Source organism: Wolbachia endosymbiont (group A) of Clivina fossor, assembly GCF_964026865.1.
Lineage (GTDB): Bacteria > Pseudomonadota > Alphaproteobacteria > Rickettsiales > Anaplasmataceae > Wolbachia.
In genome coordinates, this window is sequence record NZ_OZ034707.1 from 1614798 (window position 1) to 1672468 (window position 57671).

Consider the following 57671-nt stretch of genomic DNA (forward strand, 5'->3'; position numbering starts at 1 on the left):
GTTACATGGGCATTGTCACGATGAATTACACAGGAGGTGTGCATGACAAGCACCAAATTAGAGAGAAGCCGTATGAGGCGCAAAGTCTCACGTACGGTTTTGAAGTCGAGTGAAGAGGGGCGACCTTCTTCACTTAGACAACAGTATGCAGAAGAAACAACAGATGAAGATTTAAGAAAAATAGCAGAAAAGTCACCAATAATAAAGCTAGCATATGATGAATTAGATAAGTTCCATTGGAATGAGAAGGACCTATTAGCTTATGAAGAAAGGGTAATGGATTTACAGAAAGAAGCTGCTATCTTGGAACAAAAACTCGATGATGCTAAACATGAAGGTAGACAAGAAGGCATCCAAATCGGCCATCAAAAAGGTAAAATTGAAGTTGCAAAAAACTCACTCAAGGCCGGTATCTCTATAGATGTTATAGCTCAAATTACCGGTCTCTCTCATTCTGAAATTTCACAACTCAAAGAAAAAACATAATACTCCTACTTATTCACTTTAACATTTATGAAAACCTTTTCTAAGTTAGACATATCCCCTAATTAAGAATCTAGTGAACTGTCTAAAACAGCTATAAAGATTACACATAGAATTATATAAATTACTATCATAACGTTATCCAAATTTCTGTATCAAAGCTACGTGCTGTAAGTTCAATATGGAAAACACATTAACCACTTAGCATTTAATGTCTACTTCATCCATTTTAGTATTAAGACTATCAAACTTGCTACTGGTTTCCCTAATTATTTTGGCTACCCTCACTTTAAATTTTCCACTACTTGGCATATTATACCTTCCATATTCTCATCTACTTACTCAAAGTATTTCCAAGCTTGGTTACTCCTACATCAGAAAGACAAGTTGATACTTTTGAATGGCTATGAACTGAAGCATTACTTAAATAACTTTGAGGCTCTAAACTTATTTGTTGTTCTTTTACATCATTAACTTCTAATGTACTATTCCTATTATTTAATATTTGTTGTATTGATTGATTTAATGTTATATCTAGCCCCTTATTAAATTCAATCATAAACTTGTCAAATTTCTTCGGACTTAATTTACCAGCTTCTCTACTAGGACATGCCTTCTCTATATATGAGCTTAAAACCCCTGAAACCTCATCAAATTTACCACTCATGACTTTTCTAGTAATCTCTTTTTGCATTCCCATATAATCAATATTTAATCGATGCATTGATACACCACTTTTTAATCCAGCTTGCTCTACTACTTTCTCAAATCCCTTTGTAATATTGAGTGTATATTCCTGTGCCTCTAGTGGAGATATAGACTGATCTATTGTAGAAATATACTTTTGACCTGTAACTTTTCTAATTAATAAATCAAGTAATATTATTGTACCATTTATATCTATTGGTGCATCAACTTGTGAGATTGGACTCTTAGTTGTAGTGCTTGGTCTGGAATCTAATAATCTACTTATAGAGCTTTTTACCCAACTAAACAAATCATTTATCCATGAAGATGGCCTTGTACTACCACTTGCTGCTATCTCAGGTTGATCTATATAGTAATGACTATCTTGGTAATTACTGTTATGTTTCTGTACTCTATGATGCTTATGTCTTATATGATGCGCATCATCCTCTTGTCTACTATGATCCTTATGCCTTCTGTGTCTAATAGGACGGTTATCAATTGCAGCTTCTAAAGGTGCAGAGCTTTCTTGTAACTTAACAATCGAACTAATGTAGTCATTTATATTTAATTTATCACTAATACTATCCGCATTGTTTATTTTATCCATTTCATCACTCAACAATATTTCTTTGTCAGTAAATTTTATAGATAATGTTTCCATTTTAGGTTCCCTATAAAAATCTTTAAGACATATAGTACACAATTTATTTGTCTCCACATCAGCATTAAAAGCGTTGGTAATCATCAAGTCATATTCAGAATGAAGAAAAGTGAGTTGTCCTGCTTCTTTAGATATAATTAATTTATCTTTTCCTTCTACATCCTTAGATGTTACTACAACAATTTCTTCATCAAATGTTAAAGGTAAAGGGCTTAAATCTAAATTATCGTCTATTTTCATAGGTGCATTATTTAGAATAATTTGTAACTCTTTATACCAGTTATTTACAAATGCATCTTTTAGTCTAACTGTTGCTACATCTTGCTGTAAGCCAGTAGCTGATATAGATAGCTTAATCAATAAATCATTTTTATCTTTGGTAACCTTTGATATTAGTTCTATACTCAAGTTACTATTTATTTGTTGTACCAGCTGACGTAAATCTAATGTATCTCTCAAGCTTTCCTTTTTATTGAAATCATCATAAATTGTTACTTCTGGAATAGGAAGATTTTCAATATCAAGTGTTTCATGACCTGAAGTAATTGCACATACATCATTTCCGCCTAGAACAATATTTCTTCTCTCACTTGTATTAAGTTTACTACATATATCTCTCCTCATAAAATCCGCAGCATTGCTTCTCTCTCTATTATTTAAATAACTATCTAAATCTAACTGATTTTTTGATTGATTTAAAAAGGTGTGCCTTTCAACATCTTCAACTATAGTAGATATTCTACTTGCTACTTGCTGACTATTTTCTTCAGTCAATATTGACTGATAGTCTACTATAGTTTGATTATAACCATTTGATTCTTGTATACTACGTCTATTGCGAGTAGATCCACAATCTTCAATCTTCCATTTAAATTGACCACCCTTTCCATTTGAAGGCCAGGTAAATACATATCGCCTGCCACTGTCAAATCGGTACATTTTATCATTATTAGGTGAATATAAGTACCTTCCATACTCAACATTCTTTAGATACACATTATCTCCATTGGGCTCAATCTTCCATTTAAATTGACCACCCTTTCCATTTGAAGGCCAGGTAAACGCATACCGCCTGTTACTGTCACAATTGTTTAAGTGGTACATACAATTATTATTAGGTGAATATAAGTACCTTCCATACTTAACATTCTTTAAATATACATTATCTCCATTGGGCTCAATCTTCCACTTAAATTTACCACCCCTTCCATTTGAAGGCCAAGTGAACACATACCGCCTATCCCTGTCACAATTGTTTAAGTGGTACATACAATCATTATTAGGTGAGTACAAGTACCTTCCATACTCAACATTTTTAATACATACCGCTGAAGAGAATACTGCATTTTTCACTGATTCCGGTAATTTATTTTTTAATTTTTCAAGGCCGGGTGATACATTATTATTTGTTTTCTCCATAACCCCCTTTATACAATAGGCTAGCTTAAGCACTGTATTATCATTAAGGTCACTTCTACCTAACCAAAAGTTGACTATACCCAGCCTATTATATTGAACAGCTACGCACAGAGGTGTTTGACCATTATTGTCTCTAGCATCAATATTAGCCTCTGCACTTATAAGTAATTCTACTAGGTCTAAGTAATCATTCATAACAGCAAAGTGCATAGGAGTTCTGCCAAGTATATCCTTAGCATTCACATTAGCTTTCTTCTCATTAACTAAAAACTTAGCAAACTCTAAATGACCTTTCAATGCGGCCCAATGTAGTAGTGTACAACCATATTTATCAGTAACATTAACACCACCCTCCATCTCAACAATAAACTTGACTGTGCTCAAATCACCTCTCCAAGCAAAATAATATATACCATGCCTATCTTTGCTTCCATTAATACCTTTAGCAATAAGACCATTAATTGTCTTTAGATCCTCTTCACTTTTTACAGTAAGTAACAATTCTCTATCTAAGTGTGCTTGCCTCAAAACCCTTTCTATATTACTATTAGAACCTACAACTTGTAGAGGGGTCAAATTTCTATTATTTTTAACATTTATGTTAGCACCATTACCTATAAGACACTTTACTGCATCTAAGCGATTTTCCCTAGCAGCATTATGTAGAAGAGTGTTACCACCATTATCTTTAGCATTAATATTAGCACCTCGACTTACAAGACTTTTAACTTTACTAAAACTATTACTTTGTACTGCATCTGACAGTTCTTTATCTAACTGCGTTTGCTCTTTTTCTCTGTTAAACTCTACTACAATATCTTCTGATTTACAAGTAGAAACTATACACTTTGAGTTAGAAACTATTGCATCATTAAAAGCAAGCATCATTTCTCTTGCTGGTTGGTAAATATTCCAATTTTCTATTTTTACAAGAGTGTTATTTTTATGTGATAGCAATAAGGTGTCATCCATAACTTTCATATCGAAATCTAATATAGATTTATCTTTCAAATCAACTAAACCAATATCATTCTTATTAATAGGCTGATTATGATAAATTTGTAATCCTTGTTCATCTGGCTTGTAATACCTGAAAGAACTAAAGTCATCAGCTCTTTCTCCAAATTCTTCTGGTTCCATAATTCTATTGTTTAGCTCTATAGATAAATCCCAATTTTTATGAACAGAAGAATAGTAATCCGATATTGATAATGCTCCTTTGTCCGATAACAATAGCAAATCATTATTTAGCTTCAAAAAAAGTACTTTGTCTGAGTCAAATGTGAAACAATTATGATGATTTAAAAGGTCAGTACCATTAACACTAAATCTTCCATCTATTCTCAAACTATGAGAGCAATAATCACGCTCTAATTCTCCATTCTGAAGTTTGTAATATTCTTCCCCATTAAATGTAACTGTAACATCTTTATAATTTGGCAGCAGGGTTACATTTAGGCCATTTCTGTTAATCTTTATTTCTCCTTCATTATCTTCTATAAGTGGCATATCATCTAATGTACAATTTAATTGGCTAAAATCTAATATGCCATTTGCTTGAGCAATCGTAATATTAGCGTTTCTGTTATCGAAAAGATAAAGATGACTTATATTACTTGGAGCTTCCCAGTAAAAATTATGATGCTCTTTATCAGGATAAAAAATATGATTACTGGAACTACCTATAGTACTATGATAATTAGCACTTGATAATTGCTTTGTAATATTAAAATTTGAATTGTCTATCTTTCGTAAATTATCTAATTCATCATCTAACACAACATCACCCCTCAAGCTTTTTGTCACATGCAAGTTTGTTACTACGCCAGTTTTATCATCTATTTTTGTTGGTGTTACAAATAAACCATCTGCTGTTTTTACCGACGTTTGTTTATCTACACTTATAAAGGCTCCACTTTTATTATAGATGTTTGTTATGTTATTAACGTGGGTTATGTTACCTACATCATTAAAGTTTATCGGCAATAATACTAAACCTTTTCCATAAATAGAATCACCAAAATAACCCTTTATTGTGGTAAAATTCTTTACCGTTATTACATCATTGCCACCTTTACCGTCTACATAATCTGCATAAGAAACTTTTATGTGATTAGCTTTATTGCTACCAATAATAGAATGTATGTTTATTGAATCTGTAGTAAGATTACCTTGTGTTATGACTACGTTCTTTTGTCCATCTGCTCCTAAATCACAAGAGAACTTTCCTGTTATATAAAAAAAATTGCTACCAGGATTATGCACCTTACAGCTATCTAGCGACTTTTCAAAATAGTATCTATTTTCTACCTTATCTCTTCTATCTCGATCACCATTTAAAATATCCTTTTCTTGAAAAACAACATTAATATTAGCATTTTGAGATGGTATATGATACATGCTCCCATACCTACGGGAATTTGTATTTCTATATATAACCGAATTATAACAGTCGCTAGGGTACTCTTGTAAAAACCACTTTTCAAATGTTCTATTCAGTAATACATTGCTATGATCATATAAATTATCACATCCTGAACCAATTCCATTTACAACACAGTCAGTACAGGGAGGGTTATCAACTTGTACTTTAACATCACTATCACGTGGTCCACAAACGACACTATAACTTTCAATGTTTGTAGGAATCACTCTGGAATTAATATCACTGATATGAAACGGATATGTAACATTTGTATTGAATCCAAAATCAAACTTAGTATCAACTATTTTTGTGTTAGTATGACAATAAGCTCCAAAGAGTTGTATCTCCGCATCACCACGCCTTTCCTTTGTAACCAATATATAAGGCAATGACATAACTATTTTATCATAATTATCTTTATATTGGCTTATAAGCTTTAATACATATTGTTTATATATACTTTCTGCTTCCATATCATTTTCTATATAATCTGGTACTTTTTTACCCAAGAAAAAATCCCAATACAAGTCATGTTTCTCTTGATCTGTAAGTTTTATATGTTCTCCTAATTTTTCTACCTCAAGCCCTGCTTCTACAAACTGTGATATGACAATAACAGCAACTGAGACAACAGCACCAACTGGACCAGCAAATTCTCCTACTACTCCAGTTTCTAAGCCTGCTACTGACATTGTTTCCGTAACAACCGCAGGGACATCTGCGGCGGTAAAGATAGAATTAGTTGCGATGTTTAGGTCAGCAATCTTTATATCTGCAGGATCTGTCGCACTTTGCCTTGCTTTTATTAACTCCGCTAACCCTAAAAATGCCACAAAATTACCTATAGCACGTCCCATAACTGGAGCAAATCTCTTTAGCATCTGAGAATCAAGCTTTGTTCCTAACTCTAACATTTTTCCAGAGATTTTTTCACCAATCTTTGGCATTACCCAGAGATTTAATGCATCGTAGCCTAATCCCTCTATATCTCCATTTGCTATATGCTTACCAACTAAGAATACTGTAAAGGCAAGACCTGCACCTTCTGCTACTTTTCCTATTCTTTCTGCTATTCCTGATCTTCTCAGAATATTTTTCACTTCTTCTTTGTTCTCTATATTATCCTTCATTTCTTTCACAATATCCCTAATCTCTGGGTCTATTGAATCCAGATCTATGTCTTTAATCTTTGCTACAAATGCTTCTTCAACATTTTTGTCTATAATTTCACCTTCAGATATCTTCTGAGAAACCTTAAAAAGCTGGTCATAAAACTCAATATTCTTTACTCTTTCTGCTACCTTATCAGCATTGAATAACTCTTTAATACGTTGTTCTTTTTCCTCATCCGTAATCTTTTCTTTATCGAATGAATCTATACAAGGCATTCCTATACTACGTGTTCTTCTTCCTTTAGAACATTGCTGCTGACTAAAACTAAAGATAGAGCTATGAACTACCTTAACAGAAGCAAATTCATCTTTGCTCATTAAGATGAGAGATTTTCCGTCACTTGCCTCTTTATCAAAAACTACACCTACAAAATCTACTTCCTTTCCATCTGTAAGTGTTTTGTAAGTGACACCTTTCGTGTACTCATCAGTTATTTGTTTATTTGCCTCATCTTTTAACGCATCAGCTGTCTTACCTTCCCTTGGTCCTTTAAGTTCTAACCCTACTGGATCGTATTCTTTCGCGTTTCCATCCTTATCTGTACTGATGCCATGAACAACCATATCAATACGTTTTCCTCTCCCTGTTTGAAACTCCGTTAATATTAATGCTCTAGGAGATTCTTTTAATTTTAAATCACTATAATAACTAAACGCCCCATGTAACACTCCTTGAAAATGAGCCTCTTCACCAATAAAATCCTTAAAAGAAAACATCCCTTCTCCAACTTTCCTTGTTAGTGAATCATATTTATCTACTGATAGAACCTTACCTGCTGCAGGAGTAATTTGAGACTTGAACGCTTCATCAAATGCTTCTCTCAATCCATTAAGATAGGGAACTTCTTTTAATTTTCCTTTGAAAAAATCTTTTCTTTTTTTATATTCACTCAAGGAGTCATACCTATTAACTTCCTCTATGTTAAAAAAATCTGACTTCTTTTGCTCACTTAAACTTATATACACCTCTGTGATTTTGCTTTGTTCTGTTAAGCTATCAGGCATAAGTATCTTTTTACTGCTACGATCCCCTCTTCCTCCTTCTCTAACATGAAAAATAAATACCTCTTCATTACGACCTCCTCTAATCAACGTAAAAGTTGTTACAGGCTTTCCGGATTTTGTGGTAGAATCGAGTGGGTATTCATCATATAAAAATATAAATCTCTTTAGATCTACTCTTTTGAACTCATTAGCAAGAAGAAGTTGCCCTAATAAAAACCTACTAAAGTAATTACCTCCTTTCTCTGGCGTACCAGGAAATGTATGATAAATACGTTCTAGTGGCTGTTTTATTTCCTTTTTAAGGTCAGCGATCGCACTTTCTTCACCACTCCAACTTGAAGTTACTTCTAGAAGTTTCTGTATTGTAGGTCGAGCAGGCTTCCTGTCAGCAGGTGGAGATATATACATTGAAAACTTTTCAGTTGAATCCAAATTTAACCCTACACATAACACATTATCTGAAACGGTTAAAACACGCATTGTATTTGGCTGAAACCCTTTCGCATAATCTTTTGCTTGATCTAATGCACTACCTGGTGTTGTACCAGCAGCTGTTCCTGCTTTTAATTCAATAATAATTGGAACAGCATTTAATGACCTATCCTTACCACGAGGCACTAGAACAATATCAGCGTAACCTCTTCCTGCAAATTGCTCTAAGTAAACCCTGAGATTATGTCTATAGCGAAAATTTACTAAAGCACCTGCTATAAACCCATGATGTGCTGCTTCTCGTGCTTGATCAGCATAAGTAAACGAACCCTTGTATTTTGAGTGAACTTTACTGATTCTATCAATGACTTTCTTGGAAGATTCTTCAACTTTACTTGCATCAGAATTAGTTAACTCAGCTATATAATCCTCGGGCTTGCTTTTTGTATTATCATTTTGATCTTTCCATATTTCCTCTTCTTTTTTAATTTCGTAAAAATTATGACTAATAGCAGAGTCAAGTATTTCTTTATCTTGTGTTTCAACAAAAATATTTTCTTCATTTTTGTTGATTTGCACTAACTTAGATTTAACCCTACCTTTAATTCTATCTTTAATACCTCGTGCCGTACCGATCTTTTGTTGAGTGTCAGGATGCAAATTTTCTTTTAATATATATTCCAGTTCACCAGAAGTAAATTGATGACCAGAATTACCATCTTCTGAAATAGAAAATAGTTCTATACCTTCAATAGCATCTACATCACTTTTAATTCGACTATTTTTAACAACAACTACCCTTAATGTTTTTGCAGTGTCAAAACGAAAATAAACTTTTTTAACACCTAATCTTTCCGCAATTTGTGTATCTGGTAAAATAGAAAAGCTTCCTAAAAAGAAATGCGGAAAAAACCCTTCTTTACCTACCGAATGTAAATATGATGAAACCTGGTCAATGTATGATTGAAACCTTGCTTTGAAAGATTCAAAATCACTTTTTTGTTGGGTTGAAGTACTTGGGCCAGGTTGACTAACTCCCGCTGTCTCTCGAATTAACAGCTCTATTAATTCAAAATCTTGTGGTTTTTCTTGACTTAACATATAGCCCCCTAAATTATATAATAACTTTTTATTCACCTAACCTTATATGAGATTTATCATGCATTTTGTTAAGCTTTACATCAGATAAATCACCACTTGGACCAGGTATACTCTTTTGGTCAAGATCTACATCAACAGAACCACTATAAGATAAAAACTTATTTAATGAAGCGCGATCTCCTTGCTCTAAGATGGAACATATGTAACCTGCTCGCTTAGAACTCATAAATTCTTCAATCTGTTTAGAATTAGTTTTGTCCAATATTGCCCACACTTGCTCCATACAACCTTTCTCAACCAAAGGTACTAATAAACTTCCTTGAAAAGTAGAATTGTTCATCACTTCTCCATTTAATGCTAAGGTACGATGACTATCGAATCCATCTTTCATCAACATATGCATCAAAAGCTTCGCACCTACATTTAAGTATTGCCCAGAACAACCTCCAATTTTTATATTTCTTAACCAGGTACAATAATAACTACCCACCACCACATCACTTGGCTTTAAGCAGTCGAATAACTTTTGAAATTGATCAAAGTTAAACATTTCTAACATTCTACCTAGAGAACCATAATAACCATTTTTCTCCAAATCTCTTTTCAAAAGCTCTGGATATCTATCAGGATTTATTTGGCTTAAACAAAATTCAAACACATCAGGATATCCATTATCGTGTGCTGCATGCACTGCAATTTTCATAAAAACTTCATCTTTTTCCTGAGCACTTAACTCACTTTCAGGTAATGACTGAACCTTATTCCAAAAGAATTCCACTGCTTCTACATGTCTTCTATTTGAACTTATTGCTGCACGATGTAAACCAAAGACATAAGGATGCTGACCTTTTAGATCTAACTCTGAAATGTATCCACTAATGAAATGTGACCAAAATTGCATCATTGTGTCCGTATACCAACTCCCACTTACTGATTTAACTAACTTTTTTAATGCATCTGAATCTACCTCATTTATTTCATCTTCCCGTTTAAAATGTTCAAATAGAGAAATTATGTCTTCTTCTAAGCAACACCAACATGCAACCTGGTAACGATCAAAGTCATCTAGTGGATTACTTATACCCTTAGAACTTTTTGATTCTATCATCTTTTTAGCTACTACTCTTCTATTGAGTTTGATACCATGTATTGTATCGGTTTTTTCCCAAGATTCTTCATTTGATAATATATCTAAAAAGAACGGAAGTTTTGTTTCACCCCAACTGTCAAATATTTCTAAAAATGCACCGCACCAATTTTTCAATTGAAGTTGTTTAGATCCTTTATAAGGATCATCATCTTTAATAATAGATAAAACAGCTTTTCTTAACTCATCACAGTCCATAATTCTTACCTCACAAACAAAACCATACGTAAGATACAGAGCTATAATAATTTATATACTCTATACTAATTTCAACATCATACTCCACCTTTGTAACCTGTCAATCACTATTTTAGAAAAATTTTCTAACCTAAAGTGGTTTTCAGTAAAAGGCCCTTAATAGGCTTATATAAGGTCTTTTATTAGCTATACACATTTTTGGAATTTGGTTTAAATTTTTTCAAACTATAGGTTCAACGCATATCAGTAAATAGAGTAGAAGAGAATTAAAGTAACCTGTATGATTAGAAAGAGATTTTTCTTATTTAACTTTAGTTTTGCAGATGTATAGTATTTCTTTATTTAGAATTTTGATCTTCGTTCTTTTTTTTAATTTGCAGCTTCTTGCACAGGAAAAAACAGATATGTTTTACGATCAAGACAGTGGTTTGCAGCTACCACTACCTGGTAACATGATTATAGATGATGACAATACTGCCCTGATAGCTCATTACAAAAATGACTCTCTCATAAAAGACTCAAGAAAAGTTGTCTCATTCGAAATTGATAAGTCTGATATCTACCACTATCGGATAAGAGGAGATGTGCTAATTAGCAAGGGTGATGTTTCAGAGGAAGCATGTTATAGTAGTTACCCAACATTCATGAGTTTTAACAGTAAGGAAAAAGTGTTACCAGATAAAATATTGATAGATGGGTATCACTTTATATATCTTTACGCAGGTGAAGGTACAGCAGGTACTTCTTATGATACATATATATACAGAGGTATGATTGACAGTAAGTGCGTTTTCTTTGACATTCATTCACGTATGACAAATCCTTATAACTACTTCGTTGATGATAAAACTTCAGTAGAAAATGCATATCGCTCTTTTAATAATGATATTGAGACTGTAAATAATATTATAAGAAATGCAAAATTTAACATTAATAAATAAGTCTACTAAAAGGTAAAAAAGGATTACTTGCTGTGATCCCTATAAAAGTTTTTGTTACTTGTCGGTTAAATTAAAGGGCCAATAATATTGTAGAAAATTTTAGACTTGAAATAGTTTTCAATAAAAGCCTCTTGATAAGGTCAATCTGATCTTTCATTTTTTTTAAATTCTGTTTTTATCATACGCTTATTAATTCTTCCGCAAGTAAAATACTATTAATTTAGCAAAATATATTATTAAGATCTCAAGTAAAATAACCATTTCCGGCGTTTAAAACCAAGGACGGTGAGAACTATTTTTCTTGGGATGGGATGGTCTACCATGTGATACATACGAACTCTTTATATATGGTAATTCCATTATACACTGAAATCAGCTATATTGGCTCACTTTCGCTAAATTTACATACGAACCAAATTGCCTCATTTTGTTTCAAACAATTTCACGTTTTTATTTACACAACGCTGCTTTTGTTTAATTTGTTCTCACGAAGGTAGGTACTTTTTTGTAATTTTTGGAAAGAGTAAATAATTAAATTTGTTGTGATGCTAAAGTTATACCAAGTTTCATTGGTAATGGAACAAATGAAAAAGAGCTCTTTTTGCCTATAGTTGGGAAGTTAAGCAAGTTTATAACATATCCCATCTGTCTTCCCGATAACGAATGTTGGTATTAGCTACTTCTTTCAAGCGTATTTTATTTACAGAACTGTTGTGTTTTCCATCTGACAGTTTTACCTAACACGCTTTAAAGACTATAAGACTCATTTAGTTGATCAGAGCTTGAGCGATATCTTTATAATTAAAAGCTTTACATCCAATAGGATCATTTTCCTTTTTAGCACTATAGTAGTTTCTAACGCCATGGCTTAACTGCTTGGAATAATCAAAACTAAATGCTCCATCATCAAATGATTCTTCCTTTAGATTCCTAAACCAGTGTTTTATTTCTTGCTCATGCTCTGGTGGCACTGATGAAGGTTTCTCAGGATGTTGTGCTGTACTATGGCATGATAAACATGAAGATTTTTTATTATCTATTGGACCATTAAGTCTACCCAAATACCCTAAAGAATTTTTTGCCACATCGGGATTTATCCAACATTCTAGTAACCTTTTTCCTATTATATAATCTGCCATAAAATAATTAGGGTCATTACCCCAAGCAATGCCTACTAAATTCATATTCAACCATGGATTTTTGTTATTTATAGTACAATCATAAATAAACGTACCTGCAACCCATCCTGTTTCTTCTGATCTCTTATCTTTGACTAAAAAATCAATTTGAAATAATCTCAGTTGCTTAAGTACTTTTGGAGTTCCTTTCTCAGATTGATTAATATAGCCAGTCCAAGTGATACTGTTTTTAAGAGTTGGAATATCATCCTGCGTTGCTTCTGTAAATACTAATTTTGCACTTACCGTACCATCTAAGAATTTACCTTTAGTAATATCAGGATTGTCTATATCTTGCCATACCTGTCCATACGTATATGCTCCTTGCTCATTAACAATAGAAATTGCCCAATTCTGTAGCATAGACTTTTGACCGCTGTGCAATTCACCAGACTTAAAGGATCTTTCTCTCGTTAAACCATTAACAAATTCTCTACCATTCACCCCATAATGCATCCACAGTGCATGATACCAATTAGCAGTCTTATCACAATGTAAATCAAAATCATAATCAATATTCCCATCATATATATACTTTAAAATTGTATAAGCGTATTTTTGTGGTTCCTCTTTAAATGATATATGTTCCCATGGTCTTTCTTTATTACTAATTTCAGTCGGATAATCAGTCTTAATTCTAAAAACCTTGCCATTATAACCTGAAGGCATCTTATCACATGAAGATATAGCTGTTTTATCAGCATACACAATACTACCGTTTAGTATTAAAAGTAATGAGATTAGTAAGTTCCAAGCTTGCATTTTAACCTTATATAATGCTTCTAACTTTTGCTAAAACTAGATCTTTGCGTAGGTGTTGTTCCTTTACAAATTATTTACGAACCATGCCTTAAATTAACTATTATTATAATAATAGTAAACTAGAAATTTTTTTATGTAAGTCTAGCTTTGTTGCACAATCGCTTACAGATAAGTAAAAGGAACTCATGTAGCAAGTCCAAAAGAAGGCGAATTCATAGAAAATCACAGCGTCAAGTTGAAGAAAAGCGTGTACAGAAGGGATATAAGTTCTCTTCTTAATATGCAGAGTATCTTAGTGAAAAATTATGCTTGTATTAGTTTTACTTACGCTGCATACTACATGCAACATGTTTTTATAGGCTAGAGGTAAATATGTCAATCAGCAGTTTTGAAACATTTAGTAAGGTTATCAGCAAGGAAAGAAGTTCAGAAACAAACGAAGCTGATTATTTATTGGAAGATGCATCAAAAAACCTAGAGAAAGAGCAAGTAGATAATGAGTATGAATTAATTAAAAAGAAATTATTCCCTCATTACTACTATTCACCACTCCCTGCATGCTCTTTATTTGATGACTTAACGAGTATATGGTTTTTTAACGCAACTTTGACAGAAAGTCAAGAGGAGTTAAATGAAGAACTATTAAGCATTCTCAATGTCTACCTATCTCTTTCTGCTTATGAAAGCGAGGGTTATATTGTAAGACTTAAGAAGTTTTTAAAAAACAATAGGGGTAACCCAGATCTAAAGTCTGTTCTTAACCTCAGAAGAGGAGAATCTGGCTTTACAGTATTACATGCGGTATCGAGTATAGCTCGGGAAGGCAAAGAGCATGATTCTATTGTGGGTTTACTCTTAAGTGCAGGAGCCGATCCTAATGTAAAAGATGACAAGGGAAAGACACCCTTACATTCCGCTAGTGGTCCTTGTAGTGTAGCTTCTCTCCTAAAAAAAGGAGCAGATCCCAATTTACAGGATAGTGAAGGGAGAACGCCTTTGCATTATGTTGTTATTAATGATGATTATAGTGATGAAAGTACAGATTTACTCCTAAAGAGCGGAGCTAATCCCAATATGCAAGATAGTGAAGGGAAAACACCTTTGCACCATATTGCTGAATTTGGTATGCATGACGAGTGGGCAGATAACAAAGTAGATTTACTCCTAAAGAACAAAGCTGATCCCGATATACGTGACAAGCAGAAAAAGACTGCGTTACAGGTTGCAATCGATAATCATCACTATGAGATTGAAAAGTGCTTTCTGCCTGACAATCAAAAGAGATTGAGGGAAGAGTTAAATCATATTTTTAGTGAGAACTACTATCATCTTCAGTGCAAAGATTATTCGGATCGCATTGTTAAACTTACTAATGATCTAAAAGAGTTTTTTAGTAAGCACAAAAATGACCAAGATTTAAAGACCGTTTTAAAGATTCGAGGGAGTGGAGGAGCATCTGAGGCACTTGAATACCTAAGAAATATTTTTCTTGGTTATAAAGGCATTACTAAAGTAGAAAACTTACTTTTGGAAGCAGGAGCAAGTGATTCAAAGGAGTTAGGTTATATCAGGGAAGAATGCTTTCCAGAATTTGGGGTTTTAGGGAGCAAATTAATACCAAGTCAGCGGAGAAAGTTGAGTACGTTTTTAGGTAAAGTATCTGAGGTTAAAAATATAGATCAACTGGAAAAAGTTGTAAACGAAGCTATAGAGTCCGGAGTGAGGTTTAATTTTTCTATACGGTCCTCTCAAAGTAGAGAAGTATATAATTTTACAGATCACGTAATAAAAAAGATTAGTAAATTAGGAAAGAATCCTAAAGTTGCTAGTGGTATAATATGTAAGTTAATATCAAGGGGAGCAGTATTATATAACGCAAGTAGTATGGACGTAATTAACAAACTCGAATCAGAATTTGAAGACCACAAAATTAATACGAAAGAAGCTTATGCAGATTATAGGAGTTGTGTCCTAGAATTCATGGAAATTGCTAAAAGTGCAGCTACTGGTGAGGTAAAAGATGCAAAACTGGATAACTCTACTCTTTACTTAGAATACTCGGAAAACAGCATAATAGACATTGCAAAGATCACAAATGGGAAGTTAGGGCTAACCCAGGAAAGTATAGAATGTGGAAGAGATGTAATAAAGATCGGTAAAAGTGAAGTAGAAATTACAACAGAAAATGGCATAAGAAATTACACAGATCTTGCAGAAGGTAGTGATATAGTATTAACTTTCTATACTAGTTTGGGAAAGATAGACGTTAGACTGTATCCTGACGTACAAGATAAAAGCAAAATTATAGTAAAGGTGAATAATAAAGAAGAAGTATTGAAAAAATTCAAGGATCATGAAGAAGAGCTAGGCGAGGATTGTGAACTTGGTAATTGTTGTGTCTACGATGCTATTGAACAGGGATATTTTGAAAGGTCTGGAAAATTGATGCATCCTGAAGTAATAAGCGAGTCTAACAACAAATGGACAGGATGTGAAGAGTTAAGAAGGGATTCTATGGAGGAAATTGCTAGAAGGCATAAGTTATTACAAGATTTACGTAATATTGAATCTAGTATTGTTAAAAAGGAGAAGAGCTTTGACATAAAAACTCATCTGATAGATATCTTTAAAACTCTATCTAGGTTATCTGAAGAAAAAGAGAATATTTCTAAAATAGATTTAGTTAACGCGGCAGAAAGAGAGAGTAAAAGATTAGGACTAGAAGGTAGATACAATTGGAATGGGATTTTTAATTTAGAGAAAGAAGATACTGAAAAGGCAGAAAAACAAGGTGATAAAGAGCAAAAATCAAACGTACCTAATGACTTCTATTTAGGGCACGCAATCAATAATGGAAGCTGTTTTTTTGATTCATTCAGGCAAAGTCTAGAACAACAGAAGGGAATCAAAGTTACTGTAGAGCAGTTAAGGAATGAGTGTAAGAGATTTGCGCAAGACAATCCTCCAGAGTGGTTTATAAGTAAAATTGGCAATGACTTTGATGAGGTTGAAGGTGAGTTCGTAAATCGTGGAATTACGTGTAACCAATATATCAATAGCATTGGAAAGAATGAATTTTGGGGACGTTCCGATATCGAGGGCAGAGTACTTTGTGGTAAGTATGGTGTGAAATTGCATGTTGCAGAGAGTAACTCATTGCACACTACTGATAAGCAACAAGATCCGTTCTTGCATCAGTTAATAGATAGCTCAGGATCAAAAGCAGGTAAGATAGATTGTAATCACAATAGTGTCTTACATATGGTAAATGGAGGCCATGATCATTTTCAACCCCTACTTTATAGAAATAAGGTCTTGGCAAAACAAACGCAAGAACAAAAAGATTCCTTATGCTATTCAAGCTTGCCAAGCTATAGTATGGATGAGTTAAAGATAGAAAAAGCATCTCATCAACATAAGGCACTGCTTGTAAGTAGACCATAGCTTTGTATATGACTTGTTACACAGCAATGATGGAGGAAGTTTATTTAGTAAGTTAAGGAAGAAATTATTTTATTTAAAAAGTTTACTTAATGCTTATGAATTTTCAAGTACACTTTCAGATTCAAGGAGGCTATAGATTGCTCCACATGTACTACTTTCTGGAGTTGTGTGCTGGGGTTTAGAGTATTGCCTTTTTTGATGTTTACAGAATTTTTCTTCAAATCCACTATTAAAATATGCAGCTAAAATTGGATACATTTTCTATCACTGTTGTATCCAATATGCTAAAATCTTCATCACCTATATTGATTTGCTCTTCTACATCAATCTCAACATCTTTTGGCATAGCCCTTTTTAGCAGCTCCTTCTGGCACATACTGTTGCTTTTATAAATTAAGACCATAAAACTTCTCTAATTGCTCACTCCACAGCATCGGTATTTCTTTTAAATCAACTAATTTCAAATCTCTCGGTTGTCTCCCATTTACTATGTCTTCTTTAATCTTCGGAGCTAAATAATTCAGCCTTAAAATTTGCTGTATACGTCTTGTATCTATATTAATTTTTGCACTCAGCTCTTTTATATTTGCATATTTTCCCTCTTCTAGTTGCCGTTTCCACAGATGGGCTCTTACCACTGCTTTCAGTAGCGCATTGTTTGTTTTTCCTTCTGGCTCTACTACTGTGCATTTGTTTCCTTTCTTTTTTATTGGTATAAATTTTTCCTCTGATTCAGAATGCACCTCTATTCCATCCTCTCTCACCATTACTCCCTTTATTAACTTTTTCACTACTTCTTTTTGCTTTCCAAAACTTAAATTTTTCCACTCTTCCGCTTTTTCTCCCCATTTTTCATATAAATCTTCCGCTTTCTTCATCACTTCTTTTTCCACTTCTCCGGCTACTACTGTTCGGTTTATTGATTCACAATTCTTTCCCCCTAAGTGGTTATTACATACGTAATATCGATATCTCTTATTCTCCTTCTTTGCATACGTCAGCGTCATATTTACACTACAGCTCTTACACCTAATTATTCCTCTAAGCAGAGCTTCCTCATATTTTGCTTTTCTATATGGCTGATTCCTTATCAATTCTTGTGCTTTTTTCCACTTTTCTTCTTCTATTATTGCTTCATGCTTTCCTTTATACTGTTTCTCATAATGCCTGATTTTTCCCATATATATTGGGTTTGTTATTATTCTCCTTACCGTGGCCTTTTTAAAGATATCTGATTTCGTTCTGTAACCTTGATTATTCAATTCTCTTGCCAATTCTGCCATTGATCTCAGCTCCAAATATCTTTCAAATATATGTTTCACTGTTTTTGCTTCTTTCTCATTTATTATTAATTCTTTATCTTTTACATCATATCCAAGCGGCAAAGTTCCTCCCATCCATAGACCTTGTTCTTTTGATGTTGCTATTTTGTTTTTTACTCTCTCTACGATCATTTCTCTTTCTAGTTGTGCTGCTCCTGACAATACCGTTTGTACAAATTTTCCCATTGGCGTATTATTGTCAAATATCTGCGTTACTGCTATAAAATTTACTCGGTGCCTTCTAAAAAATGATGTTACTTCAATGCTGTCTTTTGTTTCTCTTGATAATCTATCTAGCGTATATACTACTACACAATCTACTTCTCCTTTTTTTACATCTTCAAACAATTCCTTTATCGCTGGTCTTTCTAAGTTCTTTCCTGAGAAACCTCCATCGTCGTACCTTTTGGCCAATGCTACCCAGCCTTCTCTGCTCTTTATGTACTTTTCACATGCTACTCGCTGCGCATCAAGACTGTTAAACTTTTGTTCTAGCCCATCCTCATTTGATTTTCTTGTATATATCACACATCTTACTTCTTGTAGCATTTTCAACTTCCATTTTTATCACGCATTCCAAATAATAAAGGTCCGTTGTAACTCATTCCCATTATTTCCCCTGCTACTGCCGACAATGACGTGTAAAACTCTTCTCTGTAGATTAAACCCTTATCTGTTACCATTACCGCGTGAGTCTCTTCCCCTCTCTCTAATATTAGCTCTGTTCCTTCTACTGGCAGTTTGTCACTACTTATTCTCTTTCCCTTCTCTAGCCGATCTGCCAGATACTCTAGTCTTTTTGAACCTTTTCTTGATATTTCTCCATACGCCTCCTCTTGCAACCTATATGCTAATCTTGGTACCAGATATTTCTTTGAGTATCTAGGCGCTTCTTCCCCATATACCTTCTTCCATATTCTCCTCAACTCTACCAACGCTTTTTTCTCTAAATTCATTACTTTCTTTTCTATTTCTACACTTTTTTCCATATCTTTTAGCCTCTCACAATTTCTCAAATAACTTTTCAATTCTGTCTGTTTCTTTCTTCAATATCTTGGTTATCTCTTTGCTATTTTTTGCATAATCCATTGCTGTCATTCCAAATTTATCTGCTTGCTCTATTTCAGCCCCTGCTTTTACTAGCTCCTCCACTATTTCTTTTTCACCTACCATACATGCAAGGTGCAATGGAGTGCATTTATTGCCATACTCTTCAGCATTTACATTTGCTCCTGACTTTATCAATTCTCTCACGGTTTCTAGGCGTTTCTCCGTTACCGCTAGATGCAGTGCTGTATATCCTCTTGCATCTGCTGCATTCACATTCGCTCCTTTTTCGACTAATAACTTCACTGTTTTTGCTTCTACTGCATAATGCAGAGCTGTTCTTTCCTTTTCGTCTCTTGCATAAATACTTTTAAATGAGTTCTCTAATAATTCTTTTACTGATTTATTAAATTTGCCAAGCTTTAACATAATCCACCTCACCTTTTCTTTAAAATCAAGTCCCCTTTTTAAGCCTTTCTTCCTACTACATTTTCTACCTCATCTATCATTTCATTCACTTGGCTCATTATTTTGCTTGCTAAATTTTGACATTCTTCCTTTATTAGTGATTTGTCTCTCTTCCTTATTTCTCCTATCTCTATTATTTTTAGCTCCGGCATATAGCTCCTATCCAACATGTCTGCTATTTCTCCCACTAGCCCCTCTATTCCATAGCACGTCAGTTTTCTACTTTTTGTTATTCCTCCTTTTTCTCTCAAAAATTTACTTGCCTTTTCACTTTCTTTGCTATCACATAGACGATACTTTTCACTTTCCCAGATGTAATACATTGGTGTTGCACCATATTTATTCAGTTGATTAACCTCAGCCCCTGCCTTTACTAGCTCTTTTATTATTTCAACTCCTGCTCCTCCTATTTTGCACGCAGAGTGGAGTGGCGTACATCCACTGACATATTGAGTGGCATTTACTTCTGCTCCCGACCTTAGCAGCACTTTTACATTTTCTAAGCTTTTCGCAAATACTGCACAGTGTAGTGGTGTATAACCATTTTTATCTCTTGCATTTACCTCTGCCCCTTTTTTTATTAATAATCTCACTGTTTTGTAATTGGAGATTTCTACTGCTTGGTGCAATATCGTCTCTCCTTCTTCATTTCTTTTATTAATGTTTTTAAACCCGTTACTTGATACTTCTTTAAAAAACTTACTCTTGCTAAAACTCATTTCATACCTCACAAAATTAGCTTTTCTAGCGTCAGATAAATTTCTTATATTTACCTGCTGCTATTCAAGTCATGTCCTTTTTAGCATGAGAAAGCAAGTCTTTTTCTTTTTATTTCATACACTTTTACCTATTATTAATATAATATATGAGTATCTAAATATAAGTACTTAACTTATTATAGATATTACTTGACTATTTTTCCAACTTCTGTGCAAATGTCGATGTTCATGCCACTTTAGTACTCCTGGGTAAAATACTAAAATGTGCTTTTCTAATTCGTGTATTGAGTCTTTTTGCTCTGAATCTAAATCGTTTTCATACTTAATATTGTGTTCTGCTAAACCATATTTTGTAATCTTCTGATCTGTATAGTTTTCTACTTTGTAGTGGTGAGTAACGCTAAACCTTTCTAAAATTGGCTTATGTTTTAAATTCCAAAATTGTTCAGACAGTTTATCGCTTCCCAATACAAATTTATTCCCTCTTTCCTCTACACTACTAACTGGAAAGCACGCATTTATTTCTCCTAAGTTCCAACTGTCCGATAATACTATCTGCGCTTTAGCAAATTTAATCGATGGTAATAAGCTCTGTGGTAGTGGATATAGTGCTTTTAAATTGTACCACTGATGATTTCTTTCATAGATGCCTTTGTAATCCTTTGTGTGAGGCTCTGTTTCCCCAAGCACTGCTGCATCTAACCGATATATGTCATTACTAAGCGCTTGTTCATAATGGTTGCGTAGATAACTCTCTATAACCTTAATTGATGTACCACTAAATCTGAAAAAATTTACTCTTCCAAATGATAATACTGGTCCATCTTTTTCAATTTTTATCCCTGAGTAATCCGATAACAAACTTCCAAAAAAGCTTTCATCTAAAATAAACCTATCAACGTTGTAGTGATCATTGAAAATCCTCATTAGCCGCGATCTTACGGGTAACGATAGTTTCGCAAGTTCCACAACTGCATCTACAAAAAAGTCATTTGGTACATCTTTTATTCCTATCTGCAATTCAAAAAAGTGCTTGCCAGGTGGTTCTTCGATAATTGTAATGTCTTCTATATTTGCCCATTTTAGTGCTATTTCAAGTGATTCAGGTGTTCCTCGCAGTCTTTGAAATTTTACTCCTTCTACTATAGCTCTTCTTTTATCTTTTACCCAGCGCAGAATTGCCCCCAATTCATATTCCTCAATTAGCCAAGGTAATATTCTTTCTTCTAATCTAAATTTAAACCCTCTTATACAGCCTGGATTAACCTTGTAATCTGTTGCTTCTACTAGCGCTTTTTCCTGTTTTATTGCATTTAGTGGCAGTAACATTAATTCAACTCAATCTTTAAATTTCTCAAATTTGCACATTCATTTCCCAGAACCACAACATCCTCTTTTGGTTCTATTAATTCTACGTTTTCCACCCCTTCCACAAACAAATTCGCTATTATCCACGATCTTGTAACATCCCATCCCAGCCTTCTATTTGCTTCAAACTTCTTGATGAACTGCTTCTTGATTTCTTCCTCTGATATTACAGGACTTATGCTCATTCTGCTGTGAATATCTATTTCCGTAATATTGCAACCAATTACTGTTACTGTATCTGTTAAAACCCTTATATCATCTCTAGTAACCTGCTTTTTTACAATTTCAAGTAGCTCTTCTGACGCTATGCTGGTTGTGGATAATTCTGTGAATAAGATCGAAATTTGTACTTTCCCTGGTATAGGTGATTCTACTAATGCATCCTTTACTCTTCTATCTGCCGAAAGTGCATGATAACGATAATATTCTTTGCTTCCTCCTGTTGACCACCCCTTTATTTTTGCTTTGATTCTTTTTCTAAATCGTTCGTCATCTTCTTCTTTCTGCCTCTCTACTCCACAAAACTCAGCTAAATTATCAAGATCTTCTCCTGTTGCAAACTTAAGTAAATTACCCTTTACAGCTTCGTTTATCCTTTGTCTGAGTAACAACTCTCTCCACGCTGCTACTTCCAGAACCTTCATTGCTGGATCGGATTCTACTAATGCTGAAAAGGTTTCATCTCTACTGACTAGCTCTTCCTTCATTCTCGAAAATATTTCCTCATAGCTTAGTTTTTCAATAATATTAGATGTCTGCATTTCTAAACAACTATTCCACTAATATCTATGAATTTGCCTTCTGAAAGATAAATACCTTCTAGTACAAGAGTCATTTTTCCTTCTTTAACTTCAGCAATCTTTACTTTTTCTAACTTAAATCTTTTTTCCCATTTTTCCAGTGCTTCTGCTGTCGCTGCATATATCTCAAGTGTTAAATCTCTATTTATTGGCTTATCTACTAATTCAAATAGTCTTGAACCATAATCTCTTCTCATTATTCTACTGTTAATAGGGGTGGTCAGTATATCAATTATCGACTGCTTTAAGTGCTCTATTCCTTCTAACGCTTTTCCTGTTTTAGCATCCATTCCTTTCATTTTTAGCCTGCAAACACGTTTTTACTGCCTTTTATTACTTTAAACCCACATGAAACTATATCTCCTACTCTTCCTACACCATAGCCATTTGCAAATACTGTTTTTGATCCTTGAATCATTACTTTTCCTTCACTAAAACTGTTTCCTTGTCTGCACGTTGGCTTACCATTTACAAAAACATTGTTACTCCCACTAATGCAAAAATGCGGTGTTGCTTCTCCACAATAATCCCCTAATCGCACAACCGATTTATTCATTTAATTAAGGTTTATTCTATCTGCTTTCAGTTTTATTTCGCTCTTCGTCATCTCTATGCTCGATCCCCCAGCTTTCAATGTTATTTTGTCTACTACTTTAATCTCTAAATGATGATTCTCTTTATCATATAACAATCTTGTTCCATCTTGAAACTTCACACTATTTATTTCTTTTTTATTCTCTGGGGCAGCATACTTCTGTTGATATATTCCAGCCAGCACTGCCCCTAATGATAATTCCCCAAATGGCGACAATACTATCACCTGCTCATCAATATTAGGTGGAAGCCAACTTCTATCTTCTCCAGCTTTCATCGTTATCCACGGTAAATAATCTGTTAAAAATTCTCCTATTTTCACTCTTACTTTTGCTTTTTCATAATCTACTTCTTTTACAACTCCTATACGAACAATGTTGGCCATTTTCCTCTGTAACTCCGAAATTGCAAAATTATTTTCTAACATTTATTTCACCTATTTCTATTTTGTGTGGCCTAAATTTTCCTTCTTCCCAAATAGATCGACCTACGTGTATTGTATGCACCTACTCAATCAACCACACTAAATACGCATCTAACTCTGGCCTAAAATCATCTCCTCCTCCTGATATAAATTCTCCTGGCGAAACATTCTTCACGTTCCAAGTATTTTTATTTACTACTCTCGCAACCTCAGCAGCTAGTGTTCTGACAATAATAGCTGCATTTTCTATTGTGCTATCAATCACAATTCGTGCTTCAAATCTTGCTTTCAACGCTAATTCTTCTGTTCCTGGATCATGTCCTTTTTCAAGACTGCTAAGTTCCACAAAAACCGCTGGTGCTAACAATTCTTTTCTTATCGTCGGGTATACTTCGCATGTTTGTATATTTAGGATTTCTTCCTTCAGTCTAGTACAAATTGCTTGATGTAAATCTGTCCAGAACTTTGTCATATCTTTAAAATATAGTTTAGCTCATGCTTAAAGTATTTCTCAAACTCTCTCTCACTCTCATAATTAACAAGGTCTTTTATTATTCTTGAGCCTTCTGGTTCCACTGGTAGCTTTACTTCTTGTATTGGTAATGCTGTTCTTCCTTCACGCTTAAAAATACCGCTATTTCCTTTTGGCATAACTGCTGCAAATCCTCCTATAAATTGGTGCTTTCCTACTTTCAATCCTCTTCTTGTTTTTTGTATTTTGCCAATTGTCGATTGTCGATGCTCTAATGTCATAGAGATTTGCCCTAATTAACACGTCTAATCTGCTAGTTTTCGCCTTAAAAATTCTTAGCCTTCTTCTCATTACCGTCAATTTTATCTTCTTTTCCTCACTGATTTCCTTAGCTGCTTGCGCTTTTAACCATAGTGCCGTTCTGTTTAATGCTCCCACTATTGCTAATTCTATTTTTCCTCTTTTAGCATTTACACTATCTATTACCTTATTACTATTAACTTCTATATGAATAGACATTTTACACCCCAGATGCTTCGATTCGCCAGATCATTCCAGATTTATCTCTAAGTGGTGGTGTGTGTACTTTGTATTTGCAATCACCTATAACAAAAATATCTCCTACCATTGGCTGCAGTACATCAAATGCACTTACTTCCAACACTAAAGTTTCTCCTACAAATTGTCCTTCACCAATCTCGTATAATTTATCTGGCTGTTGCTTTAATACTTGTACCATGTACGCCTTATTTTTCGACTCATACAAAGCTACTTCTCCTAAATGGGCAAAACAATCTTTTAATAATCTCTTAATATTCTCCTAAGAAACTCACTCAACTAACTCTTCTTGTTGAACTAATATGTAGCCAAATTCGCTCGCTTTTTTGATCAAATTTTTTACAGTTCTATCTTTATAGCGTGTTTCATAGTATTCCATTCCTTTTTCTACATATTCCTGTCCGTATTTGAGCATACTATAAAATATGCATGCCATTTTTCTTGCAGTAGCTGTTATTGCTTTTGGTGCTCCTAGTCGTTTTTTCAATCTTCTGTAGTATGCACCCAACGCACTTTTACTATTTCCTACAGAATGAGCAGCTATTCGCAAAGCATTCGCAGCACGGTTAATGACTTTACGTGTTCTTGTGTTAAACACTTTTTCCCCTGTAACTTTATTAGCAGGACTGAGTCCCAACCACGACGAAAAGTGCTTTTCTGTTGGCCATTTACTATGGTTTATACCAACTTCTGAAATTATGGTTTGTATACTTAATACATCAAATCCAGGAATTTTAGTGAAATCCATACCAGTTATTCGGTGCAGTTCCTCATACAAAGCAAAGCTTGGCTTACTTTTGCTATTTTTATTCTTTTGCTTACTTAGCTGTTTGCTTTCACAAGACTTTGTTTCAAACGTTTTATAATAGGCTTCAATATTTCTATCACATTCTGCTATTTTTTCTTGATAAATATTATATAATTCAAATTCTTGCTTTAGCGTGAATAAGTGTTCCTCTCTATAGTCACCAGCTAACGCTTTTGCAATAGTAGACTGATCATTTTTCATTCGCACGTCCCTGAATTCTGCTAATTTTTCAGAATCTCTTTCGCCTTCAATTATAGCTTCAATGATTTTCATACCAGTTATCCCAGTAATATGACTAATAACCTTGTGTAATTGTATATTCATTTGAATTAATGCCTTCTGCATACGCAGAATATGTGTAGATGCACTTTCAGTGAGATTTTTGCGTTGCCGCACGTAACTGCGCAATACACACATCTGATTATCTGGCCTAAACGATCCATGAAGCAGTCCGTAGCTATGCAGTTGTTGGAGCCATTGGCAATCTTGAACGTCAGACTTCCTACCAGGTACATTCTTTACATGCCGTGCATTTACCAATCTTACCTCGAATTTGTATGACTCAAGTATTTGAAATAAAGGAATCCAGTATACTCCTGTTGATTCCATAGCTACTGTTGTAACTTTACACTTTTTCAACCACTGTGCTAAGTTATGAAGGTCTTCAGTAAAGCAGCCAAATTTCTGAACGCGTTGTTCATCTCTTCCTTCAGGTACACACACATAGTGTACAGCTGAACCAATGTCTATTCCTGCTGCATTAGGATTCACTATTTCTAATTTACTTTTTGCTTTTTTCATGGTAACTCCTACATATAATTTGTAATAGGGAAACGCTTCAGCTTGGAACGGTTGATAGTACAATCTCCTAACCGAGGTAGTCTAAATGACTCCATCAATGATTTGACCGTTCCTTCCAAAACCATGCTTGCATACGGGCACTTAGGCACCATTGAAAATGTCGGTCATAACTGCAGAGGCGCTCCCTGTACAACTATACTTGAAAACTACTAAAAACTTAAATTTGTGTGTTTCTTTCTGATTTGACAGATTTCGTCTGTTCGATGCTTGCATTCTTTCATAAGTATGCTAATAAGGTATATACTAGTAGAGTCCTCTTGTGCCTCACCAACTTGTGGTTACTCTACCAGTATGTTATGCTATGGCGACTTTTACCAAAACGCCCGGACGATGGCACATTGGCAGAGGATTTGACTGTGTATGTAAATCTGTTCCTCTATCAAACCTCCTTGGCTCTTGTTTTGCATATAGTGGCTGTCCTAGAGTATTTACTGTCTCATTAAAGTCTGCTGGTGCAAAATATGTTGTAAATGTGCTTGCTGTTCCTACTGGAAAACAGTGCCCCGTATCCCTTTCTATAAATCTTCTCACGGTTCCTTCAGGATCAGTTGCTTGTCCTCTATATTCCTCAAACATTATACCACAGAACGCAAATCCTGACCTCATATCATTTCTTAGCGCCGCACCTTCTTGCCATCTTTCATATGCTTCTTTTACTTTAACGTGAGAGGTTAATGCATCAAAAAACTCAGGGCTTACCAAGGCATGAACTCCTGTCATATATTCACCACTTAAGTTATCCTCAATATGCCGCAATACTTCCAGACACTTACGCTTTACATCAGTTGTTGCTGTTCCAAGGGCAAAATTTACTACTTTTGGCGTGATTTCAAATTCGTTGTACAGATTTAATAATTCTGACCCGTCAGCATCAAGAATGATTCCCTTTAGCGCTCCCATTCGCAAATGCTCTAATGTTATTGCGTGTTTATTTCTCATTAGCTGTAAATGATCGGTTATTACATCTGCCAGCGCTTTAAGTTCACTTTCTGATCCAAATGCTCTTATTCCCTGTACTTCCTCTGGTAACACTACATCATCATGTGGAATATGTGGAATCGTAAATGTTCTTATACCAAACTTCGTTATTGGGAAGACAAATAGAATATACGATAAATTCACTTAAACCTCCAGTTATAGGCGGAAAGCACTCTTTTTCATTTGTCTCATTATTATTGAGAATTGGTATTACCTTTCTTTTGCCACGTTTTCCTACTGTTGCTGGTGCTCCTGGAATTTGCGTTGGCAATAGGCTTAAAACTCCATTATGTTCTTCTATGGTAATATGTCTAAATCTTACTGACCTACTTGGAAACAAATTTAAATTTTCAACTCGTCCATAATTTATCGGCAATATATTTATCGCATTCGTTAGTGCCGTCATGCTAAATGCTGTATTTGTAAATGGATTTTGCATTTTTTCTCTCCCTTTTTTCCTATTAATTTTAGTTAAACTCCCTTGCGAAGGATGATCCCTCGTCCTTCAAGTTGCTTTATTGCTGCATTTTTCTGCTCTTCAGTGATATTTGCTGGCCACACAACTGCATGATCTGCTAGCATTGCACTGCGAGTAATAATTACTCCTTTCATATCAGAATCTTTGCTATGTATATCGGTTGTAATTACTCCTACTGCTGTTTGTGTGCCGTCTGTTCCAGTGGGGTTCAGCACTCTAATAAAACCATCATCTGTCTTCTTGGCAACTACTGTACCAAGTTTAATATTTTGACCTTTCGCTACAGTTATTTGGTCTCTTGAATATAGACTTGATGCCTCATACTTTAATAAGTCACCTAGATTATTTTGTTCGATTATACAACTCATAAATTTCTCTCCTTAACTACTTACCGCCGCTTTTATCAATGCTATATACGGCGGTTATAAAAATACTTTAACTCCTACGACTTCTTGCTACCTGTATCATTAAATCTTCTCCTGAATTCTGTGGTATTGCACTCAGTATTTCTGTCTTCTTCGTTCGCTCTGCTAGCAGTTCCATTAAAACTTCCCTGGCTTGCTCAACACTTACGCTTTGCTCAATAAATTCTCCTATCTTTTCTGGCATTCGTGATAAGTTACATAAACGTATTAATTCAAGAACTTCAGTACGATACTTAGTTAAATTATCAGTTTCTAGGTCAGTTGTAGTTTGTTCATTCATAGTAATACTCCTGTTTTTATTAATAGATGAAAGAATTGTAATTCCATCTGCAAGACCTATTTCTATTGCTCTCTCGCCAAAATATAGCCCTGCCTCTGTTGATCGAATCTTTTCAATTGAAAGACCTCTGTTCCTTGCTATCAGCTGCACAAACATTTCATATAGTCGGTCTACTTCTTTTTGTAAGCTTTCCAGACTTTCAGATGTCATTGGCTCATGCGGGTTTAAATCATTTTTTCTACTTCCTGCAAATACTGTGGTATATTTTATTCCACATTTTTCATTAAATCCACTTTGATCTATATGACTTGCTATTACTCCAATACTTCCTACTCCTGAGGTTCTGCTCACAAATACCTTCTCAGCGCTAGAGGCTATAGCGTATGCAGCAGAATATGCATCATCATTTGCTATCGCTATTATCCTCTTTTTTGCTCTTGATTCATAAATAAAATCAGCTAGGTCAAATATACCGTTTACTTCTCCTCCTGGACTGTCTATATCCAACAGGATTGTTTCTATATCACTATCTTCTATTGCTTGTGTAATTTGTACTTCTATTTGATTATATGATGTCATTCCGAGCATTTCATCAAAAGCTTCTGACTTTTTTGTCAAGATTCCATGTATTGCTATAATTGCAGTTCTTTCTACGTTACTTTTGATGGAGTGATTTTTGAAAATTGGCTGTTTTTCTTTGTATAGCGATAGTAGCTCAAAACTCCTTGGTTCAAGCATTAATGCTTTTCCTAAGAGCATCATAACCCTTTACAATCAGAGTCAAACATTAAGTTGAGACTATTTGCACGCTTTTGATCTTCTGCTATTTCTTGGTCAATTTCTTCTACATCGTAACCCATTTCTGATACTACCTCTGCTCGACTTTTGAAGCCATTTCTTACTGCCATTTGCTGTGCTTGCTGGTCTTTAAGCGGATCCACCCAATCAAATCCCTGTGGTATCCATTTCACTTCTTCTTTCGCTGCTTTTACTACTTTTTCATCTATACTCAGTTCTCCAGAAAGTACTGCTAACTCTAGCCATCTATTCCAAATAGGTCTACAAAACTGGAACACTATCACGTTATGCTGTAACATTGCACACCTTCTGCGAAACTCTATCAGCCCTGCTCGAATGGATGAATAATTAACACCTGTTAAATCTCCTGTTAGCTGCTCATATGTTATTCCTGTACCTATTGCTATTGCCCTCAGTTGCTGTCTCATGAATGCTTCATAACTTCCACCGACATCTGACGGCTCTGAAAATTTTATGTCCTCTCCTGGGTCTAAAAGCTGCATTGTTCCAGGTTCCAGGCCAGATAGTGCTACTCCTTGCTCACTTGCTTCCTTCTCCCATGATATTTGCTTCTGGATCGAGTCTCGTAATAAATCCAGCAAACATTGCTGCAGTTTTCTTTCTCACCAGCTCTGCATCATCATATTGATCAAGCTCATAAAGCTTCAGCAGTATATTAGAAAGCCAAGGCTCCCCTCTGATTTGCCCAGGTCTTAATGGTCTATAAATATGTAAAACATCATTTGCTGGCACTCTCACTGATTCTCCACACATACTTTCACCAGGGTGTTCTTTAAATAGGTAGTATGCTTCTCTTTGCCCAAGCCTGTTAAACTCAATCCCGTTTCTTATTACATTACCATTTCCTAAAGTTTGATTTGTTTTATTATCTAAATGTTCAGACTCAAGTACTTGCAGTTGTAATGGTACAGAAAATCCATCTTCGAGTTTACGATTTCGGAGGCGTACAAAACATTCTCCTCCCTCTATCATACTTCTGCATACTAGAGCTTGTAATCCATAAAAATCACTTACTCCGTTACTATCTGCTTCATCTGTCCATCTTAGCCATAATTCTTGCACCTTCTTTCGAAATTCTCCATCTCTTGCTTTTGATTGTGGTTTTATTCCTGTTCCAATAGAGTTACTTACTATCGTATCAATTATATTTGCTGCATATGGATTTTTTCTCACCATATCACGTGATCTACTACGCAGGTGCTCAAGGCTTTGAGAAAGCAAATTATTTATGCTTCCCGCTTCTCCTTGCCAATATATTACCCTTCTTCCTGAGCCTGACGCATCCCAAGCAGAACTTTTGATTTTTGGCTTACTAAATAGTTGTTTGAAATTTTTCAGCATCATACTAACCAAAATTCTCTTAATTCTTTCAAAGTTCCGTTAAATTTATTTCTGTCACATTTTCCGATTCCTTCTACTTCATGTGGCTCTGGACTTGTTTTACCGTCAGTATATTGCCATAAAATCCAATCATTCCAGCCTTTTGGTAATGTGAGCTCTTTTCTCCAGCTTGCTATCCATAATGGACATTTTGTCAAAGTTGGCGTGGCAAAATCCTTAAGAAAATAGCTACTGCCATAAATTAGGGGTAATCTTCCTGTTACTTCTTCAACTCTCTTTACAAATTCCTCAGCTTGCTTAACTGTAATATTTTTGCCACTTTTGTTTTCTTCAATATCCAGCGCAAGTATGGTATTTTTGCTTTCGCCTACCGTTTTTAGAAAATGATCAGCTTGATTCTTGCCGTTTCCTTCTGTGCCAAAATGATATGCTCCCCAGAGTAATCCTTCTTCTTCAGCTTTCTTTCTTCTCTTCGCATACTTTGAATCCACATACTTTAGCCCTTGTGTTGCCTTGTGAATTACTCCAACTATACCATTCTCTTTAGCTAACTCAAAATCCACATTTTCTTGCCAATGTGACAAATCTATTATTCCATTTACTGGACTCTCTCTATTCTCCCATAGTTTTATAAAAGTTTTTAATTGCTCTAAAAATTCAGAATATTCCTCTTTTACAACTTTTCTCAGAAAATTTTCCCTCATATAACTCCTTTATTTGTTGCAAAAATAATCTTTCGTTTAGGCTTCATTCCAGCAATCTTTAGTTCACCTTTGATGCGTTGTCTGAGGCTGAGCAAATCATTTATCTGAACTTCAGCATATCTCACAACATGGTCACCATATGCAATTGATACCACTCTTTCGCCACTCTGAAGCTTCTTTATTGCTTGTTCAACTTGAATTAAATAATCTTCGTTATACATTTATTGCTTGCTGATCCATTTGCTTTTGACTATTTTCTTTGATTTTTTACTTTCTGGTTTTTCACTTAAACTATTCCATTTACTCTCTGGCCATCTGTCTATTCCCAGTGCTATCGATGCAGCTCTTGCATAAATTCGGCAATCTAGTACTTCATTTCTTTCTCTTACCTTTTGCCACTCTTGTTTGGTATATCCTTTCACTACTTTACTGACTAATTGCTCTGCCATTAGTTGCTTAAAATATTCAGGTGCATACTCAGGAAAATGACAATATCCTGCTGGCACTTTTTCTTTTTCCCCGTTTTTTAAAACATTAAGTAGCTGAAAAAGCTCTGACTTTAATATCGATACTCCTACTGGCCAGAGCTTTATTCCTCTTTTCAGCTTTTGACCACCAACTGTTATATCTACTCTACTTGGGCTACTAATACCAATTCCTAAAAATAAATAGACGAATAAAGAAAAATTTCTAAAATAGAATAATTTAAGAATTAGTGGGGAGTTATGGCAGGAAAAAGTAAAGCAATAGGAGAAGAATTATATAATAAGTGTAACCTGGAATTAAAGAAGCACGGCATAAAAGGAGAGATAGGAAGAAGATTACAGGCAATAATATCTGCAAAAGAATATGGAATAACAAAAGTTGTTCAAATATACCGAATTACTAGAACTACATTGATGAAGTGGATTACAAGATTTAAGGAAGGAGGAGTCAATGCGTTTAAAATACAACCAGGACGTGGAGTAAAGCCGAAGTTGAGCTACAAGCAGCAAGAAGAAATTAAAAATGTCATAGCAGAAGAAGGAGCCAACCTAACGGCTAAGAAATTAAAAATCATAATTGAGAAAATGTTTTCTATTGAGGTAAGTAAGTCTACAGCACATAGACTGATGCAAAAGTTAGGTTTTTCGTATATTACTCCAAGGCCTGTGCACAATAAACAGGATAAAAATAAACAAGAAGAGTTTAAAAAAAAATCTTAATGAAACTATTGTCACGTATCCCGAAAAAGAGCTATTTTTCTTCGATGAGTCGCGGTTTGGCACACATTCAAAGATTGGACACGGGTGGTTTAAAAAAGGCATTAGGACACAGGTTAAGGTAAAATTAGGTAGGCAAAACTTTTATCTCTATAGTGCAGTTAATCCTAGAAATGGAGAGAGTTCTAGCTTATTCGTACCAAACGTCAATACTGATTGTATGAATATATTCCTTGAGCAGATGTCACAATATTTAGGAACAAGGGAGGCATTTCTTGTTGTGGATTGTGCAGGATGGCATAGATCCAAAGGTTTAAAAATACCACAAAATATTACCTTAATCTATTTACCTCCATATTCACCAGAGTTAAATCCAGTAGAGCGTTTATGGCAATATTTGAAAGACAATCTCATTAAAAATAGAATATATGACTCTGTTAGTTTATTGGAGGATACTGTATGTGCATTCATTCGTAATATTACGGAAAGTTCGATCAAAACCATTTGTTCTGTGAGTTATTTGCCTACTTATTTATGAGATTTGGTATAACACCATTAACAAGAGCAGATGTACCTCTAATGGCATCACGTGCTTGCTCAACAGTCGATATAGGTTTTTCACTTTTTGGCTTTCTCATATGATGGGCAGTAATTATTGATGCTCCAGTGCTACCTGCTAAATCAGATAATAAAGACATCAGATAATCACCTACGGCTGGGTCAGTATTTAAGTCAGCGTGCACAAATGAAGCAAGTGGATCAAATACGATTAATTTTAAGTCTTTTATCTTATGAAGTTGTTTTGTTATAGATTCAAATTCAGGAGAAATCTCTATAACTTTACCTGAAACACTCTTTATGATTGTAAGTGATCCACTAACATTGGGTAATGGTACAATAAAGAGCCTATCTTTATATTTTAATCTTTCGCATTGCGAATCAAGACGCTCTAAACGACGATGTATTTCACTCATATCATCTTCTGCTGAGAAAATTACCACAGATCCATGTTCAGTAACTAAAGGACCAAAACCACATGGCTGATCTTTTCTACTCGCAACTTTCAGTGCTAAATCAAGCAGAAGCATACCTTTGCCAGTATCTCCCATCGCAGCTAGAATAGATGTTACTCCTAAAGGAAATAACCCTTCAACAAGAAACTTTTGCTCTGGTACTGGACCTATAAAACGTTCTACGCTCCATTCTTGAATATTAAGCAATTGCTTAACGATGATTTTTTTCGAGTTATTTTCAATGAATTCAGGAATATTCATCTTTTCTTCTATACCATCAGCTGAATCCCATCCTTTTGGTTTATTGTCAGGTATTTCAAGAAGAGTAAGTGATAAAACACCAAGAAAAGTAAGCTTTTTCACAACTTTCTCAGCATATTGTTTACCTGGTTCATCATTGTCTGGCCAAATAATAACATGCTTACCCTTAAGTGGTGACCAGTCTGTTTTTTCTATTTGTGCATTTGCTCCTAACATTGCAGTTGTGGCAGTTATACCTTGCTCTATCAGAGCATCTGCACACTTTTCACCTTCAACTAAAATCACCTTATCAGATTTCATAATACCTGAAATATTATATAAAGGCCTGATCTGTGGTGGAGTAAAACTAGACCTTTTTACATCAAAAGGAAGATATCTTTTTCCTGAATCAGTGTTATAACGATAAACTGTAGCAATCACTTGATCACTTTCATCGTAATAGTTCCATGATGCCGTTGGTTGCCCCAGAGTGTTATTTTTTTCCGAATAACCAATCCACTTAGCAATATCTTCTATCGTATCAGTAAATTGATTTTTTCCAGTAACAGCAGCCCAAAGATCAAAAATATCTCCTCCTTCTCCGGTAGAAAAATCATGCCATAATCCGGCTTTACTGCCAGTTAACTCCACTATCATACTTTTTCCTTGATTGCCTTTTAGATCACCTACATAGAACTTATCACCACGAAAAGTTCCTCTTGGCAGTAAATAAGAAAGACATGACCTTATATTTGATAGGAGTTGAGTTCTTAACTGTTCTTTCTTCCCTAATAATTTATAATGTCCATTTCTTTGTGAACAATAAATATCCATACCTACCTGAAGAATTTTTATGTTCTAGCTATAACGTTAGCAGTTTTCCAACATCCATTAATCTTATTGATGAATTTTGTTGGTATAGATCTACCGTTTCTAAGTTCATATACTACTTGCAAGATATTTGTACGTTTATTGGGTTGAAATATTACTATTCCAGATGTATAAAAACTTCTTAAAGCGTTAGCACCAACGAGAGCTTGAAATGGATTCTTTTCCAATATAGAGGTAGGTACTTTTTTGGTGTGATTTGTGATGATTATTCCAGCCATAGGATTAATCTTGGAACGTAGTTTTTCTATTGCATGCTGCAGACCATAGTTAACGGAATTATAAGGAGAATCAATCACAACTAAATCAAACTTTTCCTCTACCATATTTTTTATTTTTTCTATACCTTCTTCATTTAAGGTCAAATTCATCTTGTTCGTCACAATTAAGTTTTCTGTTGCTAAATGAGGAAGTTTGTTGAGTTGTTGTATACGTTCTCTAATGTAATCATATTCCATTTCGTTTTGTAGATAGAATATTTTTAGCGGTCTTGTAGGCTTCATGCCAAGAAATGATCTTCCTGCTGCCAGATGTACTAATAGAGAAAGAAGAAAATGACTTTTGCCAATCTTTGGAGTACCACCTATGACCAAAAGACCACCTGGTGTCAAAATTCTTGGGCCTATTATATCTTGTGGCATTGGTGATTTGTCATTTAAGTAATGGTTTACAGAAAATGCTTTTCCTTCGTTTTGTTTTTCTTGTAATATGGAACTTCTTTCATCTTTACTGTTCAACCATGTTTCAGCAGAATCTATATTACCTTTAACTAAAGTCCAAAGGTCTATTATATTTCCTTTCTTTTCTTCGATCAGGTTGTACCAATTTCCTGCATTTTCTCCTTCCATTTCAACTATTATCTTATTTCCATTTCTACTGCCAATATAGAATTTATTTTGGTAAGATTTGCCTTCAGGTAACAAATAAGATAAACAATCTTTGATATTATTAATTAATAATGATTTTATTTTTAAAGCATTTTTAGATGAAAAATCCATAAAATTCTCCTTGTTTATTCCAAATTTGTTCAACATATTTTTTAGACGTTTAAAGTCAAGATTAGCCAGCTCACAAACAGTTTCAAAAGATCGTGAGCGAATCCATTGACAAGCCTCTTTTTTAAGTTTAGGGTTTTTTCCTGCTGCATCCTGAATAGCTCTAGTAATAACAGCAGCCCACAACTTTCCTTCGTCATACTTCAAAATGGCAACCAATCATCTTGAAAACTTTTTTGTAATTCTGGAGTAATAACTGTAGTAATCCTATTTCTATCTCCGTATGTATTATTAGTTTCAACGCCTACTTTTGCTGTAAACTCTAAATCGTTGAAATCAGCTATAGAGTTTATTCTTCTAGCGGTAACTGCTTTCTCTGAAGTGTCATTTGCATGAATATTTCTGGATGATTCCAAAATACTACGCAGCATAGAACGTCCAGATTCTCCCCAGATGTCTTCTTCACCTTCTGCTTTGCCATTTTTGATACCTATAATCTGAAAAATCTTGCGTTTTGCATATGGGCCTTCAGTGACGGTAAATTCTGCATTTAAATAGATACTGCCAGTAGTGTAGTTTTTAGTGAACCAATTTTCATAACCTCCAGGCTTTATTGCCATTTTTACCTTGACTATTGTACCTTTCGGTATTAAACTGCTCTGCAGTTTTGCGTTATTAAAATCAGTTAAAAAATCTTGTAGCATACGCTCTCCTATAAGTTGACTTTAAAGTGAAAATTAGCTATTCCATTAGCTGCCAATGACCATTTATCTTATCGACAAGTTTATTTTGCACGCGTTCACCATTGCGAAGCTCAAATACTATCTGGCGTGCACTGCTTTCTTCATCATGAGCAAACATCACCATACCAGTACTGTAAAATCCACGTAAAGATCCAGCACCACTTAGGCCTTGAAATGGATCTTCTTCGAGCATCTTTTTTGATAATTTTTTTGTATGATGAGTAAGTACAATACAAGCATCTGGATTGACAGCACTGCGTAGCTTTTCAAGAGTCTTTTGCAGAAAAAACAGCATAGCACTATTGTCATTTTCATTTCCATATTCACTGCTAAAGATGTTACGTAATGGATCTATGGCCAAAACATCAGGTTTAAAGCGTTCATTTACAATCTCCTTAATTTCACTTATTTCATCATGATTAAATGATAAGTGCACTTTTGGCGTAATGATTAAGTTGTTAGCAGCTACATTCAAAAGTTCATTATCAAGTTGTTGCAAACGTTCTTTCATATATTCATATTCAATTTCAGTTTGCATGTAGAAGATTTTCAAAGGTCTATTTGGTGTCATACCGAGAAATGATCTACCAGCAGCCATGTAAACAAGCCAAGAGATCAAAAAGTCGCTTTTGCCAATCTTAGGAGGGCCACCAAATACTAACAAACCTCTTTTAGTTAGAATTCTTGGTGAGATTATATCCTCTGGTATTGGCGATCGATCGTCCAAGTATTCTTTCACACTGAAAAAAGGAATTTTTTGACCAATAGTTAAAAAGTTTTGTAGCATATAATAACCTCCTATATGTTGGGCGTGACAGGTTGAATTGCAAAAGCTTTAGTTTTAATTTTTGTAAGAAGTTTTCCTAGATGCGGTTCTTCAACCATATTCAGGCATCCACTGCGATCTTTAGCTGGATATCCCCAAGTATTAATTGTCTGACAGACAAATGAACGAACCTCTGTACCATCATCTTTCTTGATTCCAACCATACTGATTACTTCGTCAACTATCCCAGGAATTTCACTTGCAGTTTTAGCTCCTTCACATTGAGGTAGCCAAGTTGAGCGATTGAAATCATCGAGGTATTGTCCAAGAGTTCCAACTGTAATGATGTCTTTATTTGGAATATGTTGAAACTGATTGAGCCAAGCCATCATCTCTTGAGCAAGTAACCCATAGGCAGCTCTCATATCCTGTTTTCCTGATCTCTCAGAAAAAGCTTCAGGTTGCATTTTTGCCCATAATAGACATAAACGCGAGGCTACTGTAATACTATCGATAAAAATACATCGATACTTGAGAAACTCTGAAGAAAGCTCTTTGTATTTACTGGATACATGCTCATAGTGTCTTTGGCTATATGCTGAGTCAGATTTTAACGCAGGATTAGGACCACCTATGAGACATGCAATATCTCTTGCCTCATTCCAAGTACGAATACTTACAGAATCCCCTTGCCAATCTTGAACAGCAAGTAAACCTGCCTCAAAATCAAGACAAAGTGTTGGTTCATTTATGGTCTTTAAGAGACTAGTTTTACCTATACCATAAGGACCAAAGATGACCATTTTTATACCTGTTTGAACTTTTAGCCGTTCATTGCTGTTCATTATTTTCATTTTTCTCCCAGTACCTAAATATATATGTACGATGACCTAGGCAATTCGTCCGCAATTTGCAAAAAAAAAATTTTGAGCAAATATAATCGAGAGCTTATAACTTCTCTAAAACTGAGAATTTATTGCGTATTCGTTCTAGTGTGCGATAGATAGTTGTCTTTGGTATTTTGGTTATTACAGAAACTTCAGTAATAGTAAATACCTTAAGTAATTGACATAAATTACTATCTTTTTCAGACAAAGTTGAAATTATATTATTTATGTCAGTGCGAATTATCGCTTCGATTTCCGAGTTCCTATGATCTGGAATATCGTCGTTTATATCATCAAAAGTTATATTACGTTTTAGACATAACTGATTGCGTAACATATTGCGAGCACAATAATTAGCTAATCTAGCAACGAAAGTACTAAAACTACTTCTTTTCTCATCGTGCTGGTTAATACCAATTCTCAATAATAATGAGACAAATGAAAAAGAGTGCTTTCCGCCTATAACTGGAGGTTTAAGTGAATTTATCGTATATTCTATTTGTCTTCCCAATAACGAAGTTTGGTATAAGATATTGCCAAACCTGACAAAAAAGCTCTTGTTCTATATCTTCGAGACTTTCGTTAATAAAACAGCTTTTGGATTTAAGGCGCGAAGCTTGAAATCTCACATGTTTAACAATTGTAGAATCGATTCCTTGATAAGAATTCTTCATAAAAACTCCAAAAGTTTCATGAATAGAGATTTTTACCAAGACTTTGTATGACTAATTTATTATAAAAAAGTAGTAATAATTTTTTTATCTAAAAGAATAAAATCTTTAAAAATTAAAATAAGATTTAAACGTTTTGATACACTACTGAAGCTACTTTTTCATAGGTAAAAAACTACCAATTTCGTACCTAATTTCTGAATTACTAATTAGTATTTCAGAAAGCAGTAATCGTTAAGTTATTGATAATATTGTCTTTTTTATGTTCTATTCCTAAAAGCCGTTTCTAAAGTTAAGTGGCTAAAATCGGCCAGTGAAGAGGATTTACGGATTACTGAAGTCTTATATATATTATATATATATTTAAATACAGGTAAAATATAATATATGATAATATAATAATATAAATATTGGCGTAATATAAGTTATGTAAAATAGTTATTAAGATAAGTAAAAACTCAAATGGCAGGATATGAAATTTTTTTTAATTTTTTTTCAAAATTGCGGACGAATTTGCGAGTCATCGTACATATATATTATACAGGGCATTGAACTTTAATTACACAAAGGAGTTTTTGTACGTCAATCTTAACACTAGATCTCGGCAAACAAACGGGCTGGGCAATTCTAACAGATGGAGTAATTGAAAGTGGAAGCAAAAGCTTTCATGGTAGCCGTTTCAGTGGAGGTGGAATGTGTTTTTTAAGTTTTCACAATTGGCTTAATTCTTTGAAACATGAGTTCACTGCAGTGTATTTTGAGGAAGTAAGAAGACATCTAGGAACTGATGCAGCTCATTGCTATGGTGGTTTTCTTGCAGTGCTGTCTGCTTGGTGTGAAGAGAACAATATTCCCTACCAAGGTGTTAATGTTAAAACTATAAAACGCTTTATAACAGGCAAAGGTAATGCAAGTAAGAGTGAAGTTATTGAAGCTGTAAAGGAAAAAGGGGTTTTGCCTAAAGATGATAATGAATCTGATGCTTTAGCATTAATGTTCTATGTTATGGATTTCAGTAAAGATATTAATAAGATGAAAAATCCATAAAAAGTGGGTCCTTTCGGCCATAATGGCGGGTTTGGTGGTGCTGACCCCAGGCCTTCTTTAGCGTCAGAGATATTTTGAATATTAACTTTTTAATTATTAAGGATTTAAATTATATGAATTTAGCAATCCACTACTATCCTGTTGAAAACCTAGTTGAATATGATCGTAATCCACGTAAAAATGACGATGTGGTCAACAGAATGTGTGCTTCTATTCGAGAATTCGGCTTTCGTATACCAATAGTTGCAAAAAGCGATGGTACTGTGGTTGATGGTCATTTAAGACTTAAAGCAGCAAGAAAACTTGGTATGGAGAGTATTCCAGTGGTCTTAAGTGATAATTTAAATGAACCACAAACTAAAGCTTTTCGGTTACTGGCAAATCAATCAGCTAATTGGGCAAAGTGGGATGATGAGCTTTTGAAAGTAGAAATTCAAGAATTAGAAGATTTACAGTTTGATCTTAAAATGACTGGATTTGAGCTAGAAAAAGTTCAAAACTTTCTTGATGATTTAGATGGTGAAGAAGAAGATCTTTCTGACTTAGTTGTTGATGACAAAAAAGTAGAAATAACAAAACCAGGTGATCTTTGGATTTTAGGTGATCATCGAATCTATTGTGGTGATAGCTCTGTAGTTGAATCATATAAAGCGCTGTTAGATGATAAAATGGCAGACATTACTGTTTGTGATCCTCCATATAATGTTGATTATGTTGCGACGCGAAGGCGTCAGAAGTAGCTGTTTCTCAGGATTTTCTAGGTTTTCTTAGAAAGATCAAGAAGAAACCGTCCGTGTTGCCGGATGAATCTAGGGGCATGAATTAAGTAGCTGCCCTGACAATGTAACAAAGCATTATGCGGGATACAAATTGCAAAAGGCGTATTCTCCCTCAAACCATACAGAGGGTAAGTGCTAGATAGTGAATAAGGTGAAGGTAACTGAACCTGTGATAAAGACCGTAAACGTTGACAAGCGAAAGCGGTTGATACGCTTGGGCCAAAAGGCATTGGAAGCAGGAGGAACATCTCGTAGTTGTGTTCCCGTAACCTATAAGCTTCTCGGTTGACAGCAGGCACCTAAGTTCACAAGCTACTTTTGGGGAAGCGTGGAAACCCTGTACTTGCTCCCTACCATAGTGGGGACAGCAAACTGTAAGGAATGCTTATGGCAGTGCAGGTTTGGGATGTCGGAAAAAGCAAAGGTCTCACTGTAATGGTGGGAATACCAGTTGAAACATTACTGGACATAAAAGTGTGCCTACGTCCGATAGGTCTTTCTTTGTAAGAGATTTTGGAGAACTTTTTATATATGAGGAAAAGCAAATGACAACACTGACATATTCAGCGATTGGTGCATCCTCTACACCTACAATTACATGGGAATCTATTAATTGGACTAAAGTGATAATAGGTGTCAAAAAGCTCCAGATGCGTATTGCAAAGGCTGTTCGAGAAAGAAGGTACGGCAAAGTGAAAGCTTTGCAATGGATATTGACACATTCGTTTACTGCAAAACTTTTGGCTGTTAAACGAGTCACTCAAAATCAAGGAAAAAACACCCCTGGGGTTGATGGCTTAGTTTGGCGCACACCGCAACAAAAGATCAAAGCTGTTCAATCGTTAAAGCGTCGAGGATATTGCGTCCAACCGCTCCGACGAGTATGGATTCCAAAAAGAGCAGGAAAAAAAACGTCCTTTGGGAATACCAACTATGAAGGATCGGGCAATGCAGGCTCTTTATCTGCAAGCACTTGAACCAGTTTCAGAATCAATTTTAGATCGTCATGCCTATGGTTTTCGGCATAAAAGATCAGCTGCTGATGCTATTGACCAATGTTTTAAAACGTTGTGCCAAAAAGTATCGGCACCATGGATCCTAGAAGCAGATATCAAATCTTGTTATGACTCCATTAGTCATGCATGGCTTTTAGAACACTGCCCTATGGATAAGAAAATTCTGAAAAAATGGCTGACAGCAGGATACATGGATAAGAACACTTTTTATATCACTAAAGAAGGTACTCCTCAAGGAGGGATCATCTCTCCTACACTGATGAATATTACCCTTAGAGGCTTAGAAAAGACAGCCCAAAAATCTGCCTTTTGGCGCGATAAGGTTAATACTACCGCCTACGCTGATGACTTTATTATTACAGGAAGATCGAAAGAAGTCCTTGAAAACAAAGTAAAACCAGCAGTGTGTGCCTTTTTGAAGGAGCGTGGATTGGAATTCTCAGTAGAAAAAACTAAGATTACTTCCATTGATGAAGGATTTGATTTTCTAGGATTTACGATTCGAAAGTATCGAGGAAAGCTCTTGATCATGCCTTCTAAAGCAAGTATCAAAGAGTTCCTAAAAATGATCCTGGAAACCATGAGACTTCACAGCACAATAACAACGGAACAACTTATCTACACCTTGAATCCTAAGATCAGAGGATGGACAAATTATTACCGTCATGTTGTGTCAAAGAAAGTGTTCAACTATGTCGATCATAAGATCTTTGGTGCGCTTTTGAGATGGATTAAAAGAAGGCATCCAAATAAAAATTTTCAATGGAGAAAGCAGAGATACTTTTGCACCATTGGCAATAATAACTGGACCTTCTTTGCTAAGTCTTCAAAAGATAAAGGACAAGGTAGCATGGTAACTTTAATGCAAGCTGCCTCAATTCCGATTGTGAGACATGTCAAAATAAGAGCAGATGCTAATCCCTATGATCCAAAGTTTAATTCATACTTTTTCAAGCGAAATCTTGAAAGAAAGAAATACCAACATTGTATTAAGGAGAAGTAATTATGACGAAACTTGAGAACCAGTCTTCTATCGATAACAGCCGGGCAAATAAATCTGCCTTTGAAAGGCTTGAGCCGTATGACGGGAAACTGTCAAGTACGGTTCTTAGGGGGAAAAGGAGCGGCAACGCTTCTCTTTCTACCCGGCGTAATAGCCAAGACAAAAAGATATTAAATGATAATCAAGGTGAAAAGTACGAACTTTTTCTCTATGACATCTGTTCCCATATTTTAGCATATACGAAAGGTGCAATTTACATCTGCATATCATCATCAGAGTTTTCAACGTTGCAAAAAGCATTTGAGGAAGCAGGAGGGAAATGGTCAACATTTATCATTTGGGCAAAGAATCACTTTACGCTAGGAAGATCAGATTATCAAAGACAATACGAAGCAATGCTCTATGGATGGAAAAGCGGCAATAAACGTGAGTGGCATGGAGGAAGAAATCAAAGTGATCTGTGGTTTTATGATAAGCCAATACATAACTCACTGCACCCAACAATGAAGCCTGTAGAGCTAATGGAGAGAGCAATAGTTAATAGCAGCAGACCTGGGGATACTGTACTTGATCCATTTAGTGGCTCTGGAAGTACGCTGATTGCATGTGAGAGAACAGGAAGAATTTGTAAAACAATAGAGCTAGATTCAAAATTTGTAGATGTAACCATAAAGCGTTGGCAAATATACACAGGTAGGAAGGCAATTCTTTCTGGTACTGACAAAACTTTTGCACAAATTCAAGAAGAAAAACAGCAATAAAGGGGCAAAAAAAGTGGAAAAGATCACACAAACAGAATGGGCAAGAGAGATAGGAGTATCAAAGCAATATGTCTGTTATTTAGTAAAAAAAGGAATAATTGAGTTGGAGAATGGTTTGGTAAATAGAGAACAAGCAAATGAAGCGGTGGCAGCAATAAGAGATCCAAGTCAGCCACTTAGGAGGAAAAATCCAGAAAACGAAAATACAAATAACCTTTCTACAATGTTGCTAAAAACGCGAATAAAAAATGAGATGGAACGTGGCAAATTGCTTGAGGCGAAAGCTAAGGCTGAGATAGGAGAACTTGTGGCAGTAGATGAGGTAAAAAACGAAGCATTTAACGTAGCAAGAGTTGTTCGTAATAATTTACTTAATATTCCAAATAGAGTTTCAGCACTGCTTGCATCACTGAGTGACACTGAAAAGATTCATAAGACGCTCACTGAAGAGATTATAAGCTCACTCCAAGAATTATCTAACACTAAATTTCAAATATAAAAAGATTTTGAATATAAAATGGCTAAGTTTAGAGTTAATAAAGTGCCTCATTAATCAACCTGGATTAGATGTTAATGTTAGAGGATTAAATGGAAAAACCCCACTACATTGCGCTATAGAATTTGACGAATTAAGCATGGTAGATTTGTTACTCACGAAGAAGAATATTAATCCTTTTGTGGAAGATAATGAAGGTAAAACATCTCTTGACTATGCTAAAGAAGGGAAAAAAGCAGAAATATTACAAGCGCTAATTAATAACAAGTACGGGTCAGAACAAGATAGCTTACTTCATTTAGCTGCAATGATAGGTGAAGTTAATGCAGTTAGATACTTGATCAGAAAAGGTATTGGCGTTAATGTACGAAATGCTTTGCATCATACTCCATTACATCTAGCAGCAGGCATAGGACATGCAAATGTTGTCAAAATTTTAGTGGAAGAAGGAAAAGCTGAAATAGATGTCTTTGATGGACGAAACCAGACACCAATGCACTATGCAGTTAATAACAAAAAGTTGGAGATAGTAAAGTTACTGCTAAAGCTTGGAGCAGATGTAAATAGCGCGCGCATGGGACAAAACTCGATGAAATTGTCACCTGTGCATATAGCTGTAAGTAATACTAATTACGATGAAAGAGATTTATGTCTTGATATTCTGAAATGCTTAATAAAGGAGCCTAATGCTCAAGTCAATTTGCAAGACTACGAAAATAGAACACCACTACATTACGCTGAAAGACTTAAAACAATAGAAGTTTTACTAACGCGAGAAGATATAGACCCTCTGGTAAAAGACGATAGCGGTAAAACACCATTTGATTACGCTAAACCTGAGATAAAGAAGGCTTTGATGAGTAATAAATACGGTTCTGAAAAGAATAGTCTACTCCATTTAGCTGCACAAAGAGGAGAAATTGAGATTGTAGATGCAATTTTAAAAGAAGAAATCAATATTGATATTGTAAGTAATAAAGGTCTATCACCGATTTATCTTGCTGCAGAAAAAGGGCATTTACATGTAGTAAAGTTATTGCTGAAAAAAGGAGCAAACTATACACCTGTTTTGCACTTAGCAATCAAGTCAAATAATTTAGAATTACTTAAAGTTTTATTTAATGAAAAAAATGGAGCGTTACTCTGCAGAGATACCGTTGTTAATTTTCCAACCCTTCATAATAAATATATAGCACAGAGAGAAATAGCAGATAAAAGGATGAAAAAACATAATAATATTATGTGCATCTGTATTACAGTTAGCGCAGTAGCAATGGCAGCATATATAGGTTTAACGGTAACAGCAATAAGCAGAGCAATCATTTTTGCAACAATAACAGGGGTATTTGCGCTTGTTATAGCAATAATGATAAGTGAGATGAGCAAAAGATATATAGAAAACGAATTTCAGAAAAAGATGTTTATGGAACTGGAAGAGTGTAGTTCTACTGTTAATGATGTTGCAATTATGAGTAGATGCAGACAATGATATACGCCACATCTTTTTCTGAAGGTTTAAAACCAGATCCACAACTTAAAGTGTCAGAGTGGGCGAATGAGTATCGAGTTCTAGCAGCAACTGCAGCATCAGAGCCAGGTAAATGGAGAACGGAAAGAACTCCTTATTTAAGAGAAATCATGGATTCACTTTCTCCGTTCTCACCTGCAGAAAAAGTAGTATTCATGAAAGGAGCACAGATTGGAGGAACAGAAGCTGGTAACAATTGGATAGGCTATATCATTGATCAAACACCAGGTCCAATGCTAGTAGTACAGCCAACAGTTGAAATGGGAAAACGTTGGTCAAAAGGAAGATTTGCACCGTTAATAGAGAGTACACCGTGTTTAAAAAGTAAAGTAAAAGACCCAAGGTCAAGAGATTCAGGCAATACTGTGCAAAGTAAGGAATTTCCAGGTGGAATAGTAGTAATAACCGGAGCAAACAGCAGTGTAGGACTGATACCAATTCTCAATAATAATGAGACAAATGAAAAAGAGTGCTTTCCGCCTATAACTGGAGGTTTAAGTGAATTTATCGTATATTCTATTTGTCTTCCCAATAACGAAGTTTGGTATGAGATCTATGCCAGTAAAATATCTCTTTCTTGATGAAATAGACGCCTATCCAGGAGATTCAGGAGGAGAGGGAGATCCAGTACTGCTCAGTATTGCTCGAACTAATACATTTGCACGGCGAAAGATTTTTTTAGTATCAACACCAACGATTCATGGAATAAGCAGAATTGAGAAAGAATTTGAAGCAACAGATAAGAGATATTTTTTTGTACCATGTCCATATTGTAATTACTATCAAGTTCTGAAATGGTCACAAATTAAATGGGAAAACAACGACTCAAGAACAGCACATTATGTCTGCACTGAATGTAGCGGCAAAATAGAAAATCATCAAAAAACAGAGATGCTTGAGCGTGGAGAATGGAGACCTACTAATAGAGTAAAAGGTGAGAAAAAAGGATTTCATCTTTCAAGTCTTTATAGCCCAGTTGGATGGTATAGCTGGACTCAAGCAGTAGAAGATTTTCTCCATGCAAAAGAAAGTGAACAATTGCTGAAAGTTTGGATAAACACCACGCTTGGAGAAACTTGGGTAGATAAAGGAGAAGTACCGGACTGGAAGCAATTATTTAACAAAAGAGAGTCTTTTCAAATTGGCACAGTACCAAAAGGCGAAGTAGTCCTCACAGCAGGTGTTGATGTACAAAAAGATCGTTTAGAAGTAGAAGTTGTAGCATGGGGAAAAAGCCGCGAAAGTTGGTCAATAGATTATCAAGTATTTGAAGGAGATACAGGAAGTAGGGAAGTATGGGGAAAACTCTCTGAGCTCTTAAATCATCATTTTATCGGTGAAAATGGGCTTGAATATATGATAAGTATGATGGCGGTTGATGCAGGGTATGCAACACAGGAAGTATACAACTGGGTAAGAGGTCATCAAGGATCTGGAAGAGTAATGGCAGTGAAAGGTGTAAATAAAGCTCTAGTACCACTTAGTAGCCCAAGTAGAGTAGATATAACAGTTGGTGGTCAAAAGCTGAAAAGAGGAATAAAGCTCTGGCCAGTAGGAGTATCGATATTAAAGTCAGAGCTTTTTCAGCTACTTAATGTTTTAAAAAACGGGGAAAAAGAAAAAGTGCCAGCAGGATATTGTCATTTTCCTGAGTATGCACCTGAATATTTTAAGCAACTAATGGCAGAGCAATTAGTCAGTAAAGTAGTGAAAGGATATACCAAACAAGAGTGGCAAAAGGTAAGAGAAAGAAATGAAGTACTAGATTGCCGAATTTATGCAAGAGCTGCATCGATAGCACTGGGAATAGACAGATGGCCAGAGAGTAAATGGAATAGTTTAAGTGAAAAACCAGAAAGTAAAAAATCAAAGAAAATAGTCAAAAGCAAATGGATCAGCAAGCAATAAATGTATAACGAAGATTATTTAATTCAAGTTGAACAAGCAATAAAGAAGCTTCAGAGTGGCGAAAGAGTGGTATCAATTGCATATGGTGACCATGTTGTGAGATATGCTGAAGTTCAGATAAATGATTTGCTCAGCCTCAGACAACGCATCAAAGGTGAACTAAAGATTGCTGGAATGAAGCCTAAACGAAAGATTATTTTTGCAACAAATAAAGGAGTTATATGAGGGAAAATTTTCTGAGAAAAGTTGTAAAAGAGGAATATTCTGAATTTTTAGAGCAATTAAAAACTTTTATAAAACTATGGGAGAATAGAGAGAGTCCAGTAAATGGAATAATAGATTTGTCACATTGGCAAGAAAATGTGGATTTTGAGTTAGCTAAAGAGAATGGTATAGTTGGAGTAATTCACAAGGCAACACAAGGGCTAAAGTATGTGGATTCAAAGTATGCGAAGAGAAGAAAGAAAGCTGAAGAAGAAGGATTACTCTGGGGAGCATATCATTTTGGCACAGAAGGAAACGGCAAGAATCAAGCTGATCATTTTCTAAAAACGGTAGGCGAAAGCAAAAATACCATACTTGCGCTGGATATTGAAGAAAACAAAAGTGGCAAAAATATTACAGTTAAGCAAGCTGAGGAATTTGTAAAGAGAGTTGAAGAAGTAACAGGAAGATTACCCCTAATTTATGGCAGTAGCTATTTTCTTAAGGATTTTGCCACGCCAACTTTGACAAAATGTCCATTATGGATAGCAAGCTGGAGAAAAGAGCTCACATTACCAAAAGGCTGGAATGATTGGATTTTATGGCAATATACTGACGGTAAAACAAGTCCAGAGCCACATGAAGTAGAAGGAATCGGAAAATGTGACAGAAATAAATTTAACGGAACTTTGAAAGAATTAAGAGAATTTTGGTTAGTATGATGCTGAAAAATTTCAAACAACTATTTAGTAAGCCAAAAATCAAAAGTTCTGCTTGGGATGCGTCAGGCTCAGGAAGAAGGGTAATATATTGGCAAGGAGAAGCGGGAAGCATAAATAATTTGCTTTCTCAAAGCCTTGAGCACCTGCGTAGTAGATCACGTGATATGGTGAGAAAAAATCCATATGCAGCAAATATAATTGATACGATAGTAAGTAACTCTATTGGAACAGGAATAAAACCACAATCAAAAGCAAGAGATGGAGAATTTCGAAAGAAGGTGCAAGAATTATGGCTAAGATGGACAGATGAAGCAGATAGTAACGGAGTAAGTGATTTTTATGGATTACAAGCTCTAGTATGCAGAAGTATGATAGAGGGAGGAGAATGTTTTGTACGCCTCCGAAATCGTAAACTCGAAGATGGATTTTCTGTACCATTACAACTGCAAGTACTTGAGTCTGAACATTTAGATAATAAAACAAATCAAACTTTAGGAAATGGTAATGTAATAAGAAACGGGATTGAGTTTAACAGGCTTGGGCAAAGAGAAGCATACTACCTATTTAAAGAACACCCTGGTGAAAGTATGTGTGGAGAATCAGTGAGAGTGCCAGCAAATGATGTTTTACATATTTATAGACCATTAAGACCTGGGCAAATCAGAGGGGAGCCTTGGCTTTCTAATATACTGCTGAAGCTTTATGAGCTTGATCAATATGATGATGCAGAGCTGGTGAGAAAGAAAACTGCAGCAATGTTTGCTGGATTTATTACGAGACTCGATCCAGAAGCAAATATCATGGGAGAAGGAAGCAAGTGAGCAAGGAGTAGCACTATCTGGCCTGGAACCTGGAACAATGCAGCTTTTAGACCCAGGAGAGGACATAAAATTTTCAGAGCCGTCAGATGTCGGTGGAAGTTATGAAGCATTCATGAGACAGCAACTGAGGGCAATAGCAATAGGTACAGGAATAACATATGAGCAGCTAACAGGAGATTTAACAGGTGTTAATTATTCATCCATTCGAGCAGGGCTGATAGAGTTTCGCAGAAGGTGTGCAATGTTACAGCATAACGTGATAGTGTTCCAGTTTTGTAGACCTATTTGGAATAGATGGCTAGAGTTAGCAGTACTTTCTGGAGAACTGAGTATAGATGAAAAAGTAGTAAAAGCAGCGAAAGAAGAAGTGAAATGGATACCACAGGGATTTGATTGGGTGGATCCGCTTAAAGACCAGCAAGCACAGCAAATGGCAGTAAGAAATGGCTTCAAAAGTCGAGCAGAGGTAGTATCAGAAATGGGTTACGATGTAGAAGAAATTGACCAAGAAATAGCAGAAGATCAAAAGCGTGCAAATAGTCTCAACTTAATGTTTGACTCTGATTGTAAAGGGTTATGATGCTCTTAGGAAAAGCATTAATGCTTGAACCAAGGAGTTTTGAGCTACTATCGCTATACAAAGAAAAACAGCCAATTTTCAAAAATCACTCCATCAAAAGTAACGTAGAAAGAACTGCAATTATAGCAATACATGGAATCTTGACAAAAAAGTCAGAAGCTTTTGATGAAATGCTCGGAATGACATCATATAATCAAATAGAAGTACAAATTACACAAGCAATAGAAGATAGTGATATAGAAACAATCCTGTTGGATATAGACAGTCCAGGAGGAGAAGTAAACGGTATATTTGACCTAGCTGATTTTATTTATGAATCAAGAGCAAAAAAGAGGATAATAGCGATAGCAAATGATGATGCATATTCTGCTGCATACGCTATAGCCTCTAGCGCTGAGAAGGTATTTGTGAGCAGAACCTCAGGAGTAGGAAGTATTGGAGTAATAGCAAGTCATATAGATCAAAGTGGATTTAATGAAAAATGTGGAATAAAATATACCACAGTATTTGCAGGAAGTAGAAAAAATGATTTAAACCCGCATGAGCCAATGACATCTGAAAGTCTGGAAAGCTTACAAAAAGAAGTAGACCGACTATATGAAATGTTTGTGCAGCTGATAGCAAGGAACAGAGGTCTTTCAATTGAAAAGATTCGATCAACAGAGGCAGGGCTATATTTTGGCGAGAGAGCAATAGAAATAGGTCTTGCAGATGGAATTACAATTCTTTCATCTATTAATAAAAACAGGAGTATTACTATGAATGAACAAACTACAACTGACCTAGAAACTGATAATTTAACTAAGTATCGTACTGAAGTTCTTGAATTAATACGTTTATGTAACTTATCACGAATGCCAGAAAAGATAGGAGAATTTATTGAGCAAAGCGTAAGTGTTGAGCAAGCCAGGGAAGTTTTAATGGAACTGCTAGCAGAGCGAACGAAGAAGACAGAAATACTGAGTGCAATACCACAGAATTCAGGAGAAGATTTAATGATACAGGTAGCAAGAAGTCGTAGGAGTTAAAGTATTTTTATAACCGCCGTATATAGCATTGATAAAAGCGGCGGTAAGTAGTTAAGGAGAGAAATTTATGAGTTGTATAATCGAACAAAATAATCTAGGTGACTTATTAAAGTATGAGGCATCAAGTCTATATTCAAGAGACCAAATAACTGTAGCGAAAGGTCAAAATATTAAACTTGGTACAGTAGTTGCCAAGAAGACAGATGATGGTTTTATTAGAGTGCTGAACCCCACTGGAACAGACGGCACACAAACAGCAGTAGGAGTAATTACAACCGATATACATAGCAAAGATTCTGATATGAAAGGAGTAATTATTACTCGCAGTGCAATGCTAGCAGATCATGCAGTTGTGTGGCCAGCAAATATCACTGAAGAGCAGAAAAATGCAGCAATAAAGCAACTTGAAGGACGAGGGATCATCCTTCGCAAGGGAGTTTAACTAAAATTAATAGGAAAAAAGGGAGAGAAAAAATGCAAAATCCATTTACAAATACAGCATTTAGCATGACGGCACTAACGAATGCGATAAATATATTGCCGATAAATTATGGACGAGTTGAAAATTTAAATTTGTTTCCAAGTAGGTCAGTAAGATTTAGACATATTACCATAGAAGAACATAATGGAGTTTTAAGCCTATTGCCAACGCAAATTCCAGGAGCACCAGCAACAGTAGGAAAACGTGGCAAAAGAAAGGTAATACCAATTCTCAATAATAATGAGACAAATGAAAAAGAGTGCTTTCCGCCTATAACTGGAGGTTTAAGTGAATTTATCGTATATTCTATTTGTCTTCCCAATAACGAAGTTTGGTATAAGAACATTTACGATTCCACATATTCCACATGATGATGTAGTGTTACCAGAGGAAGTACAGGGAATAAGAGCATTTGGATCAGAAAGTGAACTTAAAGCGCTGGCAGATGTAATAACCGATCATTTACAGCTAATGAGAAATAAACACGCAATAACATTAGAGCATTTGCGAATGGGAGCGCTAAAGGGAATCATTCTTGATGCTGACGGGTCAGAATTATTAAATCTGTACAACGAATTTGAAATCACGCCAAAAGTAGTAAATTTTGCCCTTGGAACAGCAACAACTGATGTAAAGCGTAAGTGTCTGGAAGTATTGCGGCATATTGAGGATAACTTAAGTGGTGAATATATGACAGGAGTTCATGCCTTGGTAAGCCCTGAGTTTTTTGATGCATTAACCTCTCACGTTAAAGTAAAAGAAGCATATGAAAGATGGCAAGAAGGTGCGGCGCTAAGAAATGATATGAGGTCAGGATTTGCGTTCTGTGGTATAATGTTTGAGGAATATAGAGGACAAGCAACTGATCCTGAAGGAACCGTGAGAAGATTTATAGAAAGGGATACGGGGCACTGTTTTCCAGTAGGAACAGCAAGCACATTTACAACATATTTTGCACCAGCAGACTTTAATGAGACAGTAAATACTCTAGGACAGCCACTATATGCAAAACAAGAGCCAAGGAGGTTTGATAGAGGAACAGATTTACATACACAGTCAAATCCTCTGCCAATGTGCCATCGTCCGGGCGTTTTGGTAAAAGTCGCCATAGCATAACATACTGGTAGAGTAACCACAAGTTGGTGAGGCACAAGAGGACTCTACTAGTATATACCTTATTAGCATACTTATGAAAGAATGCAAGCATCGAACAGACGAAATCTGTCAAATCAGAAAGAAACACACAAATTTAAGTTTTTAGTAGTTTTCAAGTATAGTTGTACAGGGAGCGCCTCTGCAGTTATGACCGACATTTTCAATGGTGCCTAAGTGCCCGTATGCAAGCATGGTTTTGGAAGGAACGGTCAAATCATTGATGGAGTCATTTAGACTACCTCGGTTAGGAGATTGTACTATCAACCGTTCCAAGCTGAAGCGTTTCCCTATTACAAATTATATGTAGGAGTTACCATGAAAAAAGCAAAAAGTAAATTAGAAATAGTGAATCCTAATGCAGCAGGAATAGACATTGGTTCAGCTGTACACTATGTGTGTGTACCTGAAGGAAGAGATGAACAACGCGTTCAGAAATTTGGCTGCTTTACTGAAGACCTTCATAACTTAGCACAGTGGTTGAAAAAGTGTAAAGTTACAACAGTAGCTATGGAATCAACAGGAGTATACTGGATTCCTTTATTTCAAATACTTGAGTCATACAAATTCGAGGTAAGATTGGTAAATGCACGGCATGTAAAGAATGTACCTGGTAGGAAGTCTGACGTTCAAGATTGCCAATGGCTCCAACAACTGCATAGCTACGGACTGCTTCATGGATCGTTTAGGCCAGATAATCAGATGTGTGTATTGCGCAGTTACGTGCGGCAACGCAAAAATCTCACTGAAAGTGCATCTACACATATTCTGCGTATGCAGAAGGCATTAATTCAAATGAATATACAATTACACAAGGTTATTAGTCATATTACTGGGATAACTGGTATGAAAATCATTGAAGCTATAATTGAAGGCGAAAGAGATTCTGAAAAATTAGCAGAATTCAGGGACGTGCGAATGAAAAATGATCAGTCTACTATTGCAAAAGCGTTAGCTGGTGACTATAGAGAGGAACACTTATTCACGCTAAAGCAAGAATTTGAATTATATAATATTTATCAAGAAAAAATAGCAGAATGTGATAGAAATATTGAAGCCTATTATAAAACGTTTGAAACAAAGTCTTGTGAAAGCAAACAGCTAAGTAAGCAAAAGAATAAAAATAGCAAAAGTAAGCCAAGCTTTGCTTTGTATGAGGAACTGCACCGAATAACTGGTATGGATTTCACTAAAATTCCTGGATTTGATGTATTAAGTATACAAACCATAATTTCAGAAGTTGGTATAAACCATAGTAAATGGCCAACAGAAAAGCACTTTTCGTCGTGGTTGGGACTCAGTCCTGCTAATAAAGTTACAGGGGAAAAAGTGTTTAACACAAGAACACGTAAAGTCATTAACCGTGCTGCGAATGCTTTGCGAATAGCTGCTCATTCTGTAGGAAATAGTAAAAGTGCGTTGGGTGCATACTACAGAAGATTGAAAAAACGACTAGGAGCACCAAAAGCAATAACAGCTACTGCAAGAAAAATGGCATGCATATTTTATAGTATGCTCAAATACGGACAGGAATATGTAGAAAAAGGAATGGAATACTATGAAACACGCTATAAAGATAGAACTGTAAAAAATTTGATCAAAAAAGCGAGCGAATTTGGCTACATATTAGTTCAACAAGAAGAGTTAGTTGAGTGAGTTTCTTAGGAGAATATTAAGAGATTATTAAAAGATTGTTTTGCCCATTTAGGAGAAGTAGCTTTGTATGAGTCGAAAAATAAGGCGTACATGGTACAAGTATTAAAGCAACAGCCAGATAAATTATACGAGATTGGTGAAGGACAATTTGTAGGAGAAACTTTAGTGTTGGAAGTAAGTGCATTTGATGTACTGCAGCCAATGGTAGGAGATATTTTTGTTATAGGTGATTGCAAATACAAAGTACACACACCACCACTTAGAGATAAATCTGGAATGATCTGGCGAATCGAAGCATCTGGGGTGTAAAATGTCTATTCATATAGAAGTTAATAGTAATAAGGTAATAGATAGTGTAAATGCTAAAAGAGGAAAAATAGAATTAGCAATAGTGGGAGCATTAAACAGAACGGCACTATGGTTAAAAGCGCAAGCAGCTAAGGAAATCAGTGAGGAAAAGAAGATAAAATTGACGGTAATGAGAAGAAGGCTAAGAATTTTTAAGGCGAAAACTAGCAGATTAGACGTGTTAATTAGGGCAAATCTCTATGACATTAGAGCATCGACAATCGACAATTGGCAAAATACAAAAAACAAGAAGAGGATTGAAAGTAGGAAAGCACCAATTTATAGGAGGATTTGCAGCAGTTATGCCAAAAGGAAATAGCGGTATTTTTAAGCGTGAAGGAAGAACAGCATTACCAATACAAGAAGTAAAGCTACCAGTGGAACCAGAAGGCTCAAGAATAATAAAAGACCTTGTTAATTATGAGAGTGAGAGAGAGTTTGAGAAATACTTTAAGCATGAGCTAAACTATATTTTAAAGATATGACAAAGTTCTGGACAGATTTACATCAAGCAATTTGTACTAGACTGAAGGAAGAAATCCTAAATATACAAACATGCGAAGTATACCCGACGATAAGAAAAGAATTGTTAGCACCAGCGGTTTTTGTGGAACTTAGCAGTCTTGAAAAAGGACATGATCCAGGAACAGAAGAATTAGCGTTGAAAGCAAGATTTGAAGCACGAATTGTGATTGATAGCACAATAGAAAATGCAGCTATTATTGTCAGAACACTAGCTGCTGAGGTTGCGAGAGTAGTAAATAAAAATACTTGGAACGTGAAGAATGTTTCGCCAGGAGAATTTATATCAGGAGGAGGAGATGATTTTAGGCCAGAGTTAGATGCGTATTTAGTGTGGTTGATTGAGTAGGTGCATACAATACACGTAGGTCGATCTATTTGGGAAGAAGGAAAATTTAGGCCACACAAAATAGAAATAGGTGAAATAAATGTTAGAAAATAATTTTGCAATTTCGGAGTTACAGAGGAAAATGGCCAACATTGTTCGTATAGGAGTTGTAAAAGAAGTAGATTATGAAAAAGCAAAAGTAAGAGTGAAAATAGGAGAATTTTTAACAGATTATTTACCGTGGATAACGATGAAAGCTGGAGAAGATAGAAGTTGGCTTCCACCTAATATTGATGAGCAGGTGATAGTATTGTCGCCATTTGGGGAATTATCATTAGGGGCAGTGCTGGCTGGAATATATCAACAGAAGTATGCTGCCCCAGAGAATAAAAAAGAAATAAATAGTGTGAAGTTTCAAGATGGAACAAGATTGTTATATGATAAAGAGAATCATCATTTAGAGATTAAAGTAGTAGACAAAATAACATTGAAAGCTGGGGGATCGAGCATAGAGATGACGAAGAGCGAAATAAAACTGAAAGCAGATAGAATAAACCTTAATTAAATGAATAAATCGGTTGTGCGATTAGGGGATTATTGTGGAGAAGCAACACCGCATTTTTGCATTAGTGGGAGTAACAATGTTTTTGTAAATGGTAAGCCAACGTGCAGACAAGGAAACAGTTTTAGTGAAGGAAAAGTAATGATTCAAGGATCAAAAACAGTATTTGCAAATGGCTATGGTGTAGGAAGAGTAGGAGATATAGTTTCATGTGGGTTTAAAGTAATAAAAGGCAGTAAAAACGTGTTTGCAGGCTAAAAATGAAAGGAATGGATGCTAAAACAGGAAAAGCGTTAGAAGGAATAGAGCACTTAAAGCAGTCGATAATTGATATACTGACCACCCCTATTAACAGTAGAATAATGAGAAGAGATTATGGTTCAAGACTATTTGAATTAGTAGATAAGCCAATAAATAGAGATTTAACACTTGAGATATATGCAGCGACAGCAGAAGCACTGGAAAAATGGGAAAAAAGATTTAAGTTAGAAAAAGTAAAGATTGCTGAAGTTAAAGAAGGAAAAATGACTCTTGTACTAGAAGGTATTTATCTTTCAGAAGGCAAATTCATAGATATTAGTGGAATAGTTGTTTAGAAATGCAGACATCTAATATTATTGAAAAACTAAGCTATGAGGAAATATTTTCGAGAATGAAGGAAGAGCTAGTCAGTAGAGATGAAACCTTTTCAGCATTAGTAGAATCCGATCCAGCAATGAAGGTTCTGGAAGTAGCAGCGTGGAGAGAGTTGTTACTCAGACAAAGGATAAACGAAGCTGTAAAGGGTAATTTACTTAAGTTTGCAACAGGAGAAGATCTTGATAATTTAGCTGAGTTTTGTGGAGTAGAGAGGCAGAAAGAAGAAGATGACGAACGATTTAGAAAAAGAATCAAAGCAAAAATAAAGGGGTGGTCAACAGGAGGAAGCAAAGAATATTATCGTTATCATGCACTTTCGGCAGATAGAAGAGTAAAGGATGCATTAGTAGAATCACCTATACCAGGGAAAGTACAAATTTCGATCTTATTCACAGAATTATCCACAACCAGCATAGCGTCAGAAGAGCTACTTGAAATTGTAAAAAAGCAGGTTACTAGAGATGATATAAGGGTTTTAACAGATACAGTAACAGTAATTGGTTGCAATATTACGGAAATAGATATTCACAGCAGAATGAGCATAAGTCCTGTAATATCAGAGGAAGAAATCAAGAAGCAGTTCATCAAGAAGTTTGAAGCAAATAGAAGGCTGGGATGGGATGTTACAAGATCGTGGATAATAGCGAATTTGTTTGTGGAAGGGGTGGAAAACGTAGAATTAATAGAACCAAAAGAGGATGTTGTGGTTCTGGGAAATGAATGTGCAAATTTGAGAAATTTAAAGATTGAGTTGAATTAATGTTACTGCCACTAAATGCAATAAAACAGGAAAAAGCGCTAGTAGAAGCAACAGATTACAAGGTTAATCCAGGCTGTATAAGAGGGTTTAAATTTAGATTAGAAGAAAGAATATTACCTTGGCTAATTGAGGAATATGAATTGGGGGCAATTCTGCGCTGGGTAAAAGATAAAAGAAGAGCTATAGTAGAAGGAGTAAAATTTCAAAGACTGCGAGGAACACCTGAATCACTTGAAATAGCACTAAAATGGGCAAATATAGAAGACATTACAATTATCGAAGAACCACCTGGCAAGCACTTTTTTGAATTGCAGATAGGAATAAAAGATGTACCAAATGACTTTTTTGTAGATGCAGTTGTGGAACTTGCGAAACTATCGTTACCCGTAAGATCGCGGCTA

45 protein-coding genes and 16 pseudogenes (2 of these 61 cut by a window edge) are annotated in these 57671 nt (G+C 35.3%); 30 read left to right on the forward strand and 31 right to left on the reverse strand.

Annotation, left to right across the window (positions count from 1 at the left end; translation table 11 throughout):
- A protein-coding gene (gene ltrA, locus AAGD99_RS08090) for a group II intron reverse transcriptase/maturase (protein ID WP_341822236.1) crosses the window boundary here: on the forward strand, window positions 1–46 show its end. The gene continues 1742 nt to the left of window position 1, outside the view; the window shows 46 of its 1788 coding nt (coding positions 1743–1788); its start codon lies beyond the left edge, outside the window; its stop codon occupies window positions 44–46.
- Window positions 43–486 carry an Rpn family recombination-promoting nuclease/putative transposase gene (locus tag AAGD99_RS08095; protein ID WP_341823110.1) on the forward strand — a complete coding sequence of 148 codons (444 nt, stop codon included), beginning with the start codon at window positions 43–45 and terminating at the stop codon, window positions 484–486. The genes ltrA and AAGD99_RS08095 overlap by 4 nt, the downstream gene beginning before the upstream one ends.
- A 331-nt stretch (window positions 487–817) precedes the next feature.
- Here the strand turns inward: AAGD99_RS08095 and AAGD99_RS08100 are convergent, their stop codons facing one another.
- A complete protein-coding gene (locus tag AAGD99_RS08100; RefSeq protein ID WP_341823111.1) occupies window positions 818–9424 on the reverse strand; it encodes an ankyrin repeat domain-containing protein in 8607 nt (2868 codons plus the stop codon).
- Window positions 9417–10733 (reverse strand): hypothetical protein, encoded by a 1317-nt coding sequence (locus AAGD99_RS08105; RefSeq protein WP_341823114.1) that lies wholly within the window; start codon window positions 10731–10733, stop codon window positions 9417–9419. Before AAGD99_RS08105 ends, AAGD99_RS08100 begins: the two co-directional genes overlap by 8 nt.
- 374 nt (window positions 10734–11107) lie before the next feature.
- Here AAGD99_RS08105 and AAGD99_RS08110 point away from each other — a divergent pair, with 374 nt between their 5' ends.
- The gene (locus AAGD99_RS08110) at window positions 11108–11674 is read left to right on the forward strand and encodes a hypothetical protein (RefSeq protein WP_341823116.1); all 567 of its coding nucleotides are present in this window, start codon (window positions 11108–11110) and stop codon (window positions 11672–11674) included.
- Window positions 11675–12441: 767 nt separating this feature from the next.
- Here AAGD99_RS08110 and AAGD99_RS08115 read toward each other — a convergent pair.
- Window positions 12442–13614: a hypothetical protein gene (locus tag AAGD99_RS08115; protein WP_341823117.1), complete on the reverse strand. Its 1173-nt coding sequence runs from the start codon at window positions 13612–13614 to the stop codon at window positions 12442–12444.
- A 372-nt stretch (window positions 13615–13986) separates the two neighbouring features.
- Here AAGD99_RS08115 and AAGD99_RS08120 point away from each other — a divergent pair, with 372 nt between their 5' ends.
- Window positions 13987–17058, forward strand: a complete 3072-nt coding sequence (locus AAGD99_RS08120; RefSeq protein ID WP_341823118.1) for an ankyrin repeat domain-containing protein — start codon at window positions 13987–13989, stop codon at window positions 17056–17058.
- A 386-nt stretch (window positions 17059–17444) separates the two neighbouring features.
- On the opposite strand, the gene AAGD99_RS08125 is transcribed toward AAGD99_RS08120, so the two are convergent.
- From AAGD99_RS08125 to AAGD99_RS08225, 21 genes and pseudogenes are all read right to left on the reverse strand, one after another.
- Window positions 17445–18929: a recombinase family protein gene (locus tag AAGD99_RS08125; RefSeq protein ID WP_341823119.1), complete on the reverse strand. Its 1485-nt coding sequence runs from the start codon at window positions 18927–18929 to the stop codon at window positions 17445–17447.
- A gap of 2 nt (window positions 18930–18931) precedes the next feature.
- Entirely contained in the window at window positions 18932–19369 is a 438-nt protein-coding gene (locus AAGD99_RS08130; RefSeq protein ID WP_341823120.1) for a DUF2924 domain-containing protein, read from the reverse strand.
- A gap of 13 nt (window positions 19370–19382) precedes the next feature.
- The gene (locus AAGD99_RS08135) at window positions 19383–19856 is read right to left on the reverse strand and encodes an ankyrin repeat domain-containing protein (RefSeq protein WP_341823121.1); all 474 of its coding nucleotides are present in this window, start codon (window positions 19854–19856) and stop codon (window positions 19383–19385) included.
- 38 nt (window positions 19857–19894) lie between these two features.
- Window positions 19895–20614, reverse strand: a complete 720-nt coding sequence (locus tag AAGD99_RS08140) for an ankyrin repeat domain-containing protein (RefSeq protein WP_341823122.1) — start codon at window positions 20612–20614, stop codon at window positions 19895–19897.
- Between the two features lie 168 nt (window positions 20615–20782).
- The gene (locus tag AAGD99_RS08145; protein ID WP_341823123.1) at window positions 20783–21943 is read right to left on the reverse strand and encodes a phage tail protein; all 1161 of its coding nucleotides are present in this window, start codon (window positions 21941–21943) and stop codon (window positions 20783–20785) included.
- Window positions 21943–22743 (reverse strand): baseplate J/gp47 family protein, encoded by an 801-nt coding sequence (locus AAGD99_RS08150; protein ID WP_341823124.1) that lies wholly within the window; start codon window positions 22741–22743, stop codon window positions 21943–21945. The genes AAGD99_RS08145 and AAGD99_RS08150 overlap by 1 nt, the downstream gene beginning before the upstream one ends.
- Before the next feature lie 2 nt (window positions 22744–22745).
- Window positions 22746–23081, reverse strand: coding sequence for a GPW/gp25 family protein (locus AAGD99_RS08155; RefSeq protein WP_341823126.1), 336 nt, complete (start codon window positions 23079–23081; stop codon window positions 22746–22748).
- Window positions 23082–23083: 2 nt separating this feature from the next.
- Window positions 23084–23338, reverse strand: coding sequence for a PAAR domain-containing protein (locus AAGD99_RS08160; protein ID WP_264735711.1), 255 nt, complete (start codon window positions 23336–23338; stop codon window positions 23084–23086).
- Entirely contained in the window at window positions 23339–23803 is a 465-nt protein-coding gene (locus AAGD99_RS08165) for a phage baseplate assembly protein V (RefSeq protein ID WP_264735712.1), read from the reverse strand.
- Window positions 23790–24272 (reverse strand): annotated as a pseudogene (locus tag AAGD99_RS08170) (hypothetical protein). The gene AAGD99_RS08165 and the pseudogene AAGD99_RS08170 overlap by 14 nt, the downstream one beginning before the upstream one ends.
- Window positions 24269–24791 (reverse strand): annotated as a pseudogene (locus tag AAGD99_RS08175) (phage tail protein). Before AAGD99_RS08175 ends, AAGD99_RS08170 begins: the two co-directional pseudogenes overlap by 4 nt.
- 1 nt (window position 24792) lies before the next feature.
- A complete protein-coding gene (locus AAGD99_RS08180) occupies window positions 24793–25011 on the reverse strand; it encodes a hypothetical protein (protein WP_341823128.1) in 219 nt (72 codons plus the stop codon).
- 90 nt (window positions 25012–25101) lie between these two features.
- On the reverse strand, window positions 25102–26439 hold the full coding sequence (locus AAGD99_RS08185; RefSeq protein ID WP_264704179.1) for an IS110 family transposase: 1338 nt from the start codon (window positions 26437–26439) through the stop codon (window positions 25102–25104).
- 354 nt (window positions 26440–26793) lie between these two features.
- Window positions 26794–27570 (reverse strand): annotated as a pseudogene (locus AAGD99_RS08190) (major capsid protein); the annotation flags it as partial.
- Window positions 27571–27688: 118 nt separating this feature from the next.
- Window positions 27689–27916, reverse strand: a pseudogene (locus tag AAGD99_RS08195) (major capsid protein); the annotation flags it as partial.
- 32 nt (window positions 27917–27948) lie between these two features.
- Window positions 27949–28323 (reverse strand): head decoration protein, encoded by a 375-nt coding sequence (locus AAGD99_RS08200; RefSeq protein ID WP_341823129.1) that lies wholly within the window; start codon window positions 28321–28323, stop codon window positions 27949–27951.
- Between the two features lie 67 nt (window positions 28324–28390).
- Window positions 28391–29419, reverse strand: a complete 1029-nt coding sequence (locus tag AAGD99_RS08205) for a S49 family peptidase (protein WP_341823231.1) — start codon at window positions 29417–29419, stop codon at window positions 28391–28393.
- Window positions 29419–30823, reverse strand: a pseudogene (locus tag AAGD99_RS08210) (phage portal protein). The gene AAGD99_RS08205 and the pseudogene AAGD99_RS08210 overlap by 1 nt, the downstream one beginning before the upstream one ends.
- Window positions 30820–31524 (reverse strand): glycoside hydrolase family 25 protein, encoded by a 705-nt coding sequence (locus tag AAGD99_RS08215; RefSeq protein WP_264735722.1) that lies wholly within the window; start codon window positions 31522–31524, stop codon window positions 30820–30822. The pseudogene AAGD99_RS08210 and the gene AAGD99_RS08215 overlap by 4 nt, the downstream one beginning before the upstream one ends.
- A complete protein-coding gene (locus AAGD99_RS08220) occupies window positions 31521–31745 on the reverse strand; it encodes a gpW family head-tail joining protein (protein ID WP_114517459.1) in 225 nt (74 codons plus the stop codon). The genes AAGD99_RS08215 and AAGD99_RS08220 overlap by 4 nt, the downstream gene beginning before the upstream one ends.
- A pseudogene (locus AAGD99_RS08225) lies at window positions 31746–32180 on the reverse strand (terminase gpA endonuclease subunit); the annotation flags it as partial. It lies immediately after the preceding gene.
- 69 nt (window positions 32181–32249) lie between these two features.
- Between AAGD99_RS08225 and AAGD99_RS08230 the strand changes: the two are divergent.
- A protein-coding gene (locus AAGD99_RS08230) for an IS630 family transposase (protein WP_341823131.1) occupies window positions 32250–33264 on the forward strand; the annotation gives its coding sequence in 2 pieces (ribosomal slippage) (window positions 32250–32714 and window positions 32716–33264; 1014 coding nt in all).
- A 10-nt stretch (window positions 33265–33274) separates the two neighbouring features.
- On the opposite strand, the pseudogene AAGD99_RS08235 reads toward AAGD99_RS08230, so the two are convergent.
- The 7 genes and pseudogenes from AAGD99_RS08235 to AAGD99_RS08265 all read right to left on the reverse strand — a co-directional run.
- Window positions 33275–34813 (reverse strand): annotated as a pseudogene (locus AAGD99_RS08235) (AAA family ATPase); the annotation flags it as partial.
- Window positions 34814–34830: 17 nt separating this feature from the next.
- A complete protein-coding gene (locus tag AAGD99_RS08240) occupies window positions 34831–36069 on the reverse strand; it encodes an AAA family ATPase (RefSeq protein WP_341823132.1) in 1239 nt (412 codons plus the stop codon).
- Window positions 36066–36566, reverse strand: coding sequence for a hypothetical protein (locus AAGD99_RS08245; RefSeq protein WP_265023922.1), 501 nt, complete (start codon window positions 36564–36566; stop codon window positions 36066–36068). The genes AAGD99_RS08240 and AAGD99_RS08245 overlap by 4 nt, the downstream gene beginning before the upstream one ends.
- 37 nt (window positions 36567–36603) lie before the next feature.
- Window positions 36604–37392 carry an AAA family ATPase gene (locus tag AAGD99_RS08250; protein WP_341823133.1) on the reverse strand — a complete coding sequence of 263 codons (789 nt, stop codon included), beginning with the start codon at window positions 37390–37392 and terminating at the stop codon, window positions 36604–36606.
- An 11-nt stretch (window positions 37393–37403) separates the two neighbouring features.
- Window positions 37404–38225: an ATP-binding protein gene (locus AAGD99_RS08255; protein ID WP_341823134.1), complete on the reverse strand. Its 822-nt coding sequence runs from the start codon at window positions 38223–38225 to the stop codon at window positions 37404–37406.
- Window positions 38226–38319: 94 nt separating this feature from the next.
- The gene (locus tag AAGD99_RS08260) at window positions 38320–38769 is read right to left on the reverse strand and encodes a sigma-70 family RNA polymerase sigma factor (protein WP_341823135.1); all 450 of its coding nucleotides are present in this window, start codon (window positions 38767–38769) and stop codon (window positions 38320–38322) included.
- A complete protein-coding gene (locus tag AAGD99_RS08265) occupies window positions 38732–38932 on the reverse strand; it encodes a hypothetical protein (protein WP_341823136.1) in 201 nt (66 codons plus the stop codon). The genes AAGD99_RS08260 and AAGD99_RS08265 overlap by 38 nt, the downstream gene beginning before the upstream one ends.
- A gap of 582 nt (window positions 38933–39514) precedes the next feature.
- Between AAGD99_RS08265 and AAGD99_RS08270 the strand changes: the two genes are divergently transcribed.
- The 25 genes and pseudogenes from AAGD99_RS08270 to AAGD99_RS08390 all read left to right on the forward strand — a co-directional run.
- A complete protein-coding gene (locus AAGD99_RS08270; RefSeq protein WP_341823232.1) occupies window positions 39515–39976 on the forward strand; it encodes a crossover junction endodeoxyribonuclease RuvC in 462 nt (153 codons plus the stop codon).
- A gap of 113 nt (window positions 39977–40089) precedes the next feature.
- Window positions 40090–40710: pseudogene (locus tag AAGD99_RS08275) on the forward strand (ParB N-terminal domain-containing protein); the annotation flags it as partial.
- Window positions 40711–41231: 521 nt separating this feature from the next.
- Window positions 41232–41732, forward strand: coding sequence for a reverse transcriptase N-terminal domain-containing protein (locus AAGD99_RS08280; RefSeq protein WP_341823137.1), 501 nt, complete (start codon window positions 41232–41234; stop codon window positions 41730–41732).
- The gene (locus tag AAGD99_RS08285; protein WP_341823138.1) at window positions 41704–42774 is read left to right on the forward strand and encodes a reverse transcriptase domain-containing protein; all 1071 of its coding nucleotides are present in this window, start codon (window positions 41704–41706) and stop codon (window positions 42772–42774) included. Before AAGD99_RS08280 ends, AAGD99_RS08285 begins: the two co-directional genes overlap by 29 nt.
- 155 nt (window positions 42775–42929) lie before the next feature.
- A pseudogene (locus tag AAGD99_RS08290) lies at window positions 42930–43535 on the forward strand (DNA-methyltransferase); the annotation flags it as partial.
- A gap of 13 nt (window positions 43536–43548) precedes the next feature.
- Complete coding sequence (locus tag AAGD99_RS08295) at window positions 43549–44034, forward strand: hypothetical protein (RefSeq protein WP_341823233.1); 486 nt, start codon at window positions 43549–43551, stop codon at window positions 44032–44034.
- Window positions 44035–44047: 13 nt separating this feature from the next.
- Window positions 44048–45520, forward strand: coding sequence for an ankyrin repeat domain-containing protein (locus AAGD99_RS08300; RefSeq protein WP_410529933.1), 1473 nt, complete (start codon window positions 44048–44050; stop codon window positions 45518–45520).
- Window positions 45517–45990: pseudogene (locus AAGD99_RS08305) on the forward strand (phage terminase large subunit family protein); the annotation flags it as partial. The gene AAGD99_RS08300 and the pseudogene AAGD99_RS08305, both read left to right, overlap by 4 nt.
- 118 nt (window positions 45991–46108) lie before the next feature.
- A pseudogene (locus AAGD99_RS08310) lies at window positions 46109–47467 on the forward strand (phage terminase large subunit family protein); the annotation flags it as partial.
- Entirely contained in the window at window positions 47468–47692 is a 225-nt protein-coding gene (locus AAGD99_RS08315; protein ID WP_114517459.1) for a gpW family head-tail joining protein, read from the forward strand. It abuts the pseudogene before it with no gap.
- On the forward strand, window positions 47689–48393 hold the full coding sequence (locus AAGD99_RS08320; RefSeq protein WP_264735722.1) for a glycoside hydrolase family 25 protein: 705 nt from the start codon (window positions 47689–47691) through the stop codon (window positions 48391–48393). The genes AAGD99_RS08315 and AAGD99_RS08320 overlap by 4 nt, the downstream gene beginning before the upstream one ends.
- A pseudogene (locus tag AAGD99_RS08325) lies at window positions 48390–49794 on the forward strand (phage portal protein). Before AAGD99_RS08320 ends, AAGD99_RS08325 begins: the two are co-directional and overlap by 4 nt.
- Window positions 49794–50822, forward strand: coding sequence for a S49 family peptidase (locus AAGD99_RS08330; RefSeq protein WP_341823231.1), 1029 nt, complete (start codon window positions 49794–49796; stop codon window positions 50820–50822). Before AAGD99_RS08325 ends, AAGD99_RS08330 begins: the two are co-directional and overlap by 1 nt.
- A 67-nt stretch (window positions 50823–50889) precedes the next feature.
- On the forward strand, window positions 50890–51264 hold the full coding sequence (locus AAGD99_RS08335; RefSeq protein WP_341823129.1) for a head decoration protein: 375 nt from the start codon (window positions 50890–50892) through the stop codon (window positions 51262–51264).
- 32 nt (window positions 51265–51296) lie between these two features.
- A pseudogene (locus AAGD99_RS08340) lies at window positions 51297–51524 on the forward strand (major capsid protein); the annotation flags it as partial.
- A gap of 118 nt (window positions 51525–51642) precedes the next feature.
- Window positions 51643–52419 (forward strand): annotated as a pseudogene (locus AAGD99_RS08345) (major capsid protein); the annotation flags it as partial.
- Between the two features lie 354 nt (window positions 52420–52773).
- Window positions 52774–54111 (forward strand): IS110 family transposase, encoded by a 1338-nt coding sequence (locus tag AAGD99_RS08350; protein ID WP_264704179.1) that lies wholly within the window; start codon window positions 52774–52776, stop codon window positions 54109–54111.
- A 90-nt stretch (window positions 54112–54201) separates the two neighbouring features.
- Window positions 54202–54420 carry a hypothetical protein gene (locus tag AAGD99_RS08355; protein WP_341823128.1) on the forward strand — a complete coding sequence of 73 codons (219 nt, stop codon included), beginning with the start codon at window positions 54202–54204 and terminating at the stop codon, window positions 54418–54420.
- A 1-nt stretch (window position 54421) separates the two neighbouring features.
- Window positions 54422–54944 (forward strand): annotated as a pseudogene (locus AAGD99_RS08360) (phage tail protein).
- Window positions 54941–55423, forward strand: a pseudogene (locus AAGD99_RS08365) (hypothetical protein). Before AAGD99_RS08360 ends, AAGD99_RS08365 begins: the two co-directional pseudogenes overlap by 4 nt.
- The gene (locus AAGD99_RS08370; protein ID WP_264735712.1) at window positions 55410–55874 is read left to right on the forward strand and encodes a phage baseplate assembly protein V; all 465 of its coding nucleotides are present in this window, start codon (window positions 55410–55412) and stop codon (window positions 55872–55874) included. Before AAGD99_RS08365 ends, AAGD99_RS08370 begins: the two are co-directional and overlap by 14 nt.
- The gene (locus tag AAGD99_RS08375; RefSeq protein WP_264735711.1) at window positions 55875–56129 is read left to right on the forward strand and encodes a PAAR domain-containing protein; all 255 of its coding nucleotides are present in this window, start codon (window positions 55875–55877) and stop codon (window positions 56127–56129) included.
- 2 nt (window positions 56130–56131) lie between these two features.
- Window positions 56132–56467, forward strand: coding sequence for a GPW/gp25 family protein (locus tag AAGD99_RS08380; protein ID WP_341823126.1), 336 nt, complete (start codon window positions 56132–56134; stop codon window positions 56465–56467).
- Window positions 56468–56469: 2 nt separating this feature from the next.
- Window positions 56470–57270 (forward strand): baseplate J/gp47 family protein, encoded by an 801-nt coding sequence (locus tag AAGD99_RS08385; protein ID WP_341823124.1) that lies wholly within the window; start codon window positions 56470–56472, stop codon window positions 57268–57270.
- Window positions 57270–57671 carry the start of a phage tail protein gene (locus AAGD99_RS08390; RefSeq protein ID WP_341823123.1) on the forward strand. Its footprint extends 759 nt past the window's final position, so the window shows 402 of its 1161 coding nt (coding positions 1–402); the start codon lies at window positions 57270–57272; the stop codon falls past the right edge of the window. The genes AAGD99_RS08385 and AAGD99_RS08390 overlap by 1 nt, the downstream gene beginning before the upstream one ends.

Bases quoted from the DNA above. Each gene is read 5' to 3' on its own strand.
- AAGD99_RS08095 (WP_341823110.1), top strand. From the start codon at position 43: ATGACAAGCACCAAATTAGAGAGAAGCCGTATGAGGCGCAAAGTCTCA.
- AAGD99_RS08105 (WP_341823114.1), bottom strand. From the start codon at position 10,733: ATGGACTGTGATGAGTTAAGAAAAGCTGTTTTATCTATTATTAAAGAT.
- AAGD99_RS08115 (WP_341823117.1), bottom strand. From the start codon at position 13,614: ATGCAAGCTTGGAACTTACTAATCTCATTACTTTTAATACTAAACGGT.
- AAGD99_RS08120 (WP_341823118.1), top strand. From the start codon at position 13,987: ATGTCAATCAGCAGTTTTGAAACATTTAGTAAGGTTATCAGCAAGGAA.
- AAGD99_RS08125 (WP_341823119.1), bottom strand. From the start codon at position 18,929: ATGCTACAAGAAGTAAGATGTGTGATATATACAAGAAAATCAAATGAG.
- AAGD99_RS08130 (WP_341823120.1), bottom strand. From the start codon at position 19,369: ATGGAAAAAAGTGTAGAAATAGAAAAGAAAGTAATGAATTTAGAGAAA.
- AAGD99_RS08135 (WP_341823121.1), bottom strand. From the start codon at position 19,856: ATGTTAAAGCTTGGCAAATTTAATAAATCAGTAAAAGAATTATTAGAG.
- AAGD99_RS08140 (WP_341823122.1), bottom strand. From the start codon at position 20,614: ATGAGTTTTAGCAAGAGTAAGTTTTTTAAAGAAGTATCAAGTAACGGG.
- AAGD99_RS08145 (WP_341823123.1), bottom strand. From the start codon at position 21,943: ATGTTACTGCCACTAAATGCAATAAAACAGGAAAAAGCGCTAGTAGAA.
- AAGD99_RS08150 (WP_341823124.1), bottom strand. From the start codon at position 22,743: ATGCAGACATCTAATATTATTGAAAAACTAAGCTATGAGGAAATATTT.
- AAGD99_RS08155 (WP_341823126.1), bottom strand. From the start codon at position 23,081: ATGAAAGGAATGGATGCTAAAACAGGAAAAGCGTTAGAAGGAATAGAG.
- AAGD99_RS08160 (WP_264735711.1), bottom strand. From the start codon at position 23,338: ATGAATAAATCGGTTGTGCGATTAGGGGATTATTGTGGAGAAGCAACA.
- AAGD99_RS08165 (WP_264735712.1), bottom strand. From the start codon at position 23,803: ATGTTAGAAAATAATTTTGCAATTTCGGAGTTACAGAGGAAAATGGCC.
- AAGD99_RS08180 (WP_341823128.1), bottom strand. From the start codon at position 25,011: ATGGTACAAGTATTAAAGCAACAGCCAGATAAATTATACGAGATTGGT.
- AAGD99_RS08185 (WP_264704179.1), bottom strand. From the start codon at position 26,439: ATGAAAAAAGCAAAAAGTAAATTAGAAATAGTGAATCCTAATGCAGCA.
- AAGD99_RS08200 (WP_341823129.1), bottom strand. From the start codon at position 28,323: ATGAGTTGTATAATCGAACAAAATAATCTAGGTGACTTATTAAAGTAT.
- AAGD99_RS08205 (WP_341823231.1), bottom strand. From the start codon at position 29,419: ATGCTCTTAGGAAAAGCATTAATGCTTGAACCAAGGAGTTTTGAGCTA.
- AAGD99_RS08215 (WP_264735722.1), bottom strand. From the start codon at position 31,524: ATGAGGGAAAATTTTCTGAGAAAAGTTGTAAAAGAGGAATATTCTGAA.
- AAGD99_RS08220 (WP_114517459.1), bottom strand. From the start codon at position 31,745: ATGTATAACGAAGATTATTTAATTCAAGTTGAACAAGCAATAAAGAAG.
- AAGD99_RS08245 (WP_265023922.1), bottom strand. From the start codon at position 36,566: ATGCTACAAGATTTTTTAACTGATTTTAATAACGCAAAACTGCAGAGC.
- AAGD99_RS08250 (WP_341823133.1), bottom strand. From the start codon at position 37,392: ATGCTACAAAACTTTTTAACTATTGGTCAAAAAATTCCTTTTTTCAGT.
- AAGD99_RS08255 (WP_341823134.1), bottom strand. From the start codon at position 38,225: ATGAAAATAATGAACAGCAATGAACGGCTAAAAGTTCAAACAGGTATA.
- AAGD99_RS08265 (WP_341823136.1), bottom strand. From the start codon at position 38,932: ATGAAGAATTCTTATCAAGGAATCGATTCTACAATTGTTAAACATGTG.
- AAGD99_RS08285 (WP_341823138.1), top strand. From the start codon at position 41,704: ATGCAGGCTCTTTATCTGCAAGCACTTGAACCAGTTTCAGAATCAATT.
- AAGD99_RS08315 (WP_114517459.1), top strand. From the start codon at position 47,468: ATGTATAACGAAGATTATTTAATTCAAGTTGAACAAGCAATAAAGAAG.
- AAGD99_RS08320 (WP_264735722.1), top strand. From the start codon at position 47,689: ATGAGGGAAAATTTTCTGAGAAAAGTTGTAAAAGAGGAATATTCTGAA.
- AAGD99_RS08330 (WP_341823231.1), top strand. From the start codon at position 49,794: ATGCTCTTAGGAAAAGCATTAATGCTTGAACCAAGGAGTTTTGAGCTA.
- AAGD99_RS08335 (WP_341823129.1), top strand. From the start codon at position 50,890: ATGAGTTGTATAATCGAACAAAATAATCTAGGTGACTTATTAAAGTAT.
- AAGD99_RS08350 (WP_264704179.1), top strand. From the start codon at position 52,774: ATGAAAAAAGCAAAAAGTAAATTAGAAATAGTGAATCCTAATGCAGCA.
- AAGD99_RS08355 (WP_341823128.1), top strand. From the start codon at position 54,202: ATGGTACAAGTATTAAAGCAACAGCCAGATAAATTATACGAGATTGGT.
- AAGD99_RS08370 (WP_264735712.1), top strand. From the start codon at position 55,410: ATGTTAGAAAATAATTTTGCAATTTCGGAGTTACAGAGGAAAATGGCC.
- AAGD99_RS08375 (WP_264735711.1), top strand. From the start codon at position 55,875: ATGAATAAATCGGTTGTGCGATTAGGGGATTATTGTGGAGAAGCAACA.
- AAGD99_RS08380 (WP_341823126.1), top strand. From the start codon at position 56,132: ATGAAAGGAATGGATGCTAAAACAGGAAAAGCGTTAGAAGGAATAGAG.
- AAGD99_RS08385 (WP_341823124.1), top strand. From the start codon at position 56,470: ATGCAGACATCTAATATTATTGAAAAACTAAGCTATGAGGAAATATTT.